59 protein-coding genes, 2 tRNA genes and 2 pseudogenes (1 of these 63 cut by a window edge) are annotated in these 54,946 nt (G+C 70.9%); 29 read left to right on the top strand and 34 right to left on the bottom strand.

Annotated features, from left to right (window positions below):
• From ABD993_RS10980 to ABD993_RS10990, 3 genes are all read right to left on the bottom strand, one after another.
• Window positions 1-197: hypothetical protein (locus ABD993_RS10980; protein ID WP_345415486.1), on the bottom strand; the 197-nt coding region annotated here is incomplete at its 3' end.
• Between the two features lies 1 nt (window position 198).
• Complete coding sequence (locus tag ABD993_RS10985; RefSeq protein ID WP_345415487.1) at window positions 199-1,335, bottom strand: acyl-CoA dehydrogenase family protein; 1,137 nt, start codon at window positions 1,333-1,335, stop codon at window positions 199-201.
• A 40-nt stretch (window positions 1,336-1,375) separates the two neighbouring features.
• A complete protein-coding gene (locus tag ABD993_RS10990; RefSeq protein ID WP_345415490.1) occupies window positions 1,376-2,131 on the bottom strand; it encodes a VOC family protein in 756 nt (251 codons plus the stop codon).
• Between the two features lie 257 nt (window positions 2,132-2,388).
• On the opposite strand from ABD993_RS10990, the gene ABD993_RS10995 reads away from it, so the two are divergent.
• Together ABD993_RS10995 and ABD993_RS11000 are read left to right on the top strand one after the other, a co-directional pair.
• Complete coding sequence (locus ABD993_RS10995) at window positions 2,389-3,564, top strand: thiolase family protein (protein WP_345415493.1); 1,176 nt, start codon at window positions 2,389-2,391, stop codon at window positions 3,562-3,564.
• A gap of 20 nt (window positions 3,565-3,584) precedes the next feature.
• Window positions 3,585-4,325: an enoyl-CoA hydratase gene (locus tag ABD993_RS11000; protein ID WP_345415496.1), complete on the top strand. Its 741-nt coding sequence runs from the start codon at window positions 3,585-3,587 to the stop codon at window positions 4,323-4,325.
• Between the two features lie 6 nt (window positions 4,326-4,331).
• Here ABD993_RS11000 and ABD993_RS11005 read toward each other — a convergent pair whose 3' ends face one another.
• Together ABD993_RS11005 and ABD993_RS11010 are read right to left on the bottom strand one after the other, a co-directional pair.
• Window positions 4,332-5,402, bottom strand: coding sequence for an LLM class flavin-dependent oxidoreductase (locus ABD993_RS11005; RefSeq protein WP_345415499.1), 1,071 nt, complete (start codon window positions 5,400-5,402; stop codon window positions 4,332-4,334).
• Window positions 5,294-5,848: a nuclear transport factor 2 family protein gene (locus ABD993_RS11010; RefSeq protein ID WP_345415502.1), complete on the bottom strand. Its 555-nt coding sequence runs from the start codon at window positions 5,846-5,848 to the stop codon at window positions 5,294-5,296. Before ABD993_RS11010 ends, ABD993_RS11005 begins: the two co-directional genes overlap by 109 nt.
• A 141-nt stretch (window positions 5,849-5,989) precedes the next feature.
• On the opposite strand from ABD993_RS11010, the gene ABD993_RS11015 reads away from it, so the two are divergent.
• On the top strand, window positions 5,990-6,805 hold the full coding sequence (locus ABD993_RS11015) for a mycofactocin-coupled SDR family oxidoreductase (RefSeq protein WP_345415505.1): 816 nt from the start codon (window positions 5,990-5,992) through the stop codon (window positions 6,803-6,805).
• Between the two features lie 13 nt (window positions 6,806-6,818).
• Here the strand turns inward: ABD993_RS11015 and ABD993_RS11020 are convergent.
• Together ABD993_RS11020 and ABD993_RS11025 are read right to left on the bottom strand one after the other, a co-directional pair.
• Window positions 6,819-7,016, bottom strand: a pseudogene (locus tag ABD993_RS11020) (IS630 family transposase); the annotation flags it as partial.
• Between the two features lie 63 nt (window positions 7,017-7,079).
• Window positions 7,080-7,868: a transposase family protein gene (locus tag ABD993_RS11025; protein WP_345415508.1), complete on the bottom strand. Its 789-nt coding sequence runs from the start codon at window positions 7,866-7,868 to the stop codon at window positions 7,080-7,082.
• 512 nt (window positions 7,869-8,380) lie between these two features.
• Here ABD993_RS11025 and ABD993_RS11030 point away from each other — a divergent pair.
• The gene (locus ABD993_RS11030; RefSeq protein WP_345415511.1) at window positions 8,381-8,815 is read left to right on the top strand and encodes a hypothetical protein; all 435 of its coding nucleotides are present in this window, start codon (window positions 8,381-8,383) and stop codon (window positions 8,813-8,815) included.
• A 34-nt stretch (window positions 8,816-8,849) separates the two neighbouring features.
• On the opposite strand, the gene mobF is transcribed toward ABD993_RS11030, so the two are convergent.
• The 9 genes from mobF to ABD993_RS11075 all read right to left on the bottom strand — a co-directional run bounded on the left by mobF (window position 8,850) and on the right by ABD993_RS11075 (window position 18,804).
• Window positions 8,850-13,220: a MobF family relaxase gene (gene mobF, locus ABD993_RS11035; RefSeq protein ID WP_345415514.1), complete on the bottom strand. Its 4,371-nt coding sequence runs from the start codon at window positions 13,218-13,220 to the stop codon at window positions 8,850-8,852.
• Window positions 13,221-13,410: 190 nt separating this feature from the next.
• The gene (locus tag ABD993_RS11040; protein WP_345415517.1) at window positions 13,411-14,289 is read right to left on the bottom strand and encodes a hypothetical protein; all 879 of its coding nucleotides are present in this window, start codon (window positions 14,287-14,289) and stop codon (window positions 13,411-13,413) included.
• Window positions 14,286-14,939 carry a hypothetical protein gene (locus ABD993_RS11045; protein ID WP_345415520.1) on the bottom strand — a complete coding sequence of 218 codons (654 nt, stop codon included), beginning with the start codon at window positions 14,937-14,939 and terminating at the stop codon, window positions 14,286-14,288. Before ABD993_RS11045 ends, ABD993_RS11040 begins: the two co-directional genes overlap by 4 nt.
• Complete coding sequence (locus tag ABD993_RS11050; protein ID WP_345415523.1) at window positions 14,936-15,352, bottom strand: hypothetical protein; 417 nt, start codon at window positions 15,350-15,352, stop codon at window positions 14,936-14,938. The genes ABD993_RS11045 and ABD993_RS11050 overlap by 4 nt, the downstream gene beginning before the upstream one ends.
• Before the next feature lie 2 nt (window positions 15,353-15,354).
• Window positions 15,355-17,190: a type IV secretory system conjugative DNA transfer family protein gene (locus tag ABD993_RS11055; protein WP_345415526.1), complete on the bottom strand. Its 1,836-nt coding sequence runs from the start codon at window positions 17,188-17,190 to the stop codon at window positions 15,355-15,357.
• 3 nt (window positions 17,191-17,193) lie between these two features.
• Window positions 17,194-17,697 (bottom strand): hypothetical protein, encoded by a 504-nt coding sequence (locus ABD993_RS11060; protein WP_345415529.1) that lies wholly within the window; start codon window positions 17,695-17,697, stop codon window positions 17,194-17,196.
• Complete coding sequence (locus ABD993_RS11065) at window positions 17,694-18,158, bottom strand: WhiB family transcriptional regulator (protein WP_345415532.1); 465 nt, start codon at window positions 18,156-18,158, stop codon at window positions 17,694-17,696. The genes ABD993_RS11060 and ABD993_RS11065 overlap by 4 nt, the downstream gene beginning before the upstream one ends.
• 116 nt (window positions 18,159-18,274) lie before the next feature.
• A complete protein-coding gene (locus ABD993_RS11070) occupies window positions 18,275-18,508 on the bottom strand; it encodes a hypothetical protein (protein ID WP_345415535.1) in 234 nt (77 codons plus the stop codon).
• The gene (locus ABD993_RS11075) at window positions 18,505-18,804 is read right to left on the bottom strand and encodes a helix-turn-helix domain-containing protein (RefSeq protein WP_345415538.1); all 300 of its coding nucleotides are present in this window, start codon (window positions 18,802-18,804) and stop codon (window positions 18,505-18,507) included. Before ABD993_RS11075 ends, ABD993_RS11070 begins: the two co-directional genes overlap by 4 nt.
• 176 nt (window positions 18,805-18,980) lie before the next feature.
• On the opposite strand from ABD993_RS11075, the gene ABD993_RS11080 reads away from it, so the two are divergent.
• From ABD993_RS11080 to ABD993_RS11090, 3 genes are all read left to right on the top strand, one after another.
• Window positions 18,981-19,316, top strand: a complete 336-nt coding sequence (locus ABD993_RS11080; protein WP_345415541.1) for a helix-turn-helix domain-containing protein — start codon at window positions 18,981-18,983, stop codon at window positions 19,314-19,316.
• A gap of 259 nt (window positions 19,317-19,575) precedes the next feature.
• Complete coding sequence (locus tag ABD993_RS11085; protein WP_345415544.1) at window positions 19,576-20,325, top strand: helix-turn-helix domain-containing protein; 750 nt, start codon at window positions 19,576-19,578, stop codon at window positions 20,323-20,325.
• A 4-nt stretch (window positions 20,326-20,329) separates the two neighbouring features.
• Window positions 20,330-20,812, top strand: a complete 483-nt coding sequence (locus ABD993_RS11090; protein ID WP_345415547.1) for an NUDIX hydrolase — start codon at window positions 20,330-20,332, stop codon at window positions 20,810-20,812.
• Here ABD993_RS11090 and ABD993_RS11095 read toward each other — a convergent pair.
• From ABD993_RS11095 to ABD993_RS11130, 8 genes are all read right to left on the bottom strand, one after another.
• Window positions 20,804-21,280, bottom strand: a complete 477-nt coding sequence (locus ABD993_RS11095; RefSeq protein ID WP_345415550.1) for an HD domain-containing protein — start codon at window positions 21,278-21,280, stop codon at window positions 20,804-20,806. The two genes, ABD993_RS11090 and ABD993_RS11095, sit on opposite strands and share 9 nt — an antisense overlap.
• A gap of 568 nt (window positions 21,281-21,848) precedes the next feature.
• Complete coding sequence (locus ABD993_RS11100; RefSeq protein WP_345415553.1) at window positions 21,849-22,682, bottom strand: hypothetical protein; 834 nt, start codon at window positions 22,680-22,682, stop codon at window positions 21,849-21,851.
• Window positions 22,683-22,730: 48 nt separating this feature from the next.
• Window positions 22,731-23,342 (bottom strand): hypothetical protein, encoded by a 612-nt coding sequence (locus tag ABD993_RS11105; protein ID WP_345415556.1) that lies wholly within the window; start codon window positions 23,340-23,342, stop codon window positions 22,731-22,733.
• Between the two features lie 245 nt (window positions 23,343-23,587).
• Entirely contained in the window at window positions 23,588-24,901 is a 1,314-nt protein-coding gene (locus ABD993_RS11110; protein ID WP_345415558.1) for a site-specific integrase, read from the bottom strand.
• 112 nt (window positions 24,902-25,013) lie between these two features.
• Window positions 25,014-25,089 (bottom strand) — tRNA-Arg (locus ABD993_RS11115).
• Window positions 25,090-25,145: 56 nt separating this feature from the next.
• Window positions 25,146-25,235 (bottom strand) — tRNA-Ser (locus ABD993_RS11120).
• Window positions 25,236-25,289: 54 nt separating this feature from the next.
• Window positions 25,290-27,266 carry an acetoacetate--CoA ligase gene (locus ABD993_RS11125; RefSeq protein WP_345415561.1) on the bottom strand — a complete coding sequence of 659 codons (1,977 nt, stop codon included), beginning with the start codon at window positions 27,264-27,266 and terminating at the stop codon, window positions 25,290-25,292.
• A 32-nt stretch (window positions 27,267-27,298) separates the two neighbouring features.
• Window positions 27,299-27,985: a dienelactone hydrolase family protein gene (locus tag ABD993_RS11130; protein WP_345415564.1), complete on the bottom strand. Its 687-nt coding sequence runs from the start codon at window positions 27,983-27,985 to the stop codon at window positions 27,299-27,301.
• Window positions 27,986-28,040: 55 nt separating this feature from the next.
• Between ABD993_RS11130 and hisC the strand changes: the two genes are divergently transcribed.
• Together hisC and ABD993_RS11140 are read left to right on the top strand one after the other, a co-directional pair.
• Window positions 28,041-29,099, top strand: a complete 1,059-nt coding sequence (hisC, locus tag ABD993_RS11135; RefSeq protein WP_345415567.1) for a histidinol-phosphate transaminase — start codon at window positions 28,041-28,043, stop codon at window positions 29,097-29,099.
• Between the two features lie 34 nt (window positions 29,100-29,133).
• Complete coding sequence (locus ABD993_RS11140; protein WP_345415570.1) at window positions 29,134-29,508, top strand: DUF4870 domain-containing protein; 375 nt, start codon at window positions 29,134-29,136, stop codon at window positions 29,506-29,508.
• A 52-nt stretch (window positions 29,509-29,560) separates the two neighbouring features.
• Here ABD993_RS11140 and ABD993_RS11145 read toward each other — a convergent pair whose 3' ends face one another.
• Window positions 29,561-29,842 (bottom strand): GlsB/YeaQ/YmgE family stress response membrane protein, encoded by a 282-nt coding sequence (locus tag ABD993_RS11145; RefSeq protein ID WP_345415573.1) that lies wholly within the window; start codon window positions 29,840-29,842, stop codon window positions 29,561-29,563.
• Window positions 29,843-30,100: 258 nt separating this feature from the next.
• On the opposite strand from ABD993_RS11145, the gene ABD993_RS11150 reads away from it, so the two are divergent.
• Window positions 30,101-30,373, top strand: a complete 273-nt coding sequence (locus tag ABD993_RS11150; protein ID WP_345415576.1) for a GlsB/YeaQ/YmgE family stress response membrane protein — start codon at window positions 30,101-30,103, stop codon at window positions 30,371-30,373.
• Between the two features lie 60 nt (window positions 30,374-30,433).
• On the opposite strand, the gene ABD993_RS11155 is transcribed toward ABD993_RS11150, so the two are convergent.
• Window positions 30,434-31,096 carry a response regulator transcription factor gene (locus ABD993_RS11155; protein ID WP_345415579.1) on the bottom strand — a complete coding sequence of 221 codons (663 nt, stop codon included), beginning with the start codon at window positions 31,094-31,096 and terminating at the stop codon, window positions 30,434-30,436.
• Window positions 31,097-31,592: 496 nt separating this feature from the next.
• Between ABD993_RS11155 and ABD993_RS11160 the strand changes: the two genes are divergently transcribed.
• Window positions 31,593-32,801 (top strand): glycoside hydrolase family 16 protein, encoded by a 1,209-nt coding sequence (locus ABD993_RS11160; protein ID WP_345415582.1) that lies wholly within the window; start codon window positions 31,593-31,595, stop codon window positions 32,799-32,801.
• 55 nt (window positions 32,802-32,856) lie between these two features.
• Here the strand turns inward: ABD993_RS11160 and ABD993_RS11165 are convergent, their stop codons facing one another.
• A complete protein-coding gene (locus tag ABD993_RS11165; protein ID WP_345415584.1) occupies window positions 32,857-33,174 on the bottom strand; it encodes a hypothetical protein in 318 nt (105 codons plus the stop codon).
• Window positions 33,175-33,317: 143 nt separating this feature from the next.
• Entirely contained in the window at window positions 33,318-33,845 is a 528-nt protein-coding gene (locus tag ABD993_RS11170) for a helix-turn-helix domain-containing protein (RefSeq protein ID WP_345415586.1), read from the bottom strand.
• Between the two features lie 155 nt (window positions 33,846-34,000).
• Between ABD993_RS11170 and ABD993_RS11175 the strand changes: the two genes are divergently transcribed.
• Entirely contained in the window at window positions 34,001-35,161 is a 1,161-nt protein-coding gene (locus tag ABD993_RS11175; RefSeq protein ID WP_345415588.1) for a benzoate/H(+) symporter BenE family transporter, read from the top strand.
• A 157-nt stretch (window positions 35,162-35,318) separates the two neighbouring features.
• Here ABD993_RS11175 and ABD993_RS11180 read toward each other — a convergent pair whose 3' ends face one another.
• Complete coding sequence (locus ABD993_RS11180; RefSeq protein ID WP_345415591.1) at window positions 35,319-36,239, bottom strand: MsnO8 family LLM class oxidoreductase; 921 nt, start codon at window positions 36,237-36,239, stop codon at window positions 35,319-35,321.
• 191 nt (window positions 36,240-36,430) lie between these two features.
• Window positions 36,431-38,434: a M3 family metallopeptidase gene (locus ABD993_RS11185; RefSeq protein WP_345415594.1), complete on the bottom strand. Its 2,004-nt coding sequence runs from the start codon at window positions 38,432-38,434 to the stop codon at window positions 36,431-36,433.
• A 74-nt stretch (window positions 38,435-38,508) separates the two neighbouring features.
• On the opposite strand from ABD993_RS11185, the gene ABD993_RS11190 reads away from it, so the two are divergent.
• Entirely contained in the window at window positions 38,509-38,901 is a 393-nt protein-coding gene (locus ABD993_RS11190) for a hypothetical protein (RefSeq protein WP_345415597.1), read from the top strand.
• 190 nt (window positions 38,902-39,091) lie between these two features.
• Here the strand turns inward: ABD993_RS11190 and ABD993_RS11195 are convergent, their stop codons facing one another.
• The gene (locus ABD993_RS11195; protein ID WP_345415600.1) at window positions 39,092-40,555 is read right to left on the bottom strand and encodes a GMC family oxidoreductase N-terminal domain-containing protein; all 1,464 of its coding nucleotides are present in this window, start codon (window positions 40,553-40,555) and stop codon (window positions 39,092-39,094) included.
• Window positions 40,556-40,763: 208 nt separating this feature from the next.
• Between ABD993_RS11195 and ABD993_RS11200 the strand changes: the two genes are divergently transcribed.
• From ABD993_RS11200 to ABD993_RS11215, 4 genes are read left to right on the top strand one after another with little or no spacing between them, the layout of a single operon-like run.
• Entirely contained in the window at window positions 40,764-42,008 is a 1,245-nt protein-coding gene (locus ABD993_RS11200) for a M18 family aminopeptidase (RefSeq protein ID WP_345415603.1), read from the top strand.
• Window positions 42,009-42,056: 48 nt separating this feature from the next.
• Entirely contained in the window at window positions 42,057-43,370 is a 1,314-nt protein-coding gene (locus ABD993_RS11205; RefSeq protein WP_345415606.1) for an MFS transporter, read from the top strand.
• 20 nt (window positions 43,371-43,390) lie between these two features.
• Window positions 43,391-44,809, top strand: coding sequence for an amidase (locus ABD993_RS11210; protein ID WP_345415609.1), 1,419 nt, complete (start codon window positions 43,391-43,393; stop codon window positions 44,807-44,809).
• The gene (locus tag ABD993_RS11215; protein WP_345415611.1) at window positions 44,806-45,252 is read left to right on the top strand and encodes a YdeI/OmpD-associated family protein; all 447 of its coding nucleotides are present in this window, start codon (window positions 44,806-44,808) and stop codon (window positions 45,250-45,252) included. Before ABD993_RS11210 ends, ABD993_RS11215 begins: the two co-directional genes overlap by 4 nt.
• A 24-nt stretch (window positions 45,253-45,276) precedes the next feature.
• Here ABD993_RS11215 and ABD993_RS11220 read toward each other — a convergent pair whose 3' ends face one another.
• On the bottom strand, window positions 45,277-45,501 hold the full coding sequence (locus ABD993_RS11220; RefSeq protein WP_345415614.1) for a hypothetical protein: 225 nt from the start codon (window positions 45,499-45,501) through the stop codon (window positions 45,277-45,279).
• Between the two features lie 85 nt (window positions 45,502-45,586).
• Between ABD993_RS11220 and ABD993_RS11225 the strand changes: the two genes are divergently transcribed.
• Window positions 45,587-45,913 (top strand): YbjQ family protein, encoded by a 327-nt coding sequence (locus ABD993_RS11225; RefSeq protein WP_345415616.1) that lies wholly within the window; start codon window positions 45,587-45,589, stop codon window positions 45,911-45,913.
• Here ABD993_RS11225 and ABD993_RS11230 read toward each other — a convergent pair.
• Window positions 45,906-47,009 carry a threonine synthase gene (locus ABD993_RS11230; RefSeq protein ID WP_345415619.1) on the bottom strand — a complete coding sequence of 368 codons (1,104 nt, stop codon included), beginning with the start codon at window positions 47,007-47,009 and terminating at the stop codon, window positions 45,906-45,908. The genes ABD993_RS11225 and ABD993_RS11230 overlap by 8 nt on opposite strands.
• Window positions 47,010-47,083: 74 nt before the next feature.
• Between ABD993_RS11230 and ABD993_RS11235 the strand changes: the two genes are divergently transcribed.
• The 3 genes from ABD993_RS11235 (at window position 47,084) to ABD993_RS11245 (ending at window position 48,489) form a co-directional block, all read left to right on the top strand.
• Window positions 47,084-47,692: a F0F1 ATP synthase subunit B gene (locus tag ABD993_RS11235; protein WP_345415622.1), complete on the top strand. Its 609-nt coding sequence runs from the start codon at window positions 47,084-47,086 to the stop codon at window positions 47,690-47,692.
• 99 nt (window positions 47,693-47,791) lie between these two features.
• Window positions 47,792-48,256 (top strand): DUF2975 domain-containing protein, encoded by a 465-nt coding sequence (locus ABD993_RS11240; protein ID WP_345415625.1) that lies wholly within the window; start codon window positions 47,792-47,794, stop codon window positions 48,254-48,256.
• A complete protein-coding gene (locus ABD993_RS11245) occupies window positions 48,256-48,489 on the top strand; it encodes a helix-turn-helix domain-containing protein (protein WP_345415628.1) in 234 nt (77 codons plus the stop codon). The genes ABD993_RS11240 and ABD993_RS11245 overlap by 1 nt, the downstream gene beginning before the upstream one ends.
• On the opposite strand, the gene ABD993_RS11250 is transcribed toward ABD993_RS11245, so the two are convergent.
• The gene (locus tag ABD993_RS11250; RefSeq protein ID WP_345415631.1) at window positions 48,464-49,123 is read right to left on the bottom strand and encodes a TetR/AcrR family transcriptional regulator; all 660 of its coding nucleotides are present in this window, start codon (window positions 49,121-49,123) and stop codon (window positions 48,464-48,466) included. The genes ABD993_RS11245 and ABD993_RS11250 overlap by 26 nt on opposite strands.
• A gap of 86 nt (window positions 49,124-49,209) precedes the next feature.
• Here ABD993_RS11250 and ABD993_RS11255 point away from each other — a divergent pair.
• The 8 genes and pseudogenes from ABD993_RS11255 to ABD993_RS11290 form a co-directional block, all read left to right on the top strand.
• Window positions 49,210-49,476: pseudogene (locus ABD993_RS11255) on the top strand (NAD(P)H-binding protein); the annotation flags it as partial.
• A 295-nt stretch (window positions 49,477-49,771) separates the two neighbouring features.
• Window positions 49,772-50,071, top strand: coding sequence for a Rossmann-fold NAD(P)-binding domain-containing protein (locus ABD993_RS11260; protein ID WP_345416139.1), 300 nt, complete (start codon window positions 49,772-49,774; stop codon window positions 50,069-50,071).
• A 209-nt stretch (window positions 50,072-50,280) separates the two neighbouring features.
• On the top strand, window positions 50,281-50,457 hold the full coding sequence (locus ABD993_RS11265) for a hypothetical protein (protein ID WP_345416142.1): 177 nt from the start codon (window positions 50,281-50,283) through the stop codon (window positions 50,455-50,457).
• 72 nt (window positions 50,458-50,529) lie between these two features.
• Window positions 50,530-51,048, top strand: a complete 519-nt coding sequence (locus ABD993_RS11270) for a MarR family winged helix-turn-helix transcriptional regulator (RefSeq protein WP_345415633.1) — start codon at window positions 50,530-50,532, stop codon at window positions 51,046-51,048.
• A gap of 6 nt (window positions 51,049-51,054) precedes the next feature.
• The gene (locus ABD993_RS11275; protein ID WP_345415636.1) at window positions 51,055-51,912 is read left to right on the top strand and encodes an EamA family transporter; all 858 of its coding nucleotides are present in this window, start codon (window positions 51,055-51,057) and stop codon (window positions 51,910-51,912) included.
• Between the two features lie 584 nt (window positions 51,913-52,496).
• Window positions 52,497-53,552, top strand: coding sequence for a GmrSD restriction endonuclease domain-containing protein (locus ABD993_RS11280; RefSeq protein WP_345415639.1), 1,056 nt, complete (start codon window positions 52,497-52,499; stop codon window positions 53,550-53,552).
• Window positions 53,549-54,268: a hypothetical protein gene (locus ABD993_RS11285; RefSeq protein WP_345415642.1), complete on the top strand. Its 720-nt coding sequence runs from the start codon at window positions 53,549-53,551 to the stop codon at window positions 54,266-54,268. Before ABD993_RS11280 ends, ABD993_RS11285 begins: the two co-directional genes overlap by 4 nt.
• On the top strand, window positions 54,265-54,946 hold the 5' portion of the coding sequence (locus ABD993_RS11290; RefSeq protein ID WP_345415644.1) for a DNA methyltransferase. The gene runs 683 nt beyond the window's last position; only the first 682 of its 1,365 coding nucleotides appear in the window; it begins with the start codon at window positions 54,265-54,267; the stop codon falls past the right edge of the window. The genes ABD993_RS11285 and ABD993_RS11290 overlap by 4 nt, the downstream gene beginning before the upstream one ends.

Consider the following 54,946-nt stretch of genomic DNA (forward strand, 5'->3'; position numbering starts at 1 on the left):
TAAGACCGCTTGGCCTCCGACTCGGGTGCCAGCAGGCTCAGGAAACCGGACGCGTCCAGCGACGACCACAGTCCGGTGGGGATCGACGCGCCGTCCTCCCAGGCCTCACGTACGTCGACGGGTCGGCTCGCCTTGGCAGCGATGCCTGCGACGGACTCGGCGAAGTAGCGCTGCTCCTCGGTACGGGCGAAATGCATGTCAGCTCCTCGGGAGGCCGAGGACGCGCTCGGCGATGATGTTGCGCTGGACCTCGTTCGTGCCCGCGAAGATCGGCGTCGCCATCGATGTGATGAAGCCGTGCGACCACGGTCCGTCGACCTCCGCCGCGTCGCCCAGCAGGTCGAGGGCCGTCTCGTGCAGGTGGACATCCATCTCCGACCAGAAGATCTTGTTGCCGCTCGACTCGGCGCCGATGTGCCCGCCGCTCGCGAGCTTCGTCACGGTCTTCATCGCGGTGTAGCGGTACGCCTGGGCCGCGATCCACGCGTCCACGACCTCGGTGCGGGCGGCGGGCGACGGGGCGTCCGTCGCCCGATAGAGATCGACGAGGCGGTCGGCGGCCGCGAGGAAGCGCCCGGGCGAGCGCAGGATCAGTCCACGCTCCGATCCCGTCGTGGCCATCGCGACCTTCCACCCGTTGCCCACGCCGCCCAGGACGTCGGCGTCGGGGACGAAGACGTCGTCGAAGAAGATCTCGCCGAACCCGGTCTCACCACCGAGCTTCTGAACCGGTCGTACGGTGACGCCCGGCGCATGCAGGTCGATCAGCAGATAGCTGAGGCCACGGTGGCGGACGGAGCCAGCTTCGGTCCGCACGATCGCGAAGAGACGGTTGCAGAACGGTGCGCGGGTGCTCCAGGTCTTCTGGCCGTTGACGCGCCAGCCGCCGGCCTCCTCGTCGCGGTCGGCCCGCACGCGGACGCCGGCGAGATCGCTGCCCGCCTCCGGCTCGGACCAGCCCTGCGCCCACATGTCCTCGACGCCGGCGATGCGCGGCAGCAGCTCGGCCTTCTGCCCTTCGGTCCCGAACTCGAACAGCGAGGGTGCGAGGAGGAACATGCCGTTCTGGGCGGCTCTCGGGCCCAGCCCGGTGGCGAAGTACTCCTCCTCGAAGATCATCCACTCCCACAGGCCGAGGCCCCGGCCACCGTACTCGACCGGCCAGGAGACGGCAGCCCACCCGGCCTCGAAGAGCTGTCGCTCCCACTCGCGGTTGACGGCGAAGCCATCGGCGGTGTCCGGCGACGGGAGTGGCGACAACGGTCGGTTGCTCCGCAGCCAGTCCCGTGCTTCCAGCCGGAACGCGTGATCGTCTGCCGTCTCTCTCAGGTCCACGTCATCACCTTACAAAGACTGAATCGGAATTCCAAGTCCGTTACGCGCATCGCTGCACGATCTCGAACGGCGTCCCGCAGGTCGCCGTCGCCGGCAGCAGGAGTCGCTCGTCGCCAGTGCCCCGGGAGGTCCGGGAGGGCTCGGCGCCGCGACCGACCAGCTCCTCCTCGCAGCGACCGAGGTCCCCCACCGACAGCACGATGGCATGGGGCCCGGCACCCCATCGCGAGACGAACCGGCCGAGCTCGTCGTCGGGGTCGAGCGGCTGCACGAGCTCGATGCCAGCGCTGCGGTCGAAGGCGAAGTCGTAGCGGGCGTACTTCGCCGAGGAGTCGCTCGACACGGGGTCCGGCACCAGGCCGAGGGCCGAGTCCAGTGAGCGAACGGCGGCATCGAGGTCCGCGACCAGGAACCGTCGCGCGTCGATCCTCAGCGCGTCCGCCGGCTCCGCGTCGTGCACGTCCGGCGGCGCCGGGATACCGGAGTGGGACGTCGGCACGACCTCCGCCCAGAGCCCGCCATCGACGGAGGGGTCGTACCCCGTCGGTTCATCGGCTGTGACCCCGACCCAGATCCGCGAGAACGGGAAGTCGTCGGACGCAGGTGTCACGCGATGCCGCACCCCCGACGAGACCAGGCGGTCACGCACGGCCTCGATATCGCTCGCGGCGAGGACCGTCGCGTGGGTCCGGACCGGGCGGGAGCCCTGCGCGGCGATCCGCTCCACGACGTAGTCGTGCGGCTCGGTCCGAGGACGGGAGCCGATGACCTCGATCCGGGTCGGGGCACTCCTCATGGACCGTTGCACCCGAAGCCATACGGCGCGGAATCCGTGACCCTGGGGTTCGAGGAAGGCGTTCGGCCGCGGGGACGGAAGGCCCAGGAGATCGACCAGTTGCGCGGCGTCACCGTCGGGATCGGCGGTCACGATATCGGCCGATACCAATGCGTCGTACATCCGCTACCGCCTCTCCGGCGTGGCCGCCGGGTCAGGTTCCTGTGAACGATCGTTCTCATCGTTGCTATTATGGCACTACATCCCCAGGAGGACCCATGTCTGACGCCCTGATCGTCTCGGCTGTTCGCACCCCCGTGGCCTCGGCCTTCCGCGGCACCTTGCGTCGCACCGAACCCGCTGATTTGGCAATACCTGTGCTCAGTGCCCTGGTCAAGCAGAGCGCACTTCCCGTCGGGCTGGTCGACGACGTCGTGCTAGCGGAGTCGCTCCACGGCGGCGGTGACATCGCGCGCTACTCGGCGATCGAGGCGGGGTTGACGAACGTTCCCGGACTAGCCCTGAACCGGCACTGCGCGGGCGGACTCAGCGCGGTCATGGTCGCTGCCAACGCCGTGTGCGCGGGGGGCGACCGCGCCGTGATCGCCGGGGGCGTGCAGTCGTCGTCGACCGCCCCCGTGCTCCGCTCCCGCCTCGATCCCGAGACCGACTGGCTGTTCGAGTCGCACCGGCCGACTCCGCAGGCTCCGGCCGACGACATGTCCATCACAGTCGGGTGGAACGCCGCCCGCCAGGCCGGAATCAGCCGTGAGGAGCAGGACGCCTGGGCGCTCCGCTCGCACCAGCGCGCCCTTGCGGCCATCTCGGCCGGTCAGTTCGTCGACGAGATCGTCCCGCTCATGATCCCGGACGAGTCCGGCGACCCCCAGGTGTTCGCCGTCGACGAGCACCCGCGCGCCACGACCAGCGCCGAGAAGCTCGCGGCGCTGCCCGTCCTGCATCCTGAGATCGAGGGCTTCACCGTGACGGCCGGCAACGCCAGCGGCATCAACGACGCCGCCGCGGCCCTGCTGGTCGTCTCGTCCGAGGTCGCCGCCGAGCACGGCCTCGCACCGCTCGCCCGAATCCGGGCCGGAGCATCGGTCGGTGTCGACCCCGAGGACACCGGCATGTCGGCCCCTCTCGCGATCCGCAAGGCGCTCGCGCGCGCCGGTCTGCAGGTGACCGACGTCGATCTGTGGGAGATCAACGAGGCGTTCGCCTCGGTCCCGATCGCCGCGAGCCGCGAGCTCGGGCTCGACGAGGGCACGGTAAACCCTTTCGGCAGCGGATGCTCGATCGGCCACCCCGTGGCCGCGACGGGCGCACGTATGCTCACGACGCTGTCGCACGAGCTGTTCCGCCGCGGCGGCGGCATCGCGGTCGCGGCCATGTGCGCCGGGGGCGGCATGGCCTCGGCCGTCGTCCTCGACGTCCCGGGTACCGGACGATGAGCCGGGCCGCTCCGCTCGTAATGCTCGAGTCCGACGGCCCGGTCCGGGTCATCCGCCTCAACGCACCGGAGCGCCGCAACGCACTCGACTGGGCGATGCTGGACGAGCTCAAGGCAGCGATCACCGCGGTCGCCGGCGACGCCGCGGCCCGGGCGCTCGTGGTGACGGGGGTGGGCAAGGCATTCTGCGCCGGGGCTGATCTCGTCGACATCTTCGGCGACATGGACCGACCCGTGGGCGAGCTGCGCGACCATCTCAAGCGCGTCTACGCGTCGTTCCTCGGTCTGCGCGACCTGACGATTCCGACCATAGCCGCGGTCAACGGCGCCGCGATCGGCGCCGGGCTCAACATCGCCCTCGCCTGCGACGTGGTCGTCGCCGGACCTCACGCGGGCTTCGGCCCGACCTTCGCCCAGATCGGCCTACATCCCGGCGGCGGCTGCAGCTATCTGATGACCGAGCGCCTGGGCCAGGCCCAGGCCATGGCGGCGCTACTGTCCGGCGAGGTCATGCCCGCGGCCGAGGCCGTGCGCATCGGTCTTGCGCAGACGCTGGCCGACGAGCCCGCGGCGTACGCCCTGGAGCTCGCGGGGACCTACGCGGATCGCGATCCCCGCCTCGTCGCGGCGATCAAGCGGTCCGTGCAGATCGCCGCGCACGGCGACCTCGCGGCCTCCCTGGAGTTCGAGTCCTGGGCCCAGGCCTCCTCGATCGGCGGCGCGACCTTCCGGTCCTACGCACAGCGGTTCAGCGACACCTGAGAGTCCTCACAGGGCGCGGAGCGCCGGCGCGACCTTCTCGCAGATCATGCGGACGTTGCGCTCGACCATCCGCTCTGGCATACCGCCCACTGACGCCCACAGGAACAGGGTGTCGATGGGGGCGTCTCCTAGCCAGGTCCCGACGCGCTCGGCGATCGCGTCGGACGTGTCGAACCAGAACGATCCCGGTCGCGTCATCGAGCCCTGCCTGGCGCCCTCGGCGTCGAACGGTCGCGGCGCCGGCTGATCGAGCCCCTGGACCATATGCCGTCGGTAGGAGTTCTGCTGGTACTCGATGAACGGTGCCATCTCCGTCCACTCGGCCTCCGGATCGTCACTGGCGAGCGCGAACAGCGGACCGCCCATCTTGCCGTCGCCGGGTGCCAGGCCGGCCGCGGCGCGGCCCTGCTCATACGCGGGCAGCAGGTCGGGATTCACGAACAGCAGGTTGGCACCCAGGGCACCGGCACGTCTGGCACCGGCCTCGCTGCCGTGGCCCAGCCAAATGGGCACCGTCGGCTGCACCGGGGCGGGGGTGAGCTCCTCCGTCCAGAGTCTGTTGAGCTCCGGCACCATGGCCGCGAGCGCCGGGAACCGGGCATCGCGGTCCTGGCCGTACAGGGCGAACTCCGGTTCGCGGTAGCCCGCGCCCAGTCCCAGGTCGAGCCGGCCGTCCGAGATCAGGTCGACCACGGCTGCCTGTTCGGCCAGCTCGGCCGGATGGTGCAGCGGACCGACGACCAGCGCCGTCCCGAGGCGGACGTGGCTGGTGCGGGCGGCCGCGGCGGCGGCCATCGTCAGTGGCTGGGGAAGGTAGCCGTCGTCGAAGAGGTGGTGCTCGCTGAACCAGAGCGATTCGGCTCCGAGCCGCTCGGCCTCCTCGCACATCTCCAGGGTGTGGGCGTAGACGCGCGCCGGTGGGGTCTCGACATGGGGCGGCACGCGAAGGTCGAAGTACAGTCCAACCTTCACGACCGGGCCTCCGTCGACTCGTCGGACGGCACCGGGCCACGGTGGCGCAGGCCGATGATCGGCAGCACCGCCAGACGTACCGCCCGCAGATGCTGGATGCGCCACTCGCCGTCGAGCTTCACGTACTCCTCCTCGTAACGGGTCGAGCCGAGAGCGGCCGGGGCCTCGTGGAAGTCGAGGACGCCGATGAAGTGCCACGTGCCGACGGCGCGGTCACCGTGCACCTCGATGTCGAGGTTCGTGGTGTTGTGCTGCGAGAACGAGACGGCCTGGCCGAAGCCCTGGAAGGCCGCGCGGATCTCGTCGTGCCCCCGGTGCGGCCCATGATCCGTGCTCTCCCATACGGCATCGGGAGCGAAGATCGTGGCGACGGCATCGGCATCGTGGCCGTCGTCGCACGCGTTGCAGTAACGGGACTTGAGCCGCCGTATGGCTTCGATGTCCTCGAGTCTTGTGAGGCGTTCCTCGACCGTTGCCATTCCTACCACCCTCTCGCATTTGTCGTTCGATGGCCAGGATACGAGAGAACGATCATTCTTCTTCTGGGCCATTGAAGGCCGCACTCGCCTGGAACATCAGCGCCTTCCAGTTGGGGAGCTCTTGGGTACACTGTGAACGATCGTACACATCGAGGACTTCCGGCGTTCGCGACACGGGACGTCGACGGAGAGAACGAGGAAGAGGGCCACATCATGGCTGGACGGCTGGCGGGCAAGGTCGCTTTCATCACCGGGGCAGCGCGCGGGCAGGGACGCGCGCATGCCGTGACGATGGCTCGCGAAGGCGCGGACATCATCGCCCTCGACCTGGCAGGCCCCCTGCCTGGCGTTCCCTACGACTCGGCGACTCCGGCAGATCTCGAGGAGACCGCGAAGCTGGTCGAGGAGCAGGGTCGCACGATCGTGGCGCGGCAGGGCGATGTCCGCGACCTCGAGGGCATCACCGCGATCGTGGCCGAAGGTGTCAGCACTCTCGGACGCCTCGATGTCGCGGTCGCGAACGCCGGGATCTGCATCCCGAGTGCTTGGGACGCGGTGACGCCCACGATCTTCAAGGACCACCTGGACATCAACGTCACGGGAGTCTGGAACACTGTGATGGCGTCCGCCCCACATCTGGTGACGGGCGGGGGCGGGTCGGTCATCCTGATCAGCTCGTACGCGGGCAAGAAGGTGCAGCCGTTCATGGTGCCCTACACGACGAGCAAGCACGCCGTGACCGGAATGACCCGCGCCCTCGCCGCCGAGCTCGGACGTCACAGGATCCGCGTCAACAGCGTCCATCCTGGAGCGGTCAACACCCTCATGGGATCGGGCAACATGCGCGAGCGACTCGAGGCCGCCGCCGCCACGAACCCGCCTCTGGCCCAGATGGGCACACGCTTCATGAACGACGACTCGGCGACGCCCGAACAGATCGCCGACGCCGTCCTCTTCCTCGCCTCCGACGAGTCGGTCTACATCACGTCCGAGCACCTCAGCGTCGACGGCGGCGCGCAGTACTTCTGAGAGAACAGCCGTGCACCTTCTCCACGAGCCTTGGGTCGTTGGAGAATTTGAACCCGTCGGTGCGGTGCGGCTTGAGGTTGAACGCCTTCCAGATCCGCCCGATGGTGGACTTCGACAACCCGGTGCGTTCGGCCATCTTCGACCTGGTCCAGTGTGTCGCGTTCGCCGGTGTGGTCTCCAGCGTCGCGATCACGACGTCCTCGACCTGGTCGGCCTCGACCGCGGGCGGACTGCGGTTCCACGACCTGCGCCATTGAGCCCTTTCCACTTGGCTTCAGCGGGCAAGGCTGAGGACGAGCACGGTCTTGACCAGGTCGGTCGCTCGTCGCGGGCAGCAGCGGATCTTGCGTAGGACGCGCCAGGCCTTGAGTACGGCGTTGGCGCGCTCACCCGGCCCGCGCTGGCGGGCGTGCGCGGAGTTCACGTCGCGCTGGTTGCGAGAGAGCTTGCGCCGCTCGCCCGTCTCGGGGTCCTTGGGGCGGCGGCGTTGTGGGACCTCGAACCCGGACCCGCGGTAGCCGTTGTCGGCGATCACCTTCACCTGCGCTGCCTGCAGGGCGTCGAGGATGCCGTGTTCGCGGGCGGCGCCCATGTCGTGGCGTGCGCCGGGCAGCGCGGCCGAGGCCCACACCAGCCGTCCGGCCGGGTCGGAGATGACCTGCACGTTCACCCCGTGGCATTTGTGTTTGCCCGAGTAGTACGGCCGATCGCGTCCCGAGCCCATCCCGACCCGGTCGATGCGCAGCAGGGTGCCGTCGAGGATCACGAAGGCCTTGGCCTTGATGACCGCCATCGCTGTGGCCAGGGTCGGGGCGAGCGCGGCGAGGACCTCGATCGCCTCGGTGATGTAGCGGAACACGGTGGTCGTGCCGATGCCGTACCCGGCGGCGAGCTCGGCGTAGGTGTCGCCCTTGCGCAGGTGCGCCAGCACGAGCACGGCCTGGTCACCGGCCGAGAGCCGCCGCCACCGGGTGCCGACCTTCGCCCGGCGGCTGCGGAGGGCATCGGACAGCGTGATGAGGGCGTGGTTGGACACGGATAACCCCGCAGGGTAGGAAGGCAACCGAAGCTCCTGGTCAGGACGAGTTGATCTAGTCAATCGCCCGTCTACCAGGAGCTTCACTCATTCCGGTGACGCCACGCCGCAGCAGCTCACGCCCGCCTCCGACCAGGATGGAAAGGGCTCACTAAGCCAAGTGACCGAAGTCAGGCCAACGCGGCGGCGGAGTCGTCACCGAACATCTCAGACGACGCCCCATCGAGTGCCCCACTCGGGGATCGGCTTTACAGCTACACCGTGGGTCATTCCCGGACGTCACGTGCGCGGCCTGCAGATCCGGTCACCGGCCAGGCGCAGAGCTTGCGCTCGGGCCAGCGGCTGTCGCACCGGGTCGCACGGCCAGCACTGTGTCAAACCCGACTGGCAGTCGTCCGCAGGTCGATGCCGGGACGACCCTCCCGTCGACGACCTCCGTGACGTGATGGGGAGGAATTGACGCGAGTGTTTGTTGCTAGTCTCGGCAAGAACCCGAAATGGCAGATGAATTCGTAGGCCCGAAGTGAGACTATAGCGCTATGGCGACGGCGACTGATCGCGATATTGCTCGGATACCGGCGGGGAACCTGCGGGTGTCGCGGGAGGCGTTCGGCCAGTTCTGGCGCGAGGTCGAGGCCCATGCGGCGGCGGAGACCGCTCGCGGCGCCTCGACGGCGCGGACCGCCGGTCTGGTGTTGGCCTGCCGTTGGTTGGCGTGCTCGACGACGGAGGTGAACGGGCGCCGCTTCCTGGCGGTCCGGCCCGTGGGGCACGGTTCACCGCTGGCGTATGCGGAGTTGATCGAGGCCGAGTACGTGGCTGCGGAGACCGCGATGGTCCGTGGCCCGCACACCGGGCGGTTCGTCTCGAAGCCGGGCTATGTCGAGTCGGTGTGCGCGGTGTTGCGCTGGGCGTGGCGCCGCAACGGTCCGCGTCCCCAGGTCGACCCGTCGCTCGCGGGTGCCGCGAGATGACTGCCCGCGGCGCCCGCTGGCCAGTGTGCTTGGGTCAGTAGTCGGCGGTCGCAGACTCGTCGGCTCGGCCGTCGTCGGACTCGGCTGCGTGGTCCTGGCTGTGCCAGCGATGTAGCTCCTCGGCGCGCTGGGCGGCCATGTCGGCCTCATCGAGCGCCTGCCTGGCGGTGATCTCGGCGAGCGCGCGGCGGGCCACGTCGAGCGCGTCGGCGGTCTCGGCAGCTGTGGGGACGCGGACCACGTCCTCGTCGACCGGCGCGGGTTCGCCCGCGGCGATCTCTCGGACGTCCGGCTCGACGACGACGTCCGCCGCGTCGTCGCGGTGATCGCCGGTGTCCCGGTCGTGCCGGTCGTCGTGGAGGTCGTGCTCGGTGATCTCTCGGTGGGCGTCGTCCTCGACGCGGGCGGCGGCGTCCGCGGCGAGCCATTCCTCGGCGGTGACCTGCGGTTCGGGTTCGAGATCGTCGGCATGGCGCAGAGCGAGCTCCGCCTTAGCCCGTTCGCCCCGGGCTCGGGTCTCGGCGGTGTGCACCAGCCATTCCGATCGGGCGTCGTCGAGTTCCTCCAGCGCAGTGGTCTGCTCGTTGAGCAGCCGGGCGAGGGCGTCGGCGTCGCGCGCTTCGGTGGCGAGGCGTGTCTGCTCGTCCGGGTCGTGGGCTGAGGCGGCTTCGGCTTCGCGTAGGGCGGCGGTCTGGCGGTGATGGGCGGAGGCCTGGCGGGTGCCGGCGAGCTCGTTGCCGACGTAGCGCGGGCCCCAGGCCTCCTCGCGGTTCGCGGCGCGGACGCGGACGTGGAGCTGGCCGTTGGACAGTTCCTGTTCCTCGCGGTCGATCTCGGGGCGGCCGAGGGTGCGCCACGCGGCTCGGTAGGCGGCGAAGGCTTCGGTCTGGCCCGGGGCGGGGGCGGGCCCGAGCACGTCGGTGTCGCTGTCGTGGTCGCGCAGTTCGCGGTAGGCGGCGACGGTGCCGACCTGGTCCTGCCACGTTGCGCGCTCGGCCTCGTCGAGCGGGGGCGCGCCGAAGGTCTCGACCGCCCATCCGGGTGGTGCCTCGGCGGCATTCGCGCCGAGCTCGGCGGTGCGCTCGTCCGCGGCGGCGGCGAGCCGGTCGAGGTAGGCCTGCCACTGCGGGTCGGCGATCTGCGGTGTCCAGTCCGCCCAGCTCTCGCCGCGGGGGTCGAAGCGGTCGTGTTCGGTGATGCGCGCGTAGACGACGTTGGTGACGTTGCGCGCCCCGGCGAGGGCGCGGTCGGCGATCGCGTCGTGCAGAACCTCGCGCGGGTCGCGTCCGGCGAGCTCGGCGCGGCGCAGCACGCGGGTCAGGGAGGCGGCGCCGTCCTCGGCGGCGATCCGGGTGCGTTCGGCAAGGGACAGGGTGCCATCTGCGGTGAGCTCGTCGAGCCAGGTCGCGGTCCGCTCGGTCGCGGCGAGCTGGGCGGCGTCGGTGAGCAGCTCCGCCGGGGTCCGCACCGCCTCGGTGGTCGCGGCGGAGTGGGCGGCTGTGGCCAGGGCGGAGCGGGCGCCGGTGGTCTCGTCGGGGTCGAGGAGCCCGGCCAGGACGGCGATGGGGTCGCGGTGCACGGTCTGGTCTGCCAGGCCGTGTGCGGTGTCCTCGACGGTGCTGAGGGTGGCGACGTGGGCGGTGTTGGTGTCGCGGCCGCGGGACATGCCGACGTAGAGAGCTGCGGGTCCGGTGCGGGTGGTGACGACGGTGTGCGCGGTGTCGACGGTGGCGCCCTGGGCGGCGTGCACGGTGGTGGCGTAGCCGAGCGCGAGGTGCTCGGCCACGTACTCCGGCGGCAGCACGATGCGGGCCGGGCCCGCCTCGTCGCCGGTCGGTGTGGTGGCGACCTCGAGCGAGCCGTCGGGGTAAACGGCGTTTACTCGGTAGGTCTCGCGGTTGATCGGGCCCCAGCGGTTGCCGTCGTGTCCGGCCAGGTGCCAGCCGTTGCGGCGGGCCTGGACCAGGTCCCCGGCCCCGGCGGTGGTGCCGTCGAGCCCGAGCACGACGCCGTCCTCCTGGACGCGGCCGAGGCGGACGAGCTCCGCGCGCAGCTCGGCCGAGAGGCGGGCGGCCTGCTCGTTGGTGTCGACCAGCAGCAGAGAACGGCGGCCGGCGAGGGTGTCGGCCAGCCACGCCCGGGCGGCGGACTGCTCGGCCTGAGTCGCGGTCCCGGAGTCGAGAAGTCGGCCGTGGCGGTGGTAGTCACGCAGCACGGTCTCGTCCCCGGCGCGCAGCCGCAGCGACGCCTCCCGCTCCCAACCCGCCGTGAACCGGCGGGCGTCGGCGAGCTCGTAGCGCGGCCCGAAGTTCGCGAGCAGGTCCATGCCGCCGCCGGCGCCGACGGCGGCGAGCTGGCGGTGGTCGCCGACCAACAGCAGCTTCGCCCCGGCCGCGTCCACACGTGCGTGGATGGCGGCGAGTGCGTTCGTGTCGGTCATCGCGGACTCGTCGACGACGACCAGATCGCCCGCGTGCAGACGCCAGAGCGCGTCCTGCGGCACGGCCTGGCCTTCGGCGACCGGGGTGGCGAGGCGGTCCTGGGTGGCCAGCCAGCGGGCCACATTGCGGGCCTGCAGGCCCTCGCCGGCCAGGACGTTGGTCGCGACCTGGGAGGTGGCGAGCCCGAACACCCGCCGCGCCGGAGCGTCGGCTGGGTCGGAGGTGGGGTCGGTCCAGGCGCGGGCCAGCGCGCCGACGACGAAGGACTTGCCGGTCCCGGCCGGGCCGACCAGCGTTTCGACCCGGGCTCCGGAGGTGAGGACTCCGCGGACGGCGGCGGCCTGGTCCGGGCCGAGGGTGATGCCCTGTTCGGTCAGGTCGGCCAGGAACCGGTTGGCGGCGTGGGTCGGGAGCGCGGCGCCGCCGCCCTGGGTGGCGGCGGCGGTGAGGAGTTGCTCGATCTTCACGTGGTCGGGTGTGGCGTAGAGGCGGGCGCCGGGCTGCTGGTAGACCGACTCGCCGTTGGCCAGGCGCAGTGCGGCCGGGAGGGTGTCCTCGCCGGGGCGGGCGGCGTCCATCGGCGTGGCGAAGGTCAGTGCCCGGTCGGTGAGGCCGTCGAGCAGCTCGGCGACCGCGGCGCCGTCGGCGAGTCCGAGATGGTCGGGCAGCGCGGCGTTGATCGCCGCGGTCAGGTCCGCTCGGGTCCAGGTCGACTTACGCGCCTGCACGTCGGCGAGCGCGGTCTCCATCACCGCGGTCGGCGACCACGCTTGCGCGGTGGGGGCGGCGGGGCCGCTGTGGCGGGCCGCGAGCGCGGCGTCGGCGACTCCGGCGAGCCCGCCGGCGACGTCGGCGCGGATCCGCGCGTCGATGCGGTCCAGCAGCTGTGTGCGGGTCTCGCCGTCGTGGGTCTTGGCCTTGCGGGTGGCCAGGGTGGCGACCTGGTTGATGCGCTCGCGCTCGTAGCTGGTCGGCGCCCGCCCGTGCCGGGCCTCGAACGCCGACACGAACTCGGCGGCCTTCGCGGTCAGCTTGTGGCGCCGCGTCGAGATCAGCGCCATCGCCTCGGCCGGGACCCCGACGACCTCGCGGGCTTTCCCGTCCGGGCGGGTCGCTAACACCATGCCGAGGGCGGAGGTGATGCGTTCCTCGGTGGTGCGTTCGGCGACCGCGGCCCCGGCGGCGCGCCAGCGGTGCAGGCTGCGCCCGTCGAGGGTGCGCCACGCCCCGTCCGGGCCCTCGACGCGGTTGAGGATCGTGTTGTGGATGTGCAGCTGCGGGTCCCGCTCGCGGGAGTCGTGCTGGAAGAACGACGCCACGGTCCAGTCGTGCGCGTCCGCGTGGCGGCCCGCCGCGCCACCGTGATGGCCGATGCGGGTGTAGCCGGCCTTGTCCTGCAGATAGGCCAAGCCGGCGTTGTTGCCCGCCCAGATCGCGTCCTCGACCGCCTCCCGGAACCGGCCCCACGCCGCCGCGGTCTCGGCGTCGCCCACTGTTCGAGCGGCGACCTCCTTGGCCTCGAGCGCGGTGTGCAGCAATGTCACCGACTTCTGAACACTGAACGTGGCGTCGTAGAACGAGACGTTGCGACGGGCCTTCTTGCCCGCCTCGACACGAAGCTCCGCGCGGCGTTCAGGGGAGGCGTTCGGCTCCCGTTCAACGGCCTCGCTGTACAGCTTGTCCTCCGACTTGTACGCCCGGCCGGTGTGCCCCAGCGTCGGGACCTCGGCCCACCGCTGCGGATCCCGGAACCCCTCGGCGCGGGGATCGAGGAACCGTTCGTAGACCGCGCGCATGTCCCCGGCGTCGACCAGGCCGCGCAGCCCGAGCTTCTCCGCTCCGCCGCCCCACCAGCGGCCCGGCGGCTCCCCGTCGGCGACCGCGCCGGTGTAGTAGTTCTCCCGCCCGGTCGCGACCTCCTTGAGCAGGTACTCCGGGCTGTAGCCGTTGCCGATCCTCAGCACGACGCACCCACCACCCTCACCACTCGCGCCGCCATTTCAAGATCAACTAGCGGGGTGGTGGTTCCCGATCGGCCGGAGGCCGGATCGCACCCGACGATCGTGATGCAATGGTGTGAGTCATTTGATCTTGGTCGGTGAGTAGTTCGTTTGGAGTAGTTGTTGTTGCTGTTGAGGTCGTCGGTCGTGGTCGTCATCGGTTGCTCTTGTTCTGAGAGTCGGAGGAGCTGGAGTCGGGGTCGTGGAGGTGTAGGTCGGTCGTGGTGGTGATCAGGTGCAGGGCGATCGGTGCGGTTTCCGGGCCGCTGGTGTCGTCGCGCAGCGCCTTGAGCGCTGCGGAGGCGGTGCCGCGCGAGACCCCGGCGCTGTCCTGGAGCTCGGAGACCGTGGGCCACTCCCGATGCGCCGCCCGGTGCGCCAGGGCGACCTCCTGGGCGCGGTCCCGCGCCGGGGACGGAGCCGCCGCTGCTCGCTCAGCCGGGTCGCGCCCCTCGACGTGTTCACCGCCGCCATCCAGGACAGCCGGAACCCCTGAACCCTCGACCTCGGCCACCGGCTCGACGCCGGGCCCGGGCACGTAGCCCGGCCCGATGTTCAGCCCGGACGAGACCGCCTGAACACCCGGCGCTGAACGCTGAACACTCAGCCCCGATGAACGCTCGCCACCGGTGTCCGGCTGCTGTACGGGTTCAGGGGCGGCCAGCAGGTAGAGCAGGTGCGCGACGACCGCGGCAGCGATCGCGGGCCAGGCGCCTATGGCGAACCGCAACCACGGCGGCGCCGCCAACGCCCCCGGCTCGCCGGCCAGGAACACTGCCTGCGCGAGCCCGGACATCCCGGCGGCGACCACGACGACGGTCCACGCGTAGCGGGACGCAGAACCCTTCAGACGCGCGGTGGCGGTGTAGGCCACGAGCGCGAGCCCGTCTGTGATCAACGGGTAGAGCCACGCGATCGGGCCCGGCACCCGCGAGGCCAACGCGACCTCGTAGAGACCGTGCGCGGTCGCAATCGCAGCGCCGAGAGCTACGGCGAGGCCGGGTAGCCACACGACTGAGCGCTTCCAGCTCACCGCGGACCTCCGCGCAGCGCTGCGCCGATCCGGCTGTCCGGTGACGGCGGTGGCTCGGGTGCGGGCTCGTCGCGGGCCTCGGCCCACCACCGCCCGAGGCGGTCCAGGTCGGCCTCGGACGGGACCGTGGGGGCGCCGGTGACCTGGTCGGGCCAGCCGGGGCGAGTCTGGTGGTTCTCCCGCGAGCACACTCCCGCCGTCGCCTTGATCCGCCGCACCACCCCGGGACGCTGGCGGTCGTGCCAGTCCCCCGCCAGCGCCACCGACGCCGCCGGGCCCTGGTAGGCCGCGGCCCAGGCGTGCATCAGCCAGAGCAGCTCCTCCACCACGTGCGGGTGCCAGCACCAGCAATCCGGGAACGACTCGACCGCATCCGGATACCGCAGGTACACCTGCGCGAGCCAGCCAGCGAGCTCGTCGAGCAGCCGCTCGGTCACCTCGAGGTCGGTCGGGGCCATCAGCCAGGACGGCGCCGGGGTCGGCGGCTTCCTGGCGGCCAGCGCGGCGACGGTCTCCCCCAGCTCGGCAACCAGGCCCGAGAGGGTGTCGATCCGCGCCGGGAGTGGGGCGATCAGGCGGCGCATACCGTCGACCTCGCGGGCGAGCCCGGCCGTTGCGGCGTCGGGCTCGGCGGGGTTGGGCGGGATCATGCCGACCACCCGTCCGCGGCCCGCTCGCTCCACTCGATGGCCTCGCGTTCCGCGCGGGAGGCGTAGCCCGGGCTGTGGTCGCGGTCGACGTCGGCGGCGACCTGCACCCACCCGGCAGCGTTGACCGCGGCCCTCGCGCGGGCGTCGGCGGGGTTCTCTCCGGACTCGTAGTCGATCCATTCGTAGTCGCGGCGGATCTCGGCGACGTCCCCGGAGTCGAGGCCCCACCGGTGCACCGAGTAGCCCAGGCGAGCGCTGGTGTCGTCGAGGTAGTCGCGGACCATCGTCTCGGCGACCTCGCGCGAGCGGCCGGCCTGCTCGGCAAGCAGCTCGACGGCCTCGCCGCGGGTCAGCGGCACCAAGTCCGGGTCGGGCTCGGGCCAGTCGTTCATGGCGAACGTGTTGTCGGACATGGTCACTCCTCCCTCGCGGGGGTCGGGACGATCTCTCCGTCGACGACCAGGACGTCGCCGGGCAGCACGGGTGAGGCGGGTCGGGTGAACTGCGGGCCCGGCCACCCGGGCACCCAGCGCCGCAGCACCCACCGGGCCGCCGGGACCTTGTCGACGCCGCGGACGACCCGTCCGGCGGTGTTCGGGCGGCGACGGGCAAGGCGGGTCCAACGCACGTCGCGGCGCCGCCACGCCATCTGTGCCCACCCGACGACCGGCGGCATCCCGCGACGGATCACCAACACCTTCCCCGCAGGCAGGTTCGCGATCTGCGCCGGCGACAACACCGAGGTCTTACGAGTCCCGCGGGCGACGGTGTTGCCGCGCGGGTCGAGGGTGTCGGCGGGCTCGTCCCGCTCACCGGTGAGCGTGGACCAGAACTGGAGGTCGTCGCGGTCGCGGGTGCCGCCGAACACCATAACCGCGCCCGCGTTGTTCAGGATCGTCGCCGCCCCGTGGGCGCCGTAGCGGGCCAGCAGCTGCGCGCGAGACTGGACGACGACGAGGATCGACACCCCGCGCCCGCCCATGTCCGCCGTCCACGACTCCAGCGGGACCGGACAGATCAGGGCGGCCTCGTCGAGCGCGAGCCGCAACCCCGGGTCCAGGCGGCCGCCCGGCTTGGTGGCCGCGATCCGGCGGGCCTCGCGGGCGATGAACCCGGTCAACGCGCACACCAGCGGCGCGGTCGGGGACTCCTCACCTCCAAGCAGGAACACCGTCCCCCGAACCGCGAGGAGATCGCCGACGTCGAGCGGGCGCGCCCCCTCGGGACCGAGCGCGGCCGCGGCCCTGGCTGGTGCGGAGGTGAGCCAGCCGAGGGCGGGCATGATCGTCGAGGTGATCGAGGTCCGGGTGCGGTCGTTGGTGGTCACGAACTGCTCGAACGACACCCCGAACCCCGGCTCCGGCGACCGCCGCAACAACGCGGTCACCTCCTTGCGCGCGGCTTCCGGGTCGGCGGTCCAGTCCATGACCTGCCGCATAGACCTGTGCCCCAACGCAGCGGCGTGCAGCAACGCCTCCAGCACCCGGCGGCCCTGCAGCTCCCAGTACTCCCGATCCCCGCCACCCGAGGACGACACGGCGGAGAGCAGGTCCGCTGCCCGTTCCGCGGCCGCGACGGGGTCCTGGCAGCCGGTCAACGGGTCGAAGGTGACCGTCGAGGCCACCTCTCCCAGACCGGCCGGGTTGAACACCACCACCGGGCCCTTGCGCTCCCGATACGGGGTGCACAGCTCCAGCAGGTCCAGGCGGGTGCTGGTGGCCAGGACGGCGCCGGGGGCATCGATGATCTGCCCGGCCAGCCAGCCAGACTTCCCCGACCTCGGCCCACCGACGGACACGACGACGTCCTCGTTCGACGACCACACCCACTGCCCACCCGACCGGCACAACCGCACCGCCACCTCAGGCACTGGGAGAGTCATCAGGTCCCACCGAGACAACGTCTCCAGAGACGGGCGCACGGTGGGAGCGCGGCGCAACATCGCTGCGGACCCACCGAACCGCACGATGTCGACCGAGGAGGCCACGCCGGACTTCCGCCGGGACCGGGCTCCCCACCGGGACACGACCGACGCCGACCGCGTCCACCGGTACCGGAGGAATACCAACAACCCGAGGGCGGGCACGAGCAACAGCGGCCACGGCAACGCCCGCAGGATCGTGAGCGCGGGCAGCAGGGCGAGCAGCCCGAGGCCGAGGGCGATTCCTCGGGCCCGGCGGGCCCAGGCCAGCACCGCGGCGGCGACCAGACCGAGCAGGAGTAGTGGGGTCGGGCTCCACAACACGTCCATGAGTCAGTCCTCCCAACCGGTGCGCTCGCGCCACGCCTGCACGTCGGCAAGGTGCCGAGCGCAGTCGTCTGCGTGGCCGGACTCGTTGTCGACCGGGTGCGACTCGAACGGCCCGCGATCGCTCACCAGCTCGCCGCACGACCCGCACCGCCACGACGTCGCGGACAGACGAAACAGCTCGCGCGGCCGCTCCGGCTCGCGCCGCTCGACCACGAAGGCGAACGCCACCTCACCGACCGGCTCACCGTCGTCCGGAAGCCCCAGAGCGTCCCCGACCTCGTCCCACGAGCGGCCCGCCGCCCGCGCCGCCTCGACGGCGTCGACCAACACCCGCCGGGCGGCGTCGCGCAGCACCGCAGCGGCTCGCACCCCGGGCAGCGGCTCGACCAAACGGCGGCGGGTCAGCATCTGATAGCCCTCGATCGGCTCGACGACCACGTGGCCGTCAAACTGCTCGACCGCGACCTCCTCCACCAGCGTCTGCAACCGCCGTGAGACCGCGCTCATCGGACACCCCCGCAGCCCAGACCGGTCGCCCAGCGGTCGACCGTCCGACGCGATACCCCGAACTCAACCGCCACCCGCGGCCGCGGAACCCCCTCGGCGAGCGCCCGGCGTCCGGCTGCGATCACCTCGCCCCGCTCCCGCGGCGGCAGGCTCTTCGCGCCTCCCGGGACGACGATCTTCGGCCGCATCCCTTCCGGCAGGCTCACCTCGCGGCCGCGGCGGAGCTCGGCGCGCTCCTGCTCATCGAGTCCACCGGCGACGCCGTACGGAAGCGCGGCGAGCGCCCAGGCCAGGCACTGCTCTCGAACCGGGCAGCCGGCACAGACCGCCTTCGCGCGGGCGACCTCGCCCTCACGCACTGGCCCGTCATCAGCGACTGGGAAGAACACCTCGGGGTCCACGCCTCGACACCGCGCGCGGACCAGCCAGGCCCGCCCCTCGTCCCTATCTCGCCCTACCATCAGAACCTCTCCTGCCGTCTGCTGATGTGCGGAGAGATCGGCCCGGCGGCTGTGTCCCGCCAAGAACCCGTCGCCGGGCCGACCCACTACTTGCTGCTTCGCCTGCTCGGGCGGGCTCACTGGCCGACACCCGCCTCCTGGCCACCTCCGTTGAGCGCCGGGGTCGAGGCGTCGTCCACAGCGGTCAGGAACGACCCGATCGCAGCGGGCACCCCCTGGCCTGCGGGAGTCGCGATGAACAGCACCAACGCGACCAGTGAGAAGACAATCGCTCCGCCAGCCGCCCGGACCTTCGAGCAGATGAACGCGCCGAGAACCGACATGAAGATCAGAACGCCGACCGCGCTCATGCCACACCTCCGGGCAGCTCGACATCCGCCGCCGTCAGGCGGGCGAGTGCAGCTACCTGGTCGTGACGCCACTGGGTCGTCCACTCGGCCAGATCGACACAGCGCCCGGTCGCCAGGACGTCGTCGACGAGCCGCTCGATCACCGCCCCAGGTACCACGTATCGTCCGCCGATCTTGAGGCCGGGGAAGGTCCCGTTCCGCAGGTGCCGGTACAGCGTCGACTCGTCCAGCCGAAGGATCTCCGCTGTCTCCGCCGCCGTGTAGAAGGCCGGGCGCACCGGCCGGCTCTCCCCCACCGATGACTTCCCATCTCGTGCTTCAGGCTTGCCAGTCATCCCTCTCATCCCTTCGTTACCAGTTTCACGCTCAGTTTGAGCGTGGATTGATAGTTCGTCAACAGCCTTCTGTGTGCGGATCGCGCTCGGGATCACGCTCTAGCTACGCTCGACCAGCACTCATCACAGGAGGCTGCGTGGAGCAGGACTGGACCGCCGTGGGCGACGCGCTGCGGGCGCGGCTCGACGAGCTCGGCATGACCATGACCGACCTCGCCACCAAGTCCGGGGTGTCGCTCACGACGGTCCGCGAGCTTGTCCACGTGCTGAACACCCGACGTCGGCAGCCGCGCACCCTTGCCTCGCTGTCGGCCGCCCTGGGCTGGCCGGGGGAGCACCTAGGGTCCGTCCTCCGGGGCAGACCAACCTCCGAGCCTTCCGGCTTCGGCTCCCTCGCCTCTGTCCACAGTGAGCTCCAGGACCTGCGGCAGAGAGTCGAGGCGCTCGAGCGAGCCGTACGCAGAACCGACTGATCCACCCCCAACATCGGCCGGGGCGCCCGGAACCACCATGGATCTCCTGCGTCGTGTTCGACATGGCTCACGCGGAGAGGAAGCACACTCGGCGAGTCGTACCAGTGGTGGCGATCGGTGCTGTGTTCCATGGGTATAAGTGGACCGCGGCAACTCGGACGGCAAAACCGCACTTCACTAGCCATTTGAAGACGTCCTGGACGGCACCGGTTTGTCGAAAACGTCCCGGGAACGTCCCGGCATGTGGATGATGAGCCCCGTGCCCAACACCCGACTCCAGGCCGCGATGGATGCGGCCAGCCTGACGATCGAGCAGATCGCCGCCCAGGTGGACGTCGATCCCAAGACTGTGGAGCGCTGGGTCAACGCCGACGGGCGCACGCCACACCGCACCACCCGCCAACGTGTTGCCGCGCTCCTGCGCGTCGAGGCCAACCACCTCTGGCCGACCAACGGCCGCCAGCACGTCGTACCTGTCGACGGCGTCGCCGAACTCGTCCACCTGTACCCGTCGCGCTCGTCCGTCCCTTTCAACCTGTGGACTGAGCTGATCCACGGCGTGCGAGAGGCGATGGAGGTCCTGGTGTTCTCGGGACAGTTCCTCGTCGAGCAGCACAACCTGCTGCCCGTCGTCCGAGCCAAGGCCGCCGAGGGCATCCGCTTCCGCTTCGTCGTCGGAAACCACACCTCACCCGCGGTCATCCAGCGAGCGGAGGAGGAGGGCACCACCGGAGGACTAGAGGGCCGTATCCAGATGATGCGGCGCTACCTGCAGGACGTCGCCGGCCTACCCGGCGTCGAGGTCCGTACGCACGGCACGATCCTCTACAACTCGATCTACCGCTTCGACGACCAGGCGCTCATCAACGGCCACGCCTTCGGCTCGCTCGCGGGCCAGAACCCCATGCTCCACATCCGCCGCGTCGATGGCGGCTCGCTCTGGGAGCACTACATGCGCTCGTTCGAGCGCGTGTGGGAAACCGCCGACCCCGAACCCGCCGGAAGGTAGGCCCATGGCCCGCATCGACTACTTCGACGACCCGGCCGCGCCAGCCATCAACAGCGTCGTCCCCTCAGTGACCGTCGCCGTGCGCAACAGCGCCGGGCAGATACTGCTGATCCACAAGATCGACAACGACTTCTGGGCGCTACCTGGTGGCGGGCACGACCCAGGAGAGAGCATCACCGACACCGCGGTGCGCGAGGTGCGTGAGGAGACCGGCATCGACGTCCGACTCACCGGGCTCGTCGGCACCTACACAGACCCCCGCCACGTCATGAAGTACGACGACGGCGAAGTGCGTCAACAATTCTCACTCTGCTTCCACGCCGTCCCCGTCAACGAGTCCGAGAAGCCCCGCGAGGACGGCACTGAGACCAAGGCTGCCAAGTGGGTCGACCCCGCGGCCGTGCCCGGCCTGAGCATCCATCAGTCCATGCGGATGCGGATCGACCACGCGCTCGACGAGGCCCGCACCGAGCCGTATCTAGGCTGACCCGCCCGCGAGCCGAGCCTCGGCCCGCTGCACCGACTCGCGGAGCACCGGCTCCGCCTCGAGCCACGCCTGATGGACCGGATCATCCTCCGGATACCGGTGCAGGATCTCCGCGATCCGCTCGTCGTAAGTCAGCGGCTCTCCGGCGGGCCCGGTCGTCAGGTCCGCCAGTGCGAGCGCATCGAGCAGAGGCCCGTCCGGGAACGGGAACTCCGCCAGCTCGTCCGCCAAATTACGCCGCGTCGCCTCGAACCTGGCGCCTGAGTGGTGGGCTACAAGGTTCACCACAGTCTCGGGCCAACCCTCGTCACGCAGGTAGCGCGCGCCGTCCAGCGGGTGAAAGCGCGTATGACCGATCTCAGGGGAGTAGCCGATGTCGTGAAGCCACGACGCGCTGACCAGTACGTCTCGCTCGGGAGCCGCGACCGCTGAGCCCAGTCCAGCCGCGCGGCGAGCGACCGCCTGCACGTGGGCCCATCTCCGCCCTAATGGGGCTACGAACGTCTCGGAGATCCGCTGGGCGTCTGACACGACCCGGCTCGATGCGCCCACCTCGGCGACGCTACAGAGTCCGCTAGCGCGGCGCCGAACCTCCCTGCTCTCATGACGTCGGCGCAAGCTTCGTTGTTGGGGATCTTGGGAGCACGGAAGGACTGCTCTTCTTGCCATCGGGTCCGAACTTGTAGGTGGCTACATTCACCGCGGAAGTCGCTACGGCTCCACGGTCCCGAATGCCGGGCGGGTCTCGCTTCCACCGCAGTTCTGCCTGGGATCGTCGCGGGATCCGTGCATCTTGATCATGAAATCGTTGACGCGCAGCTTCTTCCTACGACCGCACACTCGACACAGGCCGGTACCTGCGGAGAGCTGCTTGGGCGTCTGGCGGCCCTTCTTGCCCGCCCACCCGGGCGCAGCCGAGCTCGGAGACTTCGCCTTCTCCTCGACCGGACGGAACGCCGCGCGAGGTCGACCCTGCTTGCGTCCGGCGCTCACGTCGCTCCGATCGGTCCTCGCTGATGCGGCCAGTGGCATCCGATCACGACTCGTCCTTCGCCCACCAGAGGAACTCCGAGGCGTGGGCGACGTCGACGAAGCCGGGTCCACACAGCTTCAACAGCAGGTCGTTGCTCCAGAACACCAGCCGCCCGGTGGTCATCGAGGTGCGTTCGGGCGCCGGGAGTTCGAGTCCGAAGACCGTGGCGGCGACCTCCCGCTTGCCCCCTGCCGCGCTGGTGTAGGTCAGGATCGGCAGGAACCGGTCCGGGTGGATGACACACAGGACGCGGGTCAGCAGGCTCTCCCGAAACCCGGTCATACCCTTCGGGTTGCGCGGGTTGATCAGGGTCTCGAGGCGATCCTCGACCGCCTCGTCGGCGCCGCGGAGCAGGTAGTCAATGACACCGCGGAGCTGCTGGGCTGCGGCCTGGTCGCCGAGACTGTTCCAGTAGCGGTTGAACACCGACATGTTGCCCGGGTGCGCGCCGATGGAGTTGTTCGCGAACTCCTTGAGATCGGCCGGGTCGGCCGCGGGCAGGCCGTCTGCGGAGAAGATCTGCCGGTAGCGGGCGAAGTAGGGGCCGACACGGGAATCAGTCGCCGGCTGCCGCGCCAGAAACTGCTGCTTCAGGTTGGCGACGCGTGTACGGGTGGCGTCGGTGAGGTCGTCCTCGGTCGGGAAGTAGGCCTTGGCCTCGTCGAGAGTGAGGGTGCGGGTGCGGCGGGCTGTGCGGGCCGGGGGAGCAGCGGGGACCACGATGATAGGGCGGTGCAGCCAGAGGTGCGCGCAGCTGGTGCAGCGCAGCCGGGTCTGGTCGTCCTCGGTGGTCTCGGCGTACTCGACGGTCGAGAGCTCGCATGAGGGGCAGCTCAAAGCCATGAGGATGTTCTCCCGGAGGTGCTGATCGAGGCGGGACGCAGCTCAGTCGCCCTCTCCGGGCGGGCCATTACGCTCGTCGTAGCCGAGGCCGCCGATCCCCTCTCCGCTGCCCGCCGCGGCCGGGCCGTGCTGGTCCATCCAGTGGATGAAACGCAGAGTAGAGCCATCGAAGTGGGCCCGTATGCGGTCGTGGATGGCCTTCTGGTCGTGGCCGGGTGAGAAGTCGCGCTTGGTCTCGGTGCCACATCCGCACGCACAGGCGCGCAGCCGATACTGCTCCTCCTCGGGCAGATCGATGTAGCCGACGGGGTTGCGGGACTCGTTGTCCAGCGGGTCGTGGTGCCCGACATAGGCGTCGCGGAACGGGTGGCCCGCCTCGAGGACCCGGCCGACGATGCTGCGACGGCCCTCGGCGTCCGGGGCGGTGATCGACTCGATCTCGACCGCGGCCAGAACGGCTCGGTCCGGCGGGGTGTTCGCGGTAATCAGGGCGAAGGTCTCGTTGTCCGCGCGCGGGCCGAGCTTCCACGCCCCGCGCCCGGCCTCGAAGGCCTCGGCCTCGGTCATGCGGGGGAACCACCCCGTCCAGTCCCGCCCCAACGAGTCGGGCACCTCCAAGGTCTTGTAGTGGCCGATACGCAGCACCAGGGTCATGACGCTTCCTCCCGTGAGTTCGTCGCAGGCGTTAGTGACGAGTTGAAGTTAGACTATGGCACCCCGGGATGGCAAGTAAGGCTTTGAGAATGCTGGGAGGCTGCGGGCAGTATGTGTGTCAGCATCTTGAAAGGGCTAGGAGGAGTTTAACGAGGAGGAGGAGGCGCGAGGATGAGTTCGAGTCCTGGAGTCGGTGATCGATGAGGGCGAAGTCGGCTCGTCTAGGCGTCTCGCGGGGCCAGGCGTCACTTCCCGCGCCCACGAAGCGAGGCGAGATCGAGCGGGGTTCTGCTCCCCACCACCCCCGCCGCGACCTGGTCGGCGGATCCCACCCACGCTGCATAGTGCCTCAGCGTCGTTGTGCCGTCGCCGTGACCGAGCCGGCCCGCCACGGTCCGCAGGTCGACACCAGCCGTCAGCAACTCAGTGGCTGAGTAGTGGCGCAACTCCTTCAGCGTCGTCTCGATGCCCAACTTCGCGACGAGGCGGCCGTATCTACGTGTAAGGGAGGCCGGGTCGCGTGGGCGACTCATGTCCGGCGAAGCCGAGAACACCCAGGTCCGATCCGTCAACTCAGCGCCGAGCAGAGCTAGGCGGGCAGCACAGTCGTCGCGGTGAGCTCGAAGTAGATCGACCGTTGGAGCGTCGATCGACACCCGACGCATCTGGTGGCTCTTGGTGTCCTTAAGCACCATCCCGTCCGAAGTCCGGACGTAGTTCTCGTCCAGCCGGACGATGCCTGAGTCGAGGTCCAGGTCTTCCCACTGCAGCGCCACCACTTCGCCGCGGCGGGCGCCCAGCATCGCCGAGAGCCAGAGATACAGACCCCACTCCGGTGACAGCTCCCAGGCCGTCTCCACGATCCGAGCCATCTGCGAGCTAGTCGGGGGCTTCGGCTGAGGACGAGGCTTGGCCGGCGGGCGAACCGAGGGCATCGGATTGAAGCTGATCCAGCCCCATCGCACCGCGGCCGAACAGGCGCCGGACAGGATCGCGTGGATCGAGCGAACGCTCGACGCCGCGTAGGGCTTGCAGAGGTGAGGCTTGCACCCATTAGCGGCGCAGTCGTGCGCGCCCTCGACGACGTGCTTCTCGATGAACGGCTTCCCATTGCAGAGGCCGCGGCACTTCCGCAGGCGCGCATAGAAGGGCTCCAGCCGCTCGGCGGCCTCGCGAACGAAGAGGACCAGCGGGACGTCGCCGAGCTTCGGGCGGATGTAGATCCGGATCTGTGCCTCGTACGTCATGCGCGTAGTCGGGTCGATCTCGTGCTGGGCCATCCAACGGTCAAGGAGCGCGCCCACGGTCGCGCGAGTACGGGCGATCTTAAGGTCGTCAGCGTCAGCCAGCAGTCGCGTACGGAGCTTCTCAGCTGCCTTCTGCGCCGCCCGCTCGGAACGGGCGTTGCCCGGCTGCTCGATCGCAACGCTGTCGGTGAGGATGATCCGCTCGCCCGTGCTCGGGTCCTCGCCAGCTGACACGCGCACCTGGAACCTGTCGCGCATCCGGCGGATGCTGCCCCGTTGTCGCGGCGTCGGCGGCTCCTCCACGGCGGTCACAAGTCGGAAGCTAGCAACGTTGGTGGATCGCGCCGTGGATCGTGATCGACTTCAGTCGTCCCGGAATAAGTCGGGCCCCGACCAAACTAGCTGGTCAGGGCCCGATCTCGCGTGGTGCGCCCGAAGGGATTCGAACCCCTAACCTTCTGATCCGTAGTCAGATGCTCTATCCGTTGAGCTACGGGCGCGTGCTCTTCATTTATACCTACTGATCCGACCGACCCGGGAGTCGGCCTGACCGGTGCGGAGGCTCCGGGATTTGAACCCGGGATGGGGGGTTACCCCAAACCGCATTAGCAGTGCGGCGCCATAGACCAGACTAGGCGAAGCCTCCCGGGGCCTCTCGGCTCCAGCGCTCAACAGAGTACACACGGCCGCCGAGGGGGTCTCACCGCCCCCCGGCGAGGGCGAGGAAGGGCGCGAGGGAGTCCGGGTTGACCAGGGCTCCGCGGGAGACGGCCTTGTCCGGGTCCACCCCGGCCAGGATCTTCTTCACCGGCACCTCGCACTTCTTGCCGTTCAACGTCCGCGGGATCTCGTCGACGAGGACGAAGCGGTCCGGGACGTGGCGCGGCGAAAGCTCCGAGCGCAGGGTCTTGCGCAACACCGGCTCGATCTCCTCCAGGGACGCGCCGGGGGCGAGGACCAGGAAGCAGAGCAGCGCCCCCTCCTCCCTGGACCCGAGGGCCGTGGTGTCGACCACCAGCGAGTCCGCGACCTCGTCGAACCCCTCGACGACGGCGTAGAAGTCCGCGGTGCCCATCCGGACCCCGCCCCGGTTCAGGGTGGAGTCCGAGCGGCCGTAGATCACGAAGGAGCCGCGCGGGGTGGCCCGCACCCAGTCCCCGTGCCGCCAGCGGCCGGGGTAGTCCTCGTAGTAGGCCTCGCGCAGCCGGGTGCCGTCCGGGTCGTTCCAGAACATCACCGGCATGGACGGCATCGGCCGGGTGATGACCAGCTCGCCGACCTCGTCCGCCAGGTCCTCGCCCTCCTCGTCCAGCGAGTGGACGTCCGCACCGAGCGCGGCCACGGACAGCTCGCCGAGCCAGACCGGGACGGTGGGGGCGGAGCCGAGGAAGGCCGCGCACACGTCCGTGCCGCCGGAGACCGAGCAGATCTGGATGTGCTCGCCCGCGGCGTCGGCGATCCAGCGGAACCCCTCCGGCGAGAGCGGGGACCCGGTGGAGCCGAGCGCCCGCATCGCGGACAGGTCGTAGGTGTCCCGCGGCCGGAGCCCCGCCTTGAGGCAGGACTGCACGAACGGCGCGGACACCCCGAACAGCGTGACGCGGTGCTTCTCGGCGAGGGCCCACAGCGTGCCGAGGTCCGGGTGGCCGGGGTTGCCGTCGCAGAGCACGATCTCGCAGCCCACCAGCAGACCGCCGATGAGGAAGTTCCACATCATCCAGCCGGTGGTGGTGAACCAGAAGAAGCGGTCCCCCGGGCCGAGGTCGTTCTGCAGACGCAGCGCCTTGAGGTGCTCCAGGACGATCCCGCCGTGCCCGTGCACGATGCCCTTGGGCAGCCCGGTGGTGCCGGACGAGTAGAGGATCCACAGCGGGTGGTCGAAGGGGACCGGCTCGAACACCAGCGGCCCGGCCTCGGCGGTGAACTCCGCCCACGGCGTGGTGCCGTCCAGGGTCGCCGCCTCGTCCAGATAGGGCACCAGGACCGTCTGCCGCACCGTGGGCAGCTGCTTCTGCAGGGCGGAGACGGTCTTGCGGATGTCGAAGCGCTTGCCGCCGTAGCAGTACCCGTCGACGGCGAGCAGCACCGTCGGCTCGGTCTGGGCGAACCGGTCGTGCACCGCGCGGGCCCCGAAGTCCGGCGAGCAGGAGGACCAGACGGCGCCGAGGGAGGCCACGGCCAGGAACGTCACCAGGGTCTCGATCGAGTTCGGGGCCAGCGCGACGACCCGGTCCCCCGGCCCCACCCCGGCCCGCACCAGTCCGGCGCGGGTCCGGGAGACCTGCTCGCGCAGCTCACCGCGGGTGAGCGTGCGCTCCAGCCCGTCCTCGCGCGCGAAGCGGACCGCCAGGTCGGAGTCCTCGCCCGCGGCGAGGGCGTGCTCGGCGTAGTTCAGGGTGCCGCCCGGGAACCACTGCGCGCCGGGCATCTCGCGGGAGCCCAGCACGGCGGTCGGCTCGTCTCGCCAGCGCACTCCGCAGAACTCCGCGACGGCCGACCAGAAGCCGTCCAGGTCCGTGACCGACCAGGCGTGCAGGGCCGCGTAGTCGGTGTCCGACGGCAGCTCGACGCCCCGGTGCTCGCCCACCCACCGGGCGAACTCCGCGATCGCGCTCCCCGCCGCCCGCTCGGCGGAGGGGGACCAGAGGACCTCGGGGACCGCGGCGTCGAGAGTCATGGGCTCATCGTGTCCTCTCGGTCCCCTCGTGCTCAACGCAAGTGTGAGTCGAACCAGTTCAGCATGCGCTGCCAGGCGTCCTCGGCCGTGCCGGGATCGTCGTCGAAGCGGTGGCCGCGCCCGGGGTAGGTGACCAGGTCCGTGGCGACCTCGGACTCGCGGGCGGCGGTGAGCAGCCCGTCGAGCTCGTCGGCGTCGTCCCGGTCGCCGTAGATGCCCAGCCAGGGGCAGGTCAGCTCGGGAGCGGCGGAGACGAGCGTGGGCAGCGGGCCGAGCGGCTCGGAGATCCCCCCGCCCGCCACGGTGACGGCGGCGCCGAGGGTGCGCCGGGCGGCCACCAGCATGGCGACGCTGCCGCCGAGGTCGAACCCCACGACCCCCATCCGGTCCGCGCTCACCTCGTGCTCGGCCAGCCAGCCGAACGCGGTGTCGGTGTCCGCCATGACCTGTTCGCCGTCCAGCCGGGCGACGTGGTCGTCCACCTCGGCACGGTCGCCGTCCAGCTCGTCCGCGCCGTCACGGTGGTACAGGTGGGGGGCGACGACGAGCCAGCCGTCCCCCGCGATGCCCTCGACGAGCCTGCGCACCGTGTCGGTGACCCCGCGGGCCTCGTGCAGCACGACGATCCCGCCGCGCGCGGGGCCGTCGGGTTCCGCCACCGTGAGCCGCAGGTCGCTGCCGTCGACCAGGGGGACCGCCTCGGTGCGGATCTCGCTCATGAGGACAGCCTTCCATGTGGGGGCCGGGTTCGTGGCCCGGGCTACCGTGACCCCCATGACGCTCATCCGGCCGGATCTGGACTCCCTGCCCGCGTACGTCCCGGGGCGGGCGATCCCCGGCGCGCTGAAGCTGGCGAGCAACGAGGTGGCGCTGGCGCCGACGGCGCCGGTCCTGGCCGCCATCGCCGAGGCCGCCGCGGCGGGCAACCGGTACCCGGACCTGGGCGTCGTCGCGCTGACCGAGCGGCTCGCGGCCGAGCGCGGGGTGGCCGCGGAGCGGATCGCCGTCGGCTGCGGCTCGGTGAGCCTGTGCCAGCAGCTGGTGCAGATCACCTGCCGGGAGACCACGGACGAGGTCGTCTACGCCTGGCGCTCCTTCGAGGCGTACCCGATCGTGACGCAGATCGGCAACGCCCGGTCGGTGACCGTGCCGCTGGACGGCGACTTCCGCCACGACCTGGACGCCATGGCCGCGGCAGTCACGCCGGACACCCGGCTGGTCTTCGTGTGCAGCCCGAACAACCCGACCGGCACCGTGGTGCACAAGGCGGAGTTCGAGCGGTTCATGACGGCGGTGGGGCCGGACGTCGTGGTGGCCCTGGACGAGGCCTACCACGAGTACGTCACCGATCCCGAGGCCGTGGACGGGATCCCGCTGCTGGAGCGCTACCCGAACCTGGTCGTGCTGCGGACCTTCTCCAAGGCCTACCGGCTGGCGGGCCTGCGGGTCGGCTACTCGCTCAGCTCCCCCGAGATCGCCACCGCGCTGCGCAAGGTGTGCGCGCCGTTCAGCGTGAGCTCGCTGGCGCAGGCGGCGGCGATCGCCGCGCTGGACCACGCCGGAGACCTGCTGGCGGCCTGCAAGGAGGCCGTCGGTGAGCGCGTCCGCGTGCGGGAGGCGCTGGTGGCGGCCGGGTTCACCGTGCCGCACACCCAGTCGAACTTCGTGTGGCTCGCCCTCGGCGAGCGCACCGCGGACTTCGCGGCGCACTGCCTCACCCAGGACGTCGTCGTGCGGCCCTTCCACCCGGACGGCGTCCGGGTCACCGTCACCCACGCGGAGGAGGACGACCGGTTCCTCGCCGCCGCCTCCACGTTCAGGGTTTCCCCCTGATGCCGGCGCGGTCCCGCAGGTGTTCCATGGGGGTATGAGCTACCCGTACCCCTCCGGCGGCGGACCGGTCGTGCCGCGCGACGACGAGCGGAACTGGGCCATGGCGTCCCACGTGCTCAGCTTCGTCTCCGCGTGGTTCGCGCTGGGCCTGTTCGCGCCGCTGATCGTCCTGCTGGTCAAGGGCGGGGACTCGTCGTACGTGCGCGCGCACGCGGTGGAGTCGCTGAACTTCCAGATCAACGCGCTGGTCTACACGGTGGTGTTCGGTCTGCTGATCTTCCTCGGCATCGGCCTGGTGCTGCTGCCGCTCTACGGCGTGTTCTACGCCGCCTGCGTGATCCTCGGAACCATGCGGGCCTCGCAGGGCGTGGACTTCCGCTACCCGCTCACGCTGCGCCTGGTGCACTGAGCACACGACTCCGCCCCCGGACCTCGGCCCGGGGGCGGAGTCGTGCGTGGGGTCAGGCCCTGGCGCCCCGGTTGCCGTACAGCCTCGTGGCGCCCCAGACGGCCACGACGGCGAGCACGATCTTGATGATCAGCTCGATCCAGTCGACCCCGTTGGTCGTCGCGACGCCGAGGGCGTTGGCGATGAGGAAACCGACGATGGAGGCGACCACACCGGCGAGGATCGTCAGCCACATCGGGATGTTCTGCTTGCCGGGCAGGATCAGCCGACCGATCACCCCGAGCACGAGCCCGATGATGATCGTCCAGATGATGCCCCAGAACGAGATGGTCACGGTGTTCCTCCTGATGGACGGGCAGCTCCCCTCGGCTGCCTCGCGGGGCACCTGACTAGCAGAGAAGACCGTCGCGGGCGGCCACCTCCACCGAAGTGTTATCGAGCCTTCCCCTGCCGGATGCACACCGCCGGGGGAACTCCCCCGTTCGGGAACGATCCGATCACGGTCCGTTTGTCTCCGACGATCACCGGGCATTCCCGTGGCGGACACGAACGGCCTGCCCGGAGAACCCGGTGCGACCACGGAGGAGGAACCATGGGCATCATCGGATGGATCGTCGTCGGCCTGATCGTCGGTGCGCTCGCGAAGCTGGTCATGCCGGGCAAGGACCCGGGCGGCATCATCGTGACCTGCATCATCGGCATCGTCGGCGGCCTGCTGGGCGGCTGGATCAGCTCCGCCGCGTTCGGCGTCGGCACCGGGAGCTTCTGGGAGTTCCGCACCTGGCTGATCGCCTTCGTCGGCGCGGTCATCCTGCTCGCGATCTACCGGCTCATCGTCGGGCGGCGGTCGCGCTCGCACGCCTGACCGACGACCCGACGACGGCCGCTCCCGGTGATCCCGGGGCGGCCGTCGTCGTGTCCTTGGCTATCCCTCCAGCACGTACCCGGCGCCGCGGACGGTGCGGATCCGCTCGGCGCCGATCTTGCGCCGCAGGTAGGAGATGTAGACCTGCACCAGGTTCGCCGAGGCAGGCTCGGACCAGACCTGGGTGGCCAGCTCCTCGTGCGAGACGGTGGCGCCCGGCTCGGACAGCAGCGCCGTGAGCAGGGAGAACTCGGTCGGCGACAGGGACACCGGGACGCCGTCGACGCTGACGTCACCGAGCTCGGTGTCCACCACCAGCTCGCCACGGCGGATCAGGGCGTGCCCGACGGCGCCGGTCAGCCGCAGGCGCAGCCGGATCCGGGCACTCAGCTCGTCGACGGCGAACGGGCGGACGACGTAGTCGTCCCGGTCGCTGCGGAGCTGCGCGAGCACGGCGCTGCGCCGCTCGCGTGGGGTCAGCACCACGACCGGCACGCCCGGCGCCTCGGCGTGCACCGCGGCGAGCACGGCGGCGTGCTCGGGACCGGGCAGGTCGACGTCGAGCACCAGGAGGGCGGGCGGCGCGGCGCGGATGGCGTCGAGGACGGCGATGCCGTCTCCGGCGGGGTCGGCGCGCATGCCTTCTGCGCGGAGGGAACGCAGCACGGACGCCGACGCGGCGGTCGGGGGCAGCGCCACGAGGACGGGGGCGTACGGGGGCACGGATGATCGTGCCGTCGCCTGCGACGGAACGAACACGGTGGACCCCGGGGGAGCGGCGGGGAGCATCACGGACAGACTGGACCGAAAGACCGGCGATCACAATCTGCCAACGGTTCGAGCGGTGCCTCTGGACCCGACGAACGGCGTCGCCTGAGAGCCTTATTAGGCTGAATGGGGTAACGTCCGCGCGGAATCCGGGGACACCGGGCCGCTCCGGCGCCGTTCGACGACCTGTCGGCGCGCTGGCGCAACCCGGGCTCTCAGGTTCGGGCCGGCTCCCCACCCACGATCAATATGGTTCCCCATCATGCGACGGAAACCCTCCGCTGCGGAGGACCGGCTCGATCCCCACGAGCTGGTCGCACGAATCACCGCAGAGCACAGACTCCCCACTGTGCGTACGGGCCGTCGTCGTCGTGCCTCCGGAACGGTCGCCCCGACTTCGACGCTCCCCTCCCCCCGTTCCGACGGTGACCCGGCCCCCGAGCCCGGCCTGTTGACCCACGCGACGTTGCTGGTGGACGACCCCGAACCGACCACCACGACACCGCACGGCCTCCCGGTCCTCGAAGGTGACGGGCCGTCCCCGATCAGCCCGATGACCGGCATGCCGGTCGTCGCGATCGACGACCTCGTGGCGGTCCACGCCGAGGCCGCCTCGGACGACGCGCCTCCCCCGGAGAGCCCCGACACCGTCATCGAGCGCGAGGCCCCCGAGCCGCCGCGCCGCGGCCGTCGGCGGGCGCCGCGCTCGACGGTCCGCAGGCTGGCCCCGCTCACCGTCGGGGCCGCCGCGATCCTGGTCGCCACGATGGTCGTCCTGCTGCTGCAGCCGGTCTCGGACGACGGGCCGGACCTCTCGGCCTCGCTGGTCTCGTCGGACACCGCACAGGGCGCGTCGGACAGCACCACGACCGGGGTCGCCCCGATCCCGGCCCCGGGTGGGCTCGCGAACGTCGTCGGAGCGGCCAAGGACCGGGCCACCACGACTCCCCCGCCGCCGGCCACGCAGGCCCAGGCGAACCCCGGCCGCAACGCCGGGCGCGCCGCCGCAGGCGCGGCCGCGCCCGCGGGGGACGGCAGCACCGCCGCGGGTCGGCTCGGCTGGCGCCAGACCGGCGGGGACGAGTTCGACGGCGGCCTCGGCAAGTGGGGCGTCTACGACGGCGCGGGCCACGGCAACAACGGCCGTCGCACGCCGGACGCGGTCTCGACCGGCGGTGGCGTGCTCACCATCCGCGGGGACGCCAACGGCAATACCGGCGGCATGATGTTCAACGAGGCCCAGCGCCACGGTCGCTACGAGATGCGCGCCAAGTTCCCGGCGGGCAGCGCGGAGTACCACCCGGTGCTCATCCTGTGGCCCACGGACATCGAGTGGCCGCGCGGCGGCGAGGTGGACTTCGCGGAGACCAACAGCGCCGCGGACGACGTGTCGTTCTTCCTGCACTACGGAGCGGCCAACAACCAGGTCTCCGAGACGAAGAAGCTCGACATCACCCAGTGGCACAACTACGCCGTGGAATGGACCGACAACGCGGTCGTCGGCTACATCGACGGCCAGGAGTGGTTCCGCAGCACGGACGGCAACACCCTGCCGCCCGGCAAGATGGCGCCCACCATCCAGCTGGACTACTTCCCCGGCGAGGGCAACCCCGGCAACGCCCAGATGCAGGTCGACTGGGTGCGGATCTACTCCGCCTGACGACGAGCCGTGCGCGGTCGATGGTGCTGGGGCACCGTCGACCGCGCACGACGACTCAGAGCAGCCTGCGCAGTCCCTCGACCGCGGGCTCGAGCAGGACGCGACCCTCGCGCAGCAGCTCCAGGGGGCGGCCGTCGGCCAGCTGCCAGATCACGGCGGCCGCAGCGAGCGCGGCCAGCACGACGAACAGGGCGAGCCACCGGCTCATCCGGGCGTGGCGGCGCATGCAGCGGACGCGGGCGGCGGACTCGACCCAGGTGCGCGGCCCCGTGTGCCGCGGCCCGAGCTCGAGCCGGTTTCGGGGTGCTCGCTGCACCGGGATGCGGGCGGTCGGGGTCTCGTCGGCCTCGTTCTCGAGGGTCTGCACGGTCATGGTCGGGTCCGCTCGGCAGGGGGCTGTCACCCCTCCTGTCGATCGGCAGCCTCGCTGCGTTAGCGAGCTGATCCGCCGAACAGGTCAACCTCGACACCCGTTCTACGTACAGTGATCAATCGATGTCACAGGGCGGCGACGGGTCACCGGGGGTACCGGATGAGCAACGACGCGTGCACGTCCTGCCCTCCCGTCGCCGCGTACCCGTGGGGGGTGTCGGCGGCCCACTCCAGATACCCGCCGGGGCCCGCCACGCCCGGCGCGTCCAGCGGACCCGCCCGCAACTCCCCCGCGAAGACGGTCGCGTGCTCGGTGACGCCGGGATGGTGCGGCGGCGAGGTCTGCGCGGCTCCCGCCGGGATCCGCATGCGATAGAGCTCGTAGGTCGCGGGGCCGTCCTCGAAGACCTTGAGCAGGGCCATGTCGACGGCCGCGCCCTGGATGCGGGCGCTCTCCGCGACCAGCGCGGTGAGCGGCACCCCCAGCGCCGCGGCGACCGAGTGCAGGGTGTCCAGGGTCGGGTTCCGGGTCCCCGCCTCCAACCCGGACAGCGTGGCCTTGCCGAGTCCCGCGCGGCGGGCGAGCTGCGAGAGCGACAACCCCTGCTCCGCCCGCAACGCACGCACCCGCGGCCCGACGTGGGCGGCACCGTCGGGTAGCGCGGACTCCATGTGAGCTATCCTGCCACCGTTCCGTAAACGGAACGCTTGTGAGTCCCGTTCGGTACCGCGAGTCGGACACCCCGACCCGTGAGTCCCCCGGTGTCGACGCGTGAGTCGGACGTCCGGTGCGGGTCCGTGGCGTCGTCAGAGGTCAGGAGGCATGTGTGCGCGGGATCGCTCGGCCGGTGCTCGCCGGGATCGTGACGGCGATCGTCGGGTTCGGCGGGTCGTTCACGGTCGTCCTGACCGGGCTGCGGGCCGCGGGGGCGGACGAGGGCCAGGCGGCGTCCGGCCTGCTGGCGGTGGCGGTGGGATCCGGGATCGTGGCCGTCGTACTCGGGCTGCGGACCCGGATGCCGGTGAGCATCGCGTGGTCGACCCCCGGCGCCGCCCTGCTGATCTCCTCCGGGGTGCCCGACGGCGGGTTCGCCGCCGCCGAGGGCGCCTTCCTGCTGTGTGGGGCGTTGATCGTGGTCGCCGGGCTGGTGCGCCCGCTGGGCAGGCTCATCGCCGCGATCCCGGGGCCGATCGCCGGAGCGATGCTCGCCGGGGTGCTGCTGCAGCTGTGTCTCGCGCCGGTGCAGGCCCTGCACGAGGTGCCGTTGCCGGCGGCGCCGGTGATCGTCGTGTGGGCGGTGATGGCCCGGTTCGCGCGCCAGTGGGCGGTGCCCGCGGCGCTGGTGGTGGCCGTCGTCGCGATCGCCGTGACCGGGCAGGGACTGGGCGGGGTGGACCTCGCGCCCGCGTTCGTCTGGACCACGCCGACGTTCTCGTTCTCGGCCCTGATCGGGATCGGCCTGCCGTTGTTCCTGGTCACCATGGCCTCGCAGAACGTGCCGGGCATGGCGGTCCTCGCGCAGTACGGCTACGTCCCGCGGCTGCGCGGCATCCTGGTCTCGACGGGGCTGATGACCCTCGCGGCGGCGCCCTTCGGTGGACACGCCGTCAACCTCGCAGCCATCAGCGCCGCGCTCGCGGCGGGTCCGGACGCCGACCCGGACCCGGGCCGCCGCTGGATCGCCTCGGTGACGGCGGGCATCGGCCTGGCGGTCCTCGGCCTCGGCGCGGGCCTGGCGACGGCCCTGCTCCTGCTCTCTCCGCCCGTCCTGGTCGAGGCGGTGGCGGGTCTGGCCCTCCTCGGCGCCCTCGCAGGCGCCGTGACGTCGGCGGTCGCGCAGCCCGAGGGTCGCGAGGCCGCGATCGTCACGTTCGTGGTGACGGCGGCGGGCGTCTCGTTCCTGGGTATCGGCTCGGCGTTCTGGGGCCTGCTGGCGGGCGGTGCGATGCTCCTCCTCCACCGCCGCCGCCTCCAGCGAGCCCACTGACCACGAGCCCCACCCCGGACCCGCGAGTCCGACACCACCGCGCGCGAATCCGACACCACAGCGGGCGAGTCCGACACCACAGCGGGCGAGTCCGACGCTGACCGCCGAGAGCCCCTCGGTCTCGTACCGAGGACGGCGGGCGGCCCGGGGTCCGAGCTCAGCGGAGGAGGGCGGCGACCTTCGCGTCGGACTCGGCGAGGGCGGCTCGGTCCCAGGTGGACGAGCTGATCATCAGCTCGTCGGCCGCGGTGCGGCTGAGCAGGTCGTCCAGCCGGGAGGCGACGGTCAGCTCGTCGCCGACCAGGGTCCGCGCCACCGCCCTGTCGACCGCGCCGCGCTGCCGGTCGGTCATCCGTCGAGCGGGATCGGGCGGTTCGAGCGGGGGGAACTCCCCGGTCGTCCGGGCCGCGGCCAGCGCCCAGGCCTCCGGAAGGGCGAGCTCGGGGGCACCGATCAGGACGTCCGCGGACACGATGACGTGGGCGGCGGCCCCCGCTCGGGCGCGGTAGTCGGCGAGCGCGGCCGGATCGTCGAGCACCGGCCCGCCGACGACGACCGGGAGCCCCAGGTCTCCCGCCACCGCGAGTCCCTTGCCCGTGGCCAGCACGAACAGCGGCACGGGCGCGTCGAGCCGCGGGCGCGCGGTGACGGGGGCGGTTCCGTCGAGCAGGGCCCGCAGATCGTCCAGGTCCTCGCGGAAGGTGTCGCGGGCGTCGCTGCGCAGGGCACGGCGCACCGGTGCGGTGAAGCCCAGGGAGCGGCCCACGCCGAGATCGATCCGGCCCGGGTGCAGCGCCGCGAGGACCCCGACCTGCTCGGCGACGACCAGCGGCTGGTGGTTGGGCAGCATCACCCCGCCGGAGCCCACCCGGATCCGCTCGGTCGCCGCCGCGACGGCGGCCATGAGCACGGTCGGTGCGCCGGAGCCGATGCCGGGGACGGCGTGGTGCTCGGCGACCCAGAACCGGTGGAACCCTAGCTCCTCGGCCCGCCGAGCCCGCTCGACCGTGCCGACGACGGCGGCGGAGTCGGGTTCGCCGCGTCGGGTCCGGCTGCGATCCAGGAGCGAAATCCGCACGTCTCGACAACGCCGCCGACCAACCGGGCGATTCCGAGTGGGCCCCACCGCGACGGCGAATCCGTGCCGCCCATGCGTACCTGGAGGGACGAGAGCGCCGTTCCCTCACAGGCGGGCCCCGATGTCCGACTCGCCTGTCGGGAACGGGGGACTCGCGCGTCGGAAGTGGGGGGCTCGCGACTCGGGCGGGCTCAGGTGAGGGCGCGGCGCTCCAGGAGGGGGCGGATCTCGGGATCGCGGCCTCGGAAGGCGCGGTAGGCCTCCATGGCGTCCACCGAACCGCCTCGGGAGAGGAGCTCGCGGCGGAAGCGGTCGCCGTTCTCCCGCTTCAGCCCGCCGTTCTCCTCGAACCACTGGACCGTGTCGGCGTCGAGCACCTCGGACCAGATGTAGGAGTAGTAGCTCGCGGAGTACCCGCCCGCGAAGACGTGGTTGAAGTAGGTGCTGCGGTAGCGCGGCGGGATGAGCGGGTGCGCGATCCCGGCCTTGCGCAGGGCCTCGGCCTCGAACTCGAGCACGTCGGAGACCCGGTCGTCGACGGTGAGGGTGTGCCAGGCCTGGTCCAGCAGCGACGCCGCGAGGTACTCCGTGGTCCGGAAGCCCTCGCCGTACGCGCGGCTGGCCAGCAGCTTCTCCAGCAGCGCGGCGGGCAGCGGCTCGCCGGTCTCGTGGTGCCGCGCGTACCGCACGAGGATCTCCGGCCGCTCCAGCCACATCTCGTTGACCTGCGACGGGAACTCCACGAAGTCCCGCGGCACGGACGTCCCGGAGAAGGTCGGGTACCGCACGGCCGAGAACAACCCGTGCAGCGCGTGCCCGAACTCGTGGAACAGCGTGCGGACCTCGTCGATCGTGAGCAGCGTCGGCTCACCCGGCGCGGGCTCGGTGATGTTGAGCGTGTTCATCACGACGGGCTTCTCGTCGAGCAGGAACGACTGCCCCACGAGCGCGTTCATCCACGCGCCGCCGCGCTTGGACTCCCGCGCCCAGTAGTCGCCGCCGAACAGGCCGAGCGGGGTGCCGTCGGCGTCGAACACCTCCCAGAACCGGACGTCCGGGTGGTAGCCGACGAGGTCGTGCCGGGGGTGCAGCTGGATGCCGTAGAGCTCCTCGGCCGCATGGAACACACCGTGCGTCAGGACGGACTCCAGCTCCAGGTACGGACGGAGCAGGGCCGCGTCGATCTCGAACCGCTCGCGGCGGACCCGTTCGGCCTCGAACGCCCAGTCCCACGGCTCGAGCACCCCGGAACCCGCCAGGTCGAGGGCTTCGGCGTCCGCGTTGCGCATCGCGGGCGGTGCGAGGTCCGCCAGCATGGCCGCGACGGCGTCCACGGACCCGGCCGTGGAGTCCTCGATGACGTACGCCGCGTGCGTCGGGTAGCCGAGCAGCCGGGCCCGTTCGGCGCGCAGGGCGGTGATCCGCAGGACCGTCTCGCGGGTGTCGAACTCCCCGCCGACGCCGCGCCCGGTCGAGGCCTCGAAGACCTCCCGGCGCAGCTCACGGTCGGTGAGCGACCCCAGGACGGGCTGTCCGGTGGGCAGCACCAACGTCAGCAGGAAGCCGCTCTCGTGTCCGCGCGAGGTGGCCGCGGCGGCCGCCGCGGCGATGGCGCTGGGCGACATCCCGTCCAGCTTCGCGACGTCGTGGACGTGCACCGCCGCCGCGTTGGCGCCGGCCAGCAGGCGGGTCGAGAACGTGGTCGACAGCGAGGACAGCTCCGCATTGAGCGCCCGGAGCCGGTCCTGGTCCGCGGGCCCCAGCTCGGCCCCGGCCCGGACGGCGTCGGTGAAGTAGCGCTCCGCCAGCCGTCGGGACTCGGGATCGAGCTCCGCGCGGGCATCGTGGACGGCGCTGATCCGCGCGAACAGGCGCGGGTCCAGGGAGATCTCGTCCGCGTGCGCGGCCAGCATCGGCGCGACGGCGGCCCGGACCTCCTCGATTCGCGGCGTCGTGTCCGCACCGGCGCGGCTGAAGAAGACCCGCGAGACGCGGTCCAGGATGCGTCCGGACAGCTCCAGGGCCTCGATCGTGTTGGCGAACGTCGGTTCCCCCGAGGCCACGATCGCCTCGATCTCCGCGCGCTGCTCGGCCATCCCGGCCTCGAACGCGGGCAGGTAGTGGTCGTCGGTGATGGCGGCGAAGTCCGGCAGGCCGTACGGCAGCGCGCTCGGCGCGAGGAACGGGTTCGTCACGACCTCACCGTAGCTCTACCGGGCCGCTGCGCAGCGTGATCGCCTAGCGCCCGAACGGCGCGGAAGGGACACGGGTGGCGGATTCGACCGGCGGGCGGCGGCGTGGCCGTCGACGGGTTGCCGGATCCGGGTCCCCCGCGCCCGGCGGCGGCGCCTGCGGCCTGGACCTGCTCGAACGCGAGGGGCGCATGATCCCGGGCGCGCCACTGGACCGGGTGCCCACGAACGTCGTGCTCGAGCGGCGCACCGGGCTCGCGGACGTCCTCGCCTTCGCGGACGGCACCGGCGTGGTCTCGCTGCCCTCTGCCCGCTCGGGGCAGGTCATCCAGAGCGTGCGCACCTCGGAGGGCTCCGCCCACACCGCCTTCTCCCCCGACGGCACGAGGGTCTACGTCAGCGCGCGCAGCGGCGCCGTGTTGCGATCGCCCTCGAGACCGGAAAGGACGTCTCCCCCGCGACCCGGTTGAACCCCGGCCCGGCGGGCATCGCCGCCTCCCCGGACGGCCGCCGGGTCTACGTCGCCGACACCGCCGACGACCGGCTCGTGACGGGGGACTCGTGGGCGCTGGTGTGGGACTCGCGGGCGGTGGGGGCGGACTCGCGCGCCCCGGTGTCCGGCCCCAGGGCGGCGGGGCGGGTTTCGGGTCGGTTCGTCCCTCACACGGTGAGGAGGGCGGCGGCGCGCTCGCCGATCATGACCGCGGTGGCGGCGGGCCCGCGCCGCGGGACGACCGGCAGGACGCTCGTGTCCGCCACCCGTAGCCCCTCGAGGCCCAGGACCCGGAGCTCGGGGTCCACCACGCGGCCGAGGGCGGCGCTGCCGCAGAGGTGGACCGAGGTCGTGAGGACCTGCTGGATCCAGCCGTCGAGGCGGCGGTCGTTGCCCAGCACGAAGCCCTCGGGCTCGGTCCGGTCGAGACCCGCGGCGCGCAGCAGGTCGGCGGCCACCCGGATCGCGGCCCGCAGCCGTCGACGATCGGCCTCCGTGCGCAGGTAGCGGTAGTCGAGGCGGGGCGGCGCGAGGGGGTCGGCCGAGGTGATCTCCAGGGATCCGCGGCTCTCCGGGCGCTGCAGCGCGCACATCAGGTGCACCGGCCCGTCCGGGCCGAACGGTCGGGCGAACAGCAGGATCTCCAGGTCCCCGGCCGGGTCCGAGCCGGAGTCGAGGTTCAGTGAGGCCTGCCCGGCGACGGCGTCCGGATGGGGCGGCGGGCCGGGCCACCGAAACGGCAGGTAGACGCTCGGATGGTCCGACCACCCCTGCCCCACCGGAAGGTCCGCCCGCTGCGACACCCCGGCCCCGCGCAGCACCTCGGCGGGCCCGATCCCACTGTGCAGCAACAGGTGCGGCGATCCGACCGCCCCCGCGGCGAGCACCACCTCACCCGCCTGGATCGTCCCCACGGTGGTCTCGACGCCGACGGCCCGCGACCCCGCGAACACCACCCGCAGCGCCCGGACGTCCGGGCGCACGGTCACCGTCGGTGTCGCGAGGCCGGGCCCCGCACCACCCCCGACCGCCCGAGCAGGCGCCGCACCCCACGGCGGCGGCAGGTAGGCGGCCGCGGTGCTGATCCGCACCCCCTCCGCGGCGTTCGACGGGATCAGCCCCGCCCCCGGCGGTCCGCCCGCGTTCTTGTCCGGCTCGGCCGGATAGCCCAGCGCCTCGCACGCCGCCAGGAACGCCGGGGTGACCGAGGCGAGCAGATCGCCGGCCGGACGCCGGAGCTGCAGCGGGCCGACACCGTGGCCGAGGTCCAGGTCGCGGGCGGTGTAGTAGGGCAGGACGTCCGCGTACCCCCACCCCGGCACGGCCCAGTCCGCGAAGTCCTGCGGCACCGCCCGGACGAAGTACGCCCCGTTGATCGCACTCGAGCCGCCGACGACCCGACCGCGAGGCACCACGACCACCCGGTCCCGGACCAGCGACGCGGTGTAGGCCCAGTTGAGGGGATGGCCCGGGACGGTCGCGGCGAGCGAGGCCGCACTCGTCACGTCCGGGAGGGTCGACGGCGGGCCCGCCTCCACGAGACACACCGTCCGGTCCCCGCGCTCGGCGAGCCGCCCGGCCAGCGCACACCCGGCGGACCCGGCTCCCACCACCACGACGTCGACGACCATCGTCGGCGAGCATCCCCCACCCGGCGACCTCCGGAGGCCCTGCCGACGCCACACGTGCGCTCAGTGGCGTCCGGATCGCCGTGAGCGCCGGACCGCACGAAACGTGCGCCCAGCACGACCACCACCGCGCTCAGCGCACACAATCGGCGATCTCAGCGCGCTGACGGCACGAAACGTGCGCCCGGAGGGCGTTTGCGAGGATGCGGGGGTGACCGACCGTGCGCTCGACCTCGCCGCTTTCGTGTCCGCCTCGCCGACCCCGTACCACGCGGTCGCGGAGGGCGTCCGCCGGTTGACCGCGGCCGGGTTCACCGAGCAGGTCGAGACCGCGGAGTTCGACCCGACCCCGGGCGGCCGCTACCTCGTCCGCGACGGCACGCTCCTCGCCTGGCGACAGCACGGCGAGCCGAGCCCGCTGCGGATCTTCGCCGCGCACACCGACTCCCCCACGCTCAAGGTCAAGCCCCGCCCGGACACCGGCGCCGCCGGCTGGCGGCAGGTCGGCGTCGAGATCTACGGCGGCGCGCTGTGGAACTCCTGGCTGGACCGCGACCTCGGCCTCGCGGGCCGGCTCGCGCTCCTCGACGGCACCGTCGTCCCGGTCACCGTCGATCGCCCGCTGCTGCGCGTCCCCCAGCTCGCGATCCACCTGGACCGCCAGGTCAACCAGGGCCTCGAGCTGGACGCCCAACGCCACGTCCTGCCGATCTGGGGCCTCGGCCAGGCCCGCGAGGGCGATCTGGTCGAGTTCCTGGCGGCCGAGACCGGGGTCTCCGCCAGGGACGTGGTCGCCCACGACCTCGTCGTCCACGACCTCACCCCGCCGGCGCGGCTGGGCCGCGACCGGGAGCTGCTCGCCTGCCCCCGGCTGGACAACCTCGCCTCCGTCCACGCCGGTCTCGACGCGCTCATCGCCGCGAGCGCCGGCGACACCACCACCGTGTTCGTCGGGTTCGACCACGAGGAGATCGGCAGCGGCAGCGCCACCGGCGCCGCGGGCCCGCTGCTGGAGACCCTGCTGACCCACCTCGCGGGCGGGTTCGACCGCCGCGACCGGATCTTCGCGGCGTCGCGCGCGCTGTCGGTCGACGTCACGCACGCGGCGCACCCCAACTACCTCGAGCGCCACGACCCGGACCACCGCAGCGTCCCCAACGAAGGTCCCACGCTGAAGGTCAACGCCAACCAGCGCTACGCCACCGACGCCCCCGGCGCGGCCGCCTGGCACCGTGCCTGCAGGCGGGCGGGCGTGCCCACCCAGGTGTTCGTCGGGAAGAACACCGTCCCCTGCGGAACGACGGTGGGCCCGCTCATGGCGACCCGGCTCGGCATCCGCACGGTGGACGTCGGGATCCCGGTGCTGTCCATGCACTCGGCCCGCGAGCTCTGCGGCGTCGACGACCCGGCCCATCTCGCCGCGGCGGCGGGCGCATTCCTGGCGGACCCGGCATAACGGGCGCCAGCGTTTGCACGGACCACCCCATCGGGTGACCGTCGACGCATGAGCAGCAACGATGCGCTCGTGCGCTCCCAGCGCCGCCGGGCGGTCCTCGCGTCCACAGTGGGCACCACCATCGAGTGGTACGACTTCTTCCTCTACGGCACGGCCGCCGCGCTCGTGTTCCCGAAGCTGTTCTTCCCCGGCGAGGACCCCTACGTCGGCGTCCTGCTGGCCTTCGGGACGCAGTTCGGCGGGTTCGCCGCCCGGCCGATCGGCGCGGCGATCTTCGGCCACTGGGGCGACCGGATCGGCCGCAAGTCCACGCTGATCGTCACGTTGCTGCTGATGGGGATCGGCACCGCCCTGATCGGCGCCCTGCCGAGCTACGCCGCCATCGGGATCGCGGCCCCCCTGCTGCTCACGCTCCTGCGGATCGTGCAGGGCATCGCCGTCGGCGGCGAGTGGGGCGGGTCGGTGCTGCTCGCCATGGAGTGGGGGACGACGTCTCGACGCGGGTTCATGGCCAGCTGGCCGCAGCTGGGCGTGCCACTGGGCCTGCTCCTCTCCACCGCGCTCGTCCAGCTCCTGTCCTCGACCACCGGCGACGCGTTCCTGACCTGGGGCTGGCGGGTGCCGTTCCTGGTCAGCATCCTGCTCGTCGGCGTGGGGCTCTTCGTGCGGCTGAAGGTGCTGGAGAGCCCGGAGTTCGCCGCGGTCAAGGAGAAGAAGACCGTCTCGCGGATGCCGCTGGTCGAGGCGATCCGCACCCAGTGGCGCGAGATCCTGGCGTCGGCGTTCGTGCGGCTCTCCGAGCAGGCGCCCTTCTACCTGTTCATCACGTTCGTGCTGACCTACGGCACCCAGCAGCTGCAGCTGGAACGCTCCGGCCTGCTCACCGACACGCTCATCGCCGCCGCGATCGGCCTGGTCAGCGTCCCGTTCTTCGGCTGGCTCTCGGACCGGATCGGCCGCAGGCTCATGTACGGCATCGGGATCGTGTGCACCGGGCTCTTCGCGTTCCCCTACTTCGGGCTGCTCGACACCCGCGTCGCGGGGCTGGTGCTGCTCGCGATCGTCGTCTCGCTGGTCTTCCACGACATGCAGTACGGGCCGCAGGCCGCCCTCATCGCGGAGAGCTTCGGGACGAACATCCGCTACAGCGGCGCCGGTCTGGGTTACCAGCTGGCGTCGGTGATCGCGGGCGGGCCCGCGCCACTGATCGCCGCATGGATCCTGCGGGACACCGGCACCAGCAGCGGCATCGCCCTCTACATCGTCGTCTGCTGCGTGATCTCCATGATCGCGTTGGTGCTCATGCCGCGAGCGGCGCGGACCACGGAGAAGTCCGTGGAGGCGGCCGTCGCGCACGGCTGAGCCGGGGTTACGGTCGCTCCGTGCAGGATGTCTGCTTCGCGACCGCCCGGGAGATGGCGGCCGCCCTGCGCGCGGGCGAGATCTCCGCCCGCGAGCTGACCGAGGCCCACCTCGCCCGGATCGAGGCGTGCAACCCGACGGTCAACGCCGTCGTCACGCTGACGGTGGAACGCGCGCGGGCCGAGGCCGCGGCGGCGGACGCCCGGTTCGCCGCCGGTGAGGATCTCCCGCCGCTGCACGGGGTCCCCATGGCGCACAAGGACACCCACCAGACCGCGGGCATCCGCACCACGATGGGCTCGCCCATCCACGCCGACAACGTCCCGAGGTCGGACGAGCTGGTCATCGAGCGGCTCAAGCGCGCGGGCGCGATCACGCTGGGCAAGACGAACGTGCCCGAGTTCGGCGCGGGCTCGCACACCTTCAACCCGCTCTTCGGTCCCACCCGCAACCCCTACGCGACGGGCCGCAGCGCGGGCGGCAGCTCCGGCGGGGCGGCGGCCGCCCTGGCCACCGGCATGCACCCGCTCGCGGACGGCAGCGACATGGGCGGCTCGCTGCGCAACCCGGCGTCGTTCTGCAACGTCGTGGGCCTGCGTCCCGCGCCGGGGCGCGTCCCGACCTGGCCGGACGAGGCCGCCTACTCCACGATGAACGTCCGCGGCCCCATGGCCCGCACCGTGTCCGACGTGGCGCTGCTGCTGTCCGTGATGGCCGGGCCGGACACCCGCAGCCCGATCGCGATCGACGTCCCGGGTTCCGTGTTCGACGTGCCGCTGGACCGGGACCTGCGCGGGCTCCGGGTCGCCTGGTCCCCGGACCTGGGCGGATCCATCCCGGTCGACGCGGCCGTCACCGCCGTCCTGGAGCGGCAGGTGCGGGTGTTCGAGCAGCTCGGCGCCACGGTGGAGCGCGCCGACCCGGACCTGCGCGGGGCGGACGAGGTCTTCCGCACCCTGCGCGCGTGGCACTTCGCGATGTCGCTGGGCACCCTGGCGAGCAGGCACCGGGACCGGATGAAGGCCACGCTCGTCGGCAACATCGAGGAGGGACGCAGGCTCTCCGGCGCCGACGTGGCCCGCGCCGAGATCCTGCACTCGGCCCTCTACCAGCGGATGCGCCTCTTCTTCGAGTCCTGGGACCTGCTGGCGCTGCCGGTCTCCCAGGTCCCCCCGTTCCCGGTCGAGATGGAGTACCCGACCGAGATCGCCGGCGTCGCGCAGGGGTCGTACATCGACTGGATGCGCTCGGCGTACCTGATCTCCGCGTTCGGACACCCGGCGCTGTCGGTGCCCGCCGGGTTCACGCCGGACGGGCTGCCGGTCGGCCTGCAGCTCGTGGGCGCGCACCGCGGCGAGCTCGCCCTGCTCCAGGCCGCGCACGGATTCGAGCAGGCCACGCGCGTCGGGGAGGTCCGGCCCGCCATACTCGGCGGATGAGGTTCCGGACGACCGTCGAGCAGGCAGGCAGGACCGCCACCGGGCTGGAGGTGCCCGCCGAGGTCGTGGACGCGCTCGGCGCGGGGAAGCGCGCCCCCGTCTCGATCACGCTCGGCGCGTACGTCTACCGCACCACCCTGGCCGTGATGGGCGGGCGGCACCTGGTCCCGCTCGCCGCGGAGCATCGCACGGCGGCGGGGGTGGCGGCGGGGGACGAGGTCGAGGTGGACATCGCGCTCGACGCCGCGCCGCGGACCGTGGAGGTGCCCGCGGACCTCGCCGCCGCCCTCGCGGAGGCGGGTCTGCGGGAGCGGTTCGACGAGCTGGCCTTCAGCGCGCGCAAGGAGCACGTCCGGAGCGTCGAGAGCGCCAAGGCCGAGGCCACCCGGGCCCGGCGCGTACAGAGGATCGTGGACGGAATTCGTCCCCCGGCGCCCGAGTAGGGCGCCGGGGGGCGAGGGCACGCGTCAGCTCCCCCTGACGCGAGGGCTCCTGGCCTCGGTGAGGATCCGGGCCGCGAGGTCCGGGATCAGGGCGTCCCGGGCGAAGCGGTGGCCGAAGTCGGCGTAGGCCAGCAGCTCGCGGTAGACGAGCTCGCCGATCTCACCCGGGTACATCCGGCGGGCCCGCACGGCGGCCGCTCGGATGTCCGTCTGCTCGGCGAACGACATCTCCACGGCGGTGCTGGTCACGTGACTCCCTCTCCTCCGGCTCGATGACCAGCATGAACCCCGATTGGAGCTTGCACCAGGTGGGAGAACTGCGTACGCAGTATGGATGACTGATGCCGTGTTGATCACCACGATGAACGACGTCCCCGGGCGCGAGATCACCCACGTCCACGGTGAGGTGTTCGGGCTGACCGTGCGCTCGCGCAACGTCGGCTCCCAGATCGGTGCGGCGTTCAAGTCGCTGGCCGGGGGCGAGCTCAAGGGCATGACGAAGAACCTCGAGTCCTCCCGGCAGGAGGCGATCGACCGGCTGGTCACCGCGGCGCAGGCACACGGGGCGAACGCGATCGTCGCCATGCGATTCGATACCACGGAGATGGGCGACACGTGGACCGAGGTCTGCGCCTACGGGACGGCCTGCACCATCAGCTGAGCCCCACCAGTCCGGCCACGGCGTCGGCCGCCTTGAGCGCCGAGCCGGTCAGCACGGTGACCACGCGCTCGCCGGGATCCAGCGCACCCGTGCGCCGGAACGCCCGGAGGGCGGGCAGCACCTGTGCGCTGGTGGGCTCGGCGTAGAGGCCCGTCCGGGCCAGCTCCAGGGTGGCCGGTCCGATCTCCGCCTCCGGCACCGCGACCATGTCCCCGCCGGTGGCCCGGACCGCCGCGAGGACCTCGGGCGTGCGGACGGGGCGGGCGATGGCCGTGCCCTCCGCGATCGTGGGGCGCGGCGGCCGCTCCGGCTCGCCGTGGAAGGCCCGGACCAGCGGCGCGCAGTGTTCGGGCTGGGCGACCAGCAGCCGCGGGGCGCGGGGGATCTCGCCCGCCGCGACCAGCTCGTCGAACCCCGTCCGGCAGCCCAGGACCAGGCTGCCCGCCCCGCACGGCAGCAGGACGGCGTCCGGCGCGGCGAAGCCCAGGTCCTCCCAGATCTCGTAGGCGATCAGCTTGGTGCCCTGCAGGAAGAAGGGCTGCCAGTTGTGGCTGGCGTAGGTGGTCCCCGCCGCCCGGCGGACGGCCTCGTCCGCGGTGTCCTGACGGGTGCCGGGCACCAGCTCGACCGACGCCCCGTGCGCCCGGCTCTGCTGGATCTTCGCGGGCGAGGTCGATGCGGGCGCGAGGATCGTCGCCGTGATGTCCGCCGCTGCGGCGTAGGCGGCCACCGACGAGCCGCCGTTGCCGCTGGAGTCCTCGAGCAGCGCGCGGACGCCCAGCGCGCGCAGTACGGAGACCATCACCGTGGTGCCGCGGTCCTTGAAGCTGCCGGTGGGGTTGTGCCACTCCGGCTTGACCCCCACCTCCATCCCCTCGAACTCCCTGCTCAACAGGGGTGTGCAGCCCTCGCCGAGGGAGACGGGGGGCACGCTGAGCGGCAGCGCCGCGGCGTAGCGCCACACCGAACGGACGGCCGGGTCGATCCGGTCCCGCGTGATCCCCGGACCCGGCTCGACGATCACCGGAGACCCGTCCTCGCCGCACCAGCGCAGCTCGTCGAGGGGATAGCGGCGGCCCGCGCGGTCGATCAGCACCCGGCCATCGTGCAGGGGCGGGTGGCGCCGCGCGGCGCCGACCACCTAGATTCATGTCCGAAGAGGGAGGTTCGATGGCCGAGCACGGTTCGGGTGGCAAGAACGCCAAGGGCGCCGCGATCATCGCGGGGGTCGTGGCGACAGCACTGGTCGTGTACCTGGTGCTGTTCGTCCTGAGCGGGTTCGCGCCGCCGCTGGGCGCCAACGTCACCGAGGTCATCGTCGGCGTCGTCTGCTTCGGCGCGGTCTTCTTCCTGCTGTCCCGCGTCGTGCTGCCCAAGTTCGAGCAGATCTACGCCGAGCGCGCGGACAAGATCGACGGCGGGCTCGCCCGCGCCGAGGAGGCGCAGGCCGAGGCCGCGCGCCTCACCGAGCAGTACGAGTCGCAGCTCGCCGAGGCCCGCGCCGAGGCCGGCGCGATCCGGGACGCCGCGCGTGCCGAGGGCGCCGAGATCCGCGCCGCCCTGCGCGCCGAGGCCGAGACCGAGGCCGCCGAGATCCGCGCCCGCGCGGAGGCCGAGATCGCCGCGCAGCGGGCGTCCGCGGAGACCAGCCTGCGCGGGGACGTCGGCGCGCTGTCCACCCAGATCGCGGAGAAGGTCCTCGGCAGCTCGGTGTCCGCCGGGGCAGGCAGCACGGTCCAGGGCTACCTCGCCGAGCTCGACGGAGCCCGTCGCAACTGACGCAGCCTGTCAGGACGGCCGTACACCGGATCGGTGTGCGGCCGTTACTTTTGGCCGAGACCTCTTGATTTTCGATAGATATCCATCGATAGTCGATCCATGAACCGACTCGTCATCCGAGCGTTGCGTGCGGTGCTCGTCCTCCTCGCCCTGGCGGCCCTGACCGCACAGGTCCTGCTCGTGGTGGTGCCACTGACCCAGCTGACCCGCCCGCTCGACACCTGGGACCTCGTGTTCATGGTGGTCCCGGTGCTCGCCGTGGCCTGCGTGGAGCTGGGGCTGGTCGCAGTCTGGGTACTGCTGGCCCGGGTCGAGCGCGAGGCGATCTTCGACGAGTCCGCCGACCGCTGGGTGTGGGTGATCTCGGGCGCGGGTCTGCTCGCCGCACTCCTCGTCGGCGGGATGGCCGCGCTCGTCGGCGAGCTGGACGACGCCCCGGGCATGGTCCTGATCGGCGGCGGCATCGGGTTGATGGGCGTGGCCTTCGCGCTCCTCATGACCGTGATGCTGGGCCTGCTGCGCACCGCGACGGGCCTGCGGCTCGAGCTCGAGCAGGTGGTCTGATGGCGATCGTGGTGGACATCGACGTGCTGCTCGCGCAACGGCGGATGTCCGTCGCGGAGTTCGCCGAGGCCGTCGGGATCAGCCCCGCGAACGTGGCAGTGCTCAAGAACGGACGCGCCAAGGCCGTCCGCTTCTCCACTCTCGACGCCGTCTGCCGGGTCCTGGACTGCCAACCCGGAGACGTCCTGCGCTGGGTACCGGACCCGGTCACCCAGCCGTCAGCGACCGGGTGAGCCACTCCGCCATCAGCGTGCGCTCGGCGTCGGTGAGGGTGGGCAGGTCGGGCAGGACCGTCAGGAACGTGACGGCGAGGGCGGCCGGGCCGCGGTCCTCCGCCGCCGGGGCGGTGGTCAGGATCCGGGCGGCGACGGCGTCGAACATCGCGTCCGCCAAGGTGAGATCGGGTTCGGCCGCGCCGAGCAGCGCCAGCACGGTCCCGGTCCCCGCCGCGTGGATCATCTCCAGGGCGCGACGCTCGTCGACTTGCAGCATCCCGGCCTCGGCGAGCCTGCGCACCCGGGCCCGCAGCACCGCGATCCCCGCCTCGGTGGCGGCCGTGCGGCGGGTGCTCAGCAACGCGACGAGGTCGGGGTTCGCGAGTCCGAACCGGATGTGGGCCCGCCAGCCCTCCCGCAGGTCCGCGACCGGGTCCTCGGCCTGCTCCGCGGTTGCCGCCTTGGTCGCGACGTAGGTCGCCATCACGTGCTCGGCGACGGCGTCGAGCAGGCCGTCCTTGTCCCCGAACAGGCGGTAGAGCGTCGGCGGCTGCACTCCTGCGGCCTCCGCGACGGCCCGGGTGGTCACCGCCCGCACACCGTGCTCCCGCAGCAGCCGGGCCGCCGCGTCGACGATGGTCGCTCGCTCCATGGACCGACGGTAACAAAGTTCTGATTCCGCCGGAAATATCAGTGGTAGCGTCTTGTCGATACCAACGGAAACACCAGGAGCGGATCGTGATCGTCGTCACCGGCGCCACCGGGCAGCTCGGCTCACGCATCGTCGAGGGACTCCTGCAGCGGGTCCCGGCCGAGTCGGTGGGGGTCAGCGTCCGAGACGCGGCCAAGGCCGCCGCGCTCGCAGGCCGCGGCGTCCGCGTGCACACCGCGGACTTCACCGACCCGGCCTCGCTCGCGCACGCGTTCGACGGAGCCGAGCAGGTCCTCGTCGTGTCGGCCTCGATCGCCGGCCCGGTGGCGGTGGCGGCGAACACCGCCGCGATCGACGCCGCCGTGGCCGCCGGGGCCCGCCGCGTGCTCTACACCAGCCACCAGGCCGCCTCACCGACCTCGCTGTTCGCCGCCCAGCCGACGCACGCCGCCACCGAACGACACCTCGCAGGCGTCGGCGTGCCGTTCACCGGCCCTGCGCAACGGGTTCTACGCGAGCACGCTGGGCCACTACACCGCCGCCGCGCTGGAGACCGGCACCCTCGCCCTCCCCGAGGACGGCCCGGTCTCCTGGACCGCCCACGCGGACCTGGCCGCGGCCGCCGTCGCGGCACTGACCGAGGACGGCGTGCTGGACGGCATCACCGCCCCCCTGACCGCGGGCCGGATGCTCACCTTCGACGATGTCGCCGCCACCCTGACCGACCTCACCGGCCGCCGCGTCTCGCGGGTCGTCGTCTCCGACGCCGACTGGAAGGCCGCGGCGGTCTCACGCGGGATGCCCGAAGGCGCCGCCGAGTTCACGCTCGGCATCTTCCGGGCCGCGCGGGCGGGCGAGTTCGCGGTCACCGACCCCCTGCTCGAGAAGGTGCTCGGCCGCGCGCCGATCACGGCACGGGCCGCACTGGCGGAGATGCTCGCCCGGTGAGCGACCTCCCGACCCGCGGAGCGCCGGAGTCCGTCGGTCCGTCCCGACGTTCCGGTGCGCTCGTCCGCGCAGCCCTACGGAGGGTGCCACGCGGGGCCCGGGCGTCAGCACCCTCGGGAGCCCCACTCCGCACGAGGGGCGATGCGGACGGGTCTCTCCGCAGCCGGGGAGCAGGTCGGCACGATGCTCCCCTTCGGCGGACGGACAGCATGACAGAAGACCGAGGTCGACAGGGCGGCCGTCGCCACCCGTATCGGGACATCGAGGCCACCACGGCCGTGTACGCCCATGCCTACCCCGGCGAGAAGGCCGTCGCCCTGTCGCGGCTCGGCGGCGTGTTCGCAGTCCCCACAGATGCTCCCGCGCCACCTCCGGCCGAGGGCTGAGCCAAGGCGCCGACGCCATCCTGGCAGCTGGGTCGGCTTGTCGGTCTCCCACCACTCAGCTATGCATGACTCATGCATGAGAAGCGTCTCGCCAACCTCCTGGGAGCGGCATCGTTGGCACTCTCCGACCTGATGCTGACCCAGGTCCGGGAAGCGGGACGGGTGAGCGCGAGCGGAGCCGCCGCACTGGCTGTCCTCGCCTACACGCCTGGTCTCAGCGTCACCGAACTCGGGCGGAGGATCGGCCTGTCCCAACCGGCGACTGCTCGAATGGTGGACTCGCTGGAGACATCCGGCCTGGTCCAGCGGGGCCAGAAGGAGGGGCGCACGGTCTCGGTCGAGTTGACAACGGCTGGCCGAAGCACGGTTCGGGAGGTTCGCGCCACTCGCGAAACGCAGATGAGCTCACTCCTGACCGATTTCGACTCCGACGACCGAGCCACGCTCGAACGTCTCCTCGAGGTGCTGCTGGTCCGGCTCTACGACGACGTCGGCAACTCAGATCTGTTGTGTCGGCTCTGCGACCGATCCTGCTGCACGGACGGCGCGGCCTGTCCCGTCGGTCAGGCCGAACGCGATCAGAGGCGGTGACAGGCCGTGGGAGCGCTGCTCGCTCTCGCCTCGGCACTGAGCTACGGGCTGTCGGACGTGATCGGTGGTCTCGTCGCCCGCCGGATGCGCGCGGTGCTTGTGGCCCTACTGGGTCAGCTCGGCGGACTCGCCGCGGTCGCAATCGCGGCACCGCTCCTCACCCCCACCCGACCAGACCTACCGGACCTCGCCTGGGGCGGACTCTCCGGGCTCGGAACCGGACTGGCCATGGCCTTCCTCTTCCGCGGCATGAGCCGTGGCGCGATGTCGGTCGTCGTCCCGATCAGCGCTGTCGGCGGGATCGCACTGCCCGTCCTCGTCGGAGTCACGCTGCTCGGCGATCGACCGGCGTGGTTGACCTGGCTCGGCGTGGGGCTCGCCCTACCCGGCCTATGGCTCGTGTCTCGGGACGCATCAGTCGCCCCGACCGATCCGACACGCGGATCAGTCGGTGATGGACTCGTCTCCGGCGCAGGAATCGCGCTCCAGTACCTCGCACTCGCCAGAGGCGGTCCCGATGCCGGTCTCTGGCCTGTTCTCGCCGGCAGACTCGCCGCAGTCCTGATCGTCGGTGTGCTCGCAGCCACGATGATGCGGCGAACGTCAGCCGACCCCGACGAGCACGGGAGGACGCGATACGTGCTTGCGGCTGCCGGGTCCGGGATCCTGGCGGCGGTGGCACTGGCTGCGTACGCGTCAGCGGCTCAGTCCGAGTTCGTCACGGTCGCGGTGGTGCTGTCGTCGCTCTACCCGCTCGTACCCGCGCTGGTCGGTCTCGCGTTCCTGGGCGAGCGTCTCTCACGACGGCAGGTGCTCGGCCTTGTCATCGCTCTCACCGGAGCGGCCTTGATCGCCGTCTTCTGACCCAGCCCGGGGACGTTGCTGTCACCGGTCGCCGTCAACGCTCCGATACGGGAGGGACGACGATCATGCGCCTGACCTGGCGGAAGCGGAGGGATTCGAACCCCCGGACCCTTGCGGGTCTCTCGCTTTCAAGGTGTGCTGGCACCCTGGTCAGGCGGCGTTCTGGCAGCTCAGCCGTTCATCGGGGTACAGGCTTGGACGGGCTGAGCGGGCCGGGTTGCGGCACGGGTTGCTGTCAGGTTGCTGTTCCCGGCGTGGCCCTGCCACGCCCTCACAGTGCCCTCCGAGCGCCGTCCCGTCGACCTGGCGCAGCCCGACCGCCCGTCCGCTCGTGGGCGGCCCTCGACCCCACCGCCGGCCGATCTACCGACGCTCCGCCCACGAGTGGACGGGTGGTAGCCCTCGGGGAGGTCGTCGGGACGGCGCGGGCCGCCATCCTGTTGATCTGCCCGCCCGGCGAGGGCTTCCCTGCTGCGACCTCTGCTGACCCCACTCGCAGCCTGGGCCTGCGCTTTCACACGCTCCATGCAGGGTATGACATGCTGTCACTGCGAGATCGTCTGTGGTATAGGAGGCTCACTCGAGTGACCGAAGCTGTTCTTGACCTCCAAGATGAGCTGGACAAGCACAGGCGTGCGGTAGACACCGAATACTTCGATCTGTCGATTCGCGAGATTGTGCGCATGGTTGAGTCGAACGAAATCATCGTTGCGCCTGCCTATCAGCGACAGTTTCAATGGAAGCCAAACGTTCAGAGCGCCTTGATCGAATCACTTCTCCTCGGTCTTCCAGTTCCAGCCATCTTTGTGGCCACCAATCGCGATGGCACATGGGACGTGGTGGATGGACTTCAGCGTATCGCAACTATCATGCGCTTCCACGGTATCGATGTCCCTAGCTCGCCTCAGCTTCAATTCTCGAACGACATTCTGAGACTGAGCGAGCTTGGCCAATTGACGGGCTTCAACGATCTGACCCTCGAAGATCTGCCTATGCCCATTCGCCTAATGTTTGGCAAGCGCTACATTCGAGTCCAAGTCCTCAGCGACAAGTCAGACGCTGATGTTCGGTTTGAGCTCTTTAGGCGCCTGAACGCCGGGGCTGTGGCCCTCACTGCTCAGGAAATTCGCGCATGCGTCTTCAATGGACCGTTCAATTTGATGCTCGAAGACTTAGCAGAGCAGGATGAGTTCCAGTCTCTGCTAAAACTCAAGCCACAGAACCAGCACGACGCCACATCTGCCGAACTCGTCTTGAAGTTTTTTGCGTATTTTGATCGAATGGAAGAGTTCGACGGCAAGGTTACAAAGTTCCTGAACTCCTACATGAAGACTCGCGCGAACCACACGGATCTGACCGCAGAGCGAGAGCTTTTCCTTCGGTCAGTGCGCTTCCTCCGCGAGGTGGTCGGCACCGGGCCGTTCAAGCGTGAGCGTGTATCCACAACTCCGTTGAACCAACTCGAGGCAGTGCTGATCGGAATAGCCAAGGTCTATTCATCGGGAGCAACACCTGTCCGCCCGGCTAGTGGCTGGGAGAATGACAAAGTTCTTGTCGATGCATCCACCAAGGGGACGAACAGCCGGTCCATGCTGACCAAGCGCGTGGGACGCGCCCGCGACCTCTTCTCAGGCGAATGAGCAGGTCTGTCTCCGATCTCTTCGAGAAAGCCAGGAGCGCGCTCGAACGAGAAGGACGCAGACTTGAGAATCTTGCGCAGATCGCTTCCGAAGGGCCAGCGGTATTCGATCACGATGGATTTGAGGCTATCGGAAGAGCTTTATCTTATGTTGTTATGGGTGGAGTCCTAGAGGACTTGATGCGGGAGCTGCCCGCTGCACTGACCGCCGATATTGCGTCGCTGCGTCTCGAGCGTCGACACTTGCCGATCTCGTTCCTAGTCGCCACCGAAGCCGGGACATTTCGCAAGTGTGGGACGGACACAATAAACTCGCTCGTTGCCCGCGCCGATTTGGTTCGTGTCGTTCTTACTCATTCTAACGACCCGCGCCCTGTTCCAGATTTTGGCGAGCTTCTCAACTTGGCCGACGGCTCCACCATCGGCGAGAAGAACTTCGTAGCGCTCTGGCTCTTGTTGGGCCTCGATGGCGATTGGATGAACCATCCGAATGACCGCTTGCTCCTTCGCGAGATAAAGGAGAAGCGCAACGACGTGGCGCACTGGCAGGAAGATCCCGTCGAGATTGGTCGAAAGAAGAAGCCGTCAGATCTCATCGCCATGGTCGATCGACTTGTCGCGCTGCTCGATCATTTAAATCTACACATAGTGTACTGGTTTGAGCAAATGAATGGGTCGACGCCCGTCGCCTCGGTGAGCCGCGGGCAGCAACAATGAGCGCGAACGATGTTGAGCAGCTATCGCTGATCGGTGACTCACATCTGGAAGCTGGGCCAGACAACAAGGTTCGAATCTCGCCCAAGCGACCTTCGGTCGAACGCGACGGACTCGCCGATGTCTTTCCATACTATGCGGGTTTCTCGTACAGGTTTGCTATCGCAGAATTACGACGATCCGTCGCCACCGATCCGTCAACTCTCGTCTTGGACCCTTGGAACGGTAGTGGCACTACAACGCAGGCTGCCCGCGATCTAAATCTTCGTTCGGTGGGCATAGACCTGAACCCCGTTGCCAACATCGTGGCAGCAGTCCGCGCTCGCGCATCTTCCCGTGATCTCGTCGATAAATTCACTCGCGCATCTACAGCTGTCGAGATCGGCCAGTGCCATCCCCTCAGCCACTGGCTAGACGACGAATCTGTGCTCGAAGTTCAACGCTGGATTCAAGCCGCCCGGGACCTGGGCGCACAGACAGAAAATGGTTACCAGATAGCCATGGTTGCCATTTTTCGCGCTGTACGTAAGTTGACAAAGTCTTTCCAAGGATCTAATCCGACGTGGATTCGACGCGCGAAGAGCGACTTGGATAGACTTGATATCCGCGATCGAGTAGGCGGACTCATCCGTTCCGAGTACGACGTTCTCCGCAAGCGCTTAACGGAAAACAGTCTCGAGC

It is taken from the genome of Pseudonocardia xishanensis (assembly GCF_039541715.1).
Classification (GTDB): domain Bacteria; phylum Actinomycetota; class Actinomycetes; order Mycobacteriales; family Pseudonocardiaceae; genus Pseudonocardia; species Pseudonocardia xishanensis.

Coding starts and splice junctions, on each gene's coding strand:
- ABD993_RS10990 (WP_345415490.1), bottom strand. CDS start 2,131: ATGAGGAGTGCCCCGACCCGGATCGAGGTCATCGGCTCCCGTCCTCGG.
- ABD993_RS10995 (WP_345415493.1), top strand. CDS start 2,389: ATGTCTGACGCCCTGATCGTCTCGGCTGTTCGCACCCCCGTGGCCTCG.
- ABD993_RS11000 (WP_345415496.1), top strand. CDS start 3,585: ATGCTCGAGTCCGACGGCCCGGTCCGGGTCATCCGCCTCAACGCACCG.
- ABD993_RS11010 (WP_345415502.1), bottom strand. CDS start 5,848: ATGGCCCAGAAGAAGAATGATCGTTCTCTCGTATCCTGGCCATCGAAC.
- ABD993_RS11015 (WP_345415505.1), top strand. CDS start 5,990: ATGGCTGGACGGCTGGCGGGCAAGGTCGCTTTCATCACCGGGGCAGCG.
- ABD993_RS11030 (WP_345415511.1), top strand. CDS start 8,381: ATGGCGACGGCGACTGATCGCGATATTGCTCGGATACCGGCGGGGAAC.
- ABD993_RS11045 (WP_345415520.1), bottom strand. CDS start 14,939: ATGATCCCGCCCAACCCCGCCGAGCCCGACGCCGCAACGGCCGGGCTC.
- ABD993_RS11050 (WP_345415523.1), bottom strand. CDS start 15,352: ATGTCCGACAACACGTTCGCCATGAACGACTGGCCCGAGCCCGACCCG.
- ABD993_RS11055 (WP_345415526.1), bottom strand. CDS start 17,190: ATGGACGTGTTGTGGAGCCCGACCCCACTACTCCTGCTCGGTCTGGTC.
- ABD993_RS11060 (WP_345415529.1), bottom strand. CDS start 17,697: ATGAGCGCGGTCTCACGGCGGTTGCAGACGCTGGTGGAGGAGGTCGCG.
- ABD993_RS11065 (WP_345415532.1), bottom strand. CDS start 18,158: ATGGTAGGGCGAGATAGGGACGAGGGGCGGGCCTGGCTGGTCCGCGCG.
- ABD993_RS11070 (WP_345415535.1), bottom strand. CDS start 18,508: ATGAGCGCGGTCGGCGTTCTGATCTTCATGTCGGTTCTCGGCGCGTTC.
- ABD993_RS11090 (WP_345415547.1), top strand. CDS start 20,330: ATGGCCCGCATCGACTACTTCGACGACCCGGCCGCGCCAGCCATCAAC.
- ABD993_RS11105 (WP_345415556.1), bottom strand. CDS start 23,342: ATGACCCTGGTGCTGCGTATCGGCCACTACAAGACCTTGGAGGTGCCC.
- ABD993_RS11125 (WP_345415561.1), bottom strand. CDS start 27,266: ATGACTCTCGACGCCGCGGTCCCCGAGGTCCTCTGGTCCCCCTCCGCC.
- ABD993_RS11130 (WP_345415564.1), bottom strand. CDS start 27,985: ATGAGCGAGATCCGCACCGAGGCGGTCCCCCTGGTCGACGGCAGCGAC.
- hisC (WP_345415567.1), top strand. CDS start 28,041: ATGACGCTCATCCGGCCGGATCTGGACTCCCTGCCCGCGTACGTCCCG.
- ABD993_RS11140 (WP_345415570.1), top strand. CDS start 29,134: ATGAGCTACCCGTACCCCTCCGGCGGCGGACCGGTCGTGCCGCGCGAC.
- ABD993_RS11150 (WP_345415576.1), top strand. CDS start 30,101: ATGGGCATCATCGGATGGATCGTCGTCGGCCTGATCGTCGGTGCGCTC.
- ABD993_RS11165 (WP_345415584.1), bottom strand. CDS start 33,174: ATGACCGTGCAGACCCTCGAGAACGAGGCCGACGAGACCCCGACCGCC.
- ABD993_RS11170 (WP_345415586.1), bottom strand. CDS start 33,845: ATGGAGTCCGCGCTACCCGACGGTGCCGCCCACGTCGGGCCGCGGGTG.
- ABD993_RS11195 (WP_345415600.1), bottom strand. CDS start 40,555: ATGGTCGTCGACGTCGTGGTGGTGGGAGCCGGGTCCGCCGGGTGTGCG.
- ABD993_RS11205 (WP_345415606.1), top strand. CDS start 42,057: ATGAGCAGCAACGATGCGCTCGTGCGCTCCCAGCGCCGCCGGGCGGTC.
- ABD993_RS11215 (WP_345415611.1), top strand. CDS start 44,806: ATGAGGTTCCGGACGACCGTCGAGCAGGCAGGCAGGACCGCCACCGGG.
- ABD993_RS11225 (WP_345415616.1), top strand. CDS start 45,587: ATGACTGATGCCGTGTTGATCACCACGATGAACGACGTCCCCGGGCGC.
- ABD993_RS11235 (WP_345415622.1), top strand. CDS start 47,084: ATGGCCGAGCACGGTTCGGGTGGCAAGAACGCCAAGGGCGCCGCGATC.
- ABD993_RS11240 (WP_345415625.1), top strand. CDS start 47,792: ATGAACCGACTCGTCATCCGAGCGTTGCGTGCGGTGCTCGTCCTCCTC.
- ABD993_RS11245 (WP_345415628.1), top strand. CDS start 48,256: ATGGCGATCGTGGTGGACATCGACGTGCTGCTCGCGCAACGGCGGATG.
- ABD993_RS11250 (WP_345415631.1), bottom strand. CDS start 49,123: ATGGAGCGAGCGACCATCGTCGACGCGGCGGCCCGGCTGCTGCGGGAG.
- ABD993_RS11265 (WP_345416142.1), top strand. CDS start 50,281: ATGACAGAAGACCGAGGTCGACAGGGCGGCCGTCGCCACCCGTATCGG.
- ABD993_RS11270 (WP_345415633.1), top strand. CDS start 50,530: ATGCATGAGAAGCGTCTCGCCAACCTCCTGGGAGCGGCATCGTTGGCA.
- ABD993_RS11285 (WP_345415642.1), top strand. CDS start 53,549: ATGAGCAGGTCTGTCTCCGATCTCTTCGAGAAAGCCAGGAGCGCGCTC.